Source organism: Ruegeria sp. YKSF57 (genome assembly GCF_059612585.1).
The window spans coordinates 1-56,742 of sequence record NZ_JBXWQW010000010.1; the positions used below are offsets into that span (position 1 = coordinate 1).

Genomic DNA, 56,742 nt, shown 5'->3' on the forward strand with positions numbered 1-56,742 from the left:
GGGACAGAGCGGCACTCCCCAAAGCGCGTTTTCCAGACTGTTCTGCATCGGGGCGATAGGGAGCATCGATTTGCGACTGGCTGTGAATGCGCGGCAGCAGGTCCTGCAGATGCTGGGCAGTCGCCTGGCGGAGTGTTTCGACGGCGGTCCAGATTGCCATCGGATCGGGTGTCGTGCCGCGTTCGTGCAGGGTGGCGGCCAGTTCCGACTGGGTCGGCAGGCCCAGCATCAGCGCGCGATAGGCCGGGTCGAGGTTGTCGTCCCGCAGAACGGCCAGCATCCCGTCCAGATAGTTGGTGTCGGGTGCCGCGTCCCGGGTGATCATCCGCAACAGCGTGTCCTGCGCCAGCGATCGCCCGGCCTCCCATCGGTTGAACGGGTCGGTGTCGTGGGCCAGCAGAAAGGCACGCTCGGAAGGCGTGCTGCCGCGTTCAAGGATGACCGGCGCGGAAAAGTCGCGCAGGATGGAGGGGACGGGTTTGGAATGCAGGCCCGGAAAGGCGAAACTCTGCTGTTTCTCGGTTAGCTCCAATACCTCTGTTTTTAGAATTTCGTTTCCATTTTGACCAAGCAAGCCTACTGCAACGGGGATCACGTGTGGTTGCTTGTCGGGCTGCCCCGGCGTCGCAGGCGTCGATTGGCTGAACGTCAGCGTATATGTACCATCGGCCCAGTTTTCCGCGACCTTCACCCGTGGTGTTCCGTCTTGCGAGTACCAGCGTTTGAACTGGCTCAGGTCGCGGCGAGTGACATCTTCGAAGACCTGCAGCCAGTCTTCAATGGTGCAGGCCTGACCATCGTGCCGATCAAAATAGAGATCGAGCGCCTTGGCATAGGCCTCGTCACCCACCAGACGCTTGAGCATCCCGATGACCTCGGCGCCTTTTTCGTAAACGGTGGCGGTGTAAAAATTGTTGATCTCCTGAAAGCTTTCTGGCCGGACCGGGTGCGACAGCGGCCCGTTGTCCTCGGGGAACTGGCGGGCGCGCAGCTCGATCACGTCATGAATGCGCTTGACCGGGGCCGAGCGCATGTCCGAGGTGAACTGGGCGTCGCGGAATACCGTCAGTCCTTCTTTCAGGCAAAGCTGAAACCAATCGCGGCAGGTGATGCGGTTGCCGGTCCAGTTATGAAAATACTCATGGGCAATGATTGCCTCGATCCGCTCGAAATTGGCATCCGTCGAAGTTTCGGGGCTGGCGAGAACACAGGAGGAATTGAAAATGTTGAGTCCCTTGTTCTCCATGGCACCCATGTTGAAATCATCGACCGCGACGATGTTGAACACCTCCAGATCGTATTCGCGGCCATAAACCTCCTCGTCCCACGTCATGGATTTCTTCAGCGCTTCCATTCCAAAGGCGCATTTGCCTTCGTCACCGGGACGGACGTAGAGATTCAGATCGACCTTACGGCCCGAGCGGGTTGTGAATTGGTCGGAATGGGCGACCAGATTGCCCGCCACCAGCGCAAACAAGTAGGCGGGTTTGGGCCAGGGATCATGCCATTCAGCCCAGCCTTCGCCATTTCCTGCTGGATTTCCGTTGGACAGAAGAACCGGGTGCGGCCCATCCCCGGGCACTGTGTCGCCATTCGACAGGACAAAGGGCTGACCGCTATCGATCCTGACGGTGAACGGGGCCATTACGTCTGGGCGGTCAGGATAAAAGGTGATCTTGCGAAACCCTTCAGCCTCGCATTGGGTGCAATACATCCCGTTCGACATATAAAGTCCTTCAAGCGCGGTATTTGCACTGGGGTTTATCTCGACCTCGGCCTCCCACACGAAAGGCGCCTCGGGGTCGGGCAGGGTAGCCGTTAGAATGCCATCTCGGATGTGGGGTTTCCAATCCTGCCCGTTGATCCTGGCCCATCGCAAGGTCATGTTCTCGCCGTTGAGGCGGAACTCGCGGTTGCCGGATTCCGGGTTGGGGCGGAACCGGATGCGTGACGTGACCAGGGTCTTGGTCGGGTGCAACCGGAAGGTCAGATGGACATCGTCGATCAGAAACCCGAATGGTGCATAGTCCTTGAGGTAGATCGTGGTCGGGGCGGCATCGCGCATCATAGGCCTCGTGTGGGTTGACTGCGTCGCGACCCTATGATGGTTCATCGTCGGGCTGCAAGCGCGGGTGGGCAATCGATCGGCTTTCTCGTATTTCCGAAAGGATTGTCTTGCAGATCCGAATAATCCCGGATTTTGTGGCGGTTGCCGGGCGCAGGGGGCTGCGCTAGGTAGGGTCTGCATACAGTTGCACACAGTAGCGGGGCGGGAAAATATGAGTGACAGGCTGGATCGGAACGGGCTGAAGGTGGCCGCTGAACTGGCAGAGTTCATCGAAACGAGGGCTTTGCCGGCCAGTGGTGTTTCGGTGGATGCTTTTTGGGCGGGGTTGGCGCGGATGGTGGCGGAACTGACGCCTAAAAATCGCGCCCTGTTGGCCAAGCGCAGTGAGCTGCAGGCCAAGATCGACGCTTGGCACATCGACCACCGTGGCAAGGCCCACGATCACGAAGCTTATAAGGCTTTCCTCACCGAAATTGGTTATCTGCTGCCAGAAAGCGATGACTTCGAAGTCGAAACCGCAAATGTTGATCCCGAAATCGCGACCATACCGGGGCCGCAACTTGTGGTGCCCATCACCAATGCCCGCTATGCACTGAACGCGGCCAATGCCCGGTGGGGCAGCCTGTATGACAGTCTTTACGGTACTGATGCGCTGGGCAGCCTGCCGTCGGCCGGTGGCTATGACCGGGGGCGCGGGGCACGGGTTGTGGCCTGGGCGCGTGTGTTTCTTGATGATGCGTTCCCGGTCTCGGGCACCAGTCACGCGGATGCGCGGCGTTACCATATCAAAGAAGGTATGCTGCTGGTGGATGATCTGCCGTTGGAGCAGCCCGAAAAATTCGCGGGCTACAAGGGCGATCCGCGTGCGCCGGATTCAGTTTTTTTATGCAACCACGGTCTTCATGTAGAGCTGGTCTTCGATCGCGCCCATCCGATTGGTAGCCGCGATCAGGCCTGCCTGGCCGATGTCCGGATGGAAAGCGCTGTTTCGGCAATCATGGATTGCGAGGATTCGGTCGCGTGCGTCGATGCCGAAGACAAGGTATTGGCCTATTCCAACTGGCTGGGTCTGATGAAAGGTGATCTGACCGAAGAGGTCAGCAAGGGTGGAAAAACCTTCACCCGGCGACTGGCGGGGGACAAGACCTATACCACTCCCAGCGGCGAGATGGCGGCGCTGAAGGGGCGCGCGCTGATGCTGGTGCGCAACGTGGGCCATCTGATGACCAACCCGGCCATTCTGGATGGAGAGGGGCAGGAAATATTCGAAGGGCTTATGGATGCCCTGATCACTGTCATGATCGCAAAGCACGATCTGGATCGTGAGGGCGGCAATTCGGTTCATGGCTCGGTCTATGTGGTCAAGCCCAAGATGCACGGCCCGGAAGAAGTGGCTTTTGCAGTAGAGACTTTTGACATGGTCGAGGACATTCTTGGTCTGCCGCGAAATACCGTGAAAATCGGTATAATGGATGAGGAACGACGCACGACGGTCAACCTCAAGGAATGTATCCGCGCCGCGAAATCGAGGGTGGCTTTCATCAATACAGGATTCCTCGACCGGACGGGTGATGAGATTCATACATCGATGGAGGCGGGGCCATTCAGCCGTAAGGATTTCATCAAGCGCAAGGCCTGGATCGGAGCTTATGAAAACCTCAATGTCGATATCGGGCTGGAATGCGGGTTGCAGGGCCGGGCGCAGATCGGCAAAGGCATGTGGGCCATGCCCGACCGTATGGCGGCGATGCTGGAGACCAAGATCGAACACCCCAAGGCAGGTGCGAACTGCGCCTGGGTGCCCAGCCCAACGGCAGCAACGTTGCATGCGCTGCATTATCACAAGGTCGATGTGTTTGCGGTGCAGAACGCCCTGAAAGCCGGCGGGCGCCGGGCGCATGTGGACGGCATTCTGGACATCCCGCTGGCGGCGTTCCGCAAATGGTCGCCCGACCAGATCCGCCGCGAAGTGGAGAACAACGCGCAAGGTATTCTTGGATATGTCGTGCGGTGGATCGATCAGGGGGTCGGATGCTCCAAAGTGCCCGACATCAACAATGTAGGCCTGATGGAAGACCGCGCCACCTGCCGGATTTCGGCTCAGCATATCGCCAACTGGCTGCATCACGGCGTCGTATCAGGGCAGGACGTCATGGCCGCAATGCGTAAGATGGCGGCTGTGGTCGATGAGCAGAACGCGGATGACCCGGCCTATCGCCCCATGGCCCCGGGCTTTGACGGCATGGCCTTTCAGGCGGCGTGTGATCTGGTGTTCAAGGGGCGTGAACAGCCCTCGGGATATACCGAGCCGGTGTTGCATGCGCGGCGCTTGGAATTGAAGGCCAGCCTGCGTTAAGGATACATAGGCAAGCGGCAAAATCCCGCTGGCAGATTTCTGATGTCCAGATGAAAGGGACAGGATATGGCAATTACCCTGCGGCGTGCGCGCACGATCATCCGAAAGGCTTTGGAAAAAGGCCACGAGATGGAGTTGAAACCCCTTGCAGTTGTCGTTCTGGATGCCGGAGGGCACGTGATTGCCTTTGAGCGCGAAGACGGTGCGGCGCCGGGCCGTTTCGCGATTGCGCACGGCAAGGCTTATGGTTCGATCATGTTGGGCATGGCGGGCACGGCGCAAATGCAGCGCGCCGAAGGTCAGGCCTATTTCATGGCGGCCGTGAACGGGGTCTATGGCGGGCAGGTGATCCCGGTACCCGGAGGCGTACTGTTGCGCGACAAGAAAGGCGCTGTCATCGGAGCAGTTGGCGTGACCGGTGACACGTCGGACAATGATGCGGCAGCGGCGCTGGCGGGAATCGAAGCAACGGGCCTTATCGGAGAGGTTTGATTTTTCGCCGCGAGGCGGGCGTGTCCGGGGCAATCCATCCGGCCAGCACTGCAGAAATGACAAAGGTCACGATCCCGCCGATTGCATCTGTCAGATGATGGCCGCCATGCATCAGGATTGCGGGTATCATCAAGGTATTGAGAGCCAGGGCCGGATAAATCAAACACGTACCCCTGAGGTACCAGACCGCCAGAAGTGCCATGACGGTGTGATACGAGGGAAATGCAATGGCGCCCACGATGTTTTCCGGGCCAATTTCCGGCAGGCCGTTGTCTGCCAAATGTCTCAGATAGGCGCCGTATTCGTTGTTGGTGACCAGCCCCGTCACTTCAATTGTTCGCTCGGGGATATTGTAAAATGCCGATGGCCCGACGCTTGGTGCAATCCACCAGATCAGTGTGGTCAAAAGCAAGCTGATGCTTCCTGCAAGCAGTGTCTGATGCAATCGAAGAATTTGACCGGTCAAAGATAAAAAGGCCACCAGAGCAAAAAGCTGTGCCAGAGAACTGATATAGACAAGGCCCAGAACCCGCGAGGCCAGGGGATAGTTCCCGAAAAACTCGACGAATGCGGGCCAGCTGTACCCGAAAACGGCGTCAATTCGCATCAGGGTCAGGTCGGTGCTCAGATCCTGCGTCGGAAAGCGCAGGAAAATCAGGAGCGTCGTAAAACAGGTGAAGCCCAGATAAATACTGTTCGCGATGGCCAGGTGGGCGAGGTTTTCGCGGTTTTTGCGAAGCCGTATATATAGTCCAGCCGCGAAGAGGGCCGCAGCAGATGCCGCGCCGGTGCCGAAACCGCGCCAATCAACGGGCTTAGCGTAAGCTGTGGATATGACGACGCAAAGCAAGGCGGTCACGACCAGCAGGATCAGGAGCAAGATCTCATTGGCCTGCAACGCGGACTTGAAAAACCGGCGCAAAAGAACTGTGTCGGAACAATGAGACGCGTCGCTCATGATACCTCGATCGGAAAAGGTTCACATGTGTCGATTGGCCGATTTTTGTGTCCAATTTGTGACGCCTGTGCGGGATTGTTGAGGAGTGTGACGTGTTTGGGTGGGGAGCGGGACATGTGGGCTGAGTGCATCAATGAACATCACATTGCGCTGTCGTGCAGGCCGTGTTCTGTTGCGGGGCCAGTTGCGACGCGCTAGGTTCGGGGCAACACACTCAACAAATTGGGAAAACCCATGGCGCGCCCGGTCGTCGGTATCATTGGAAACTCCTACCTGATCAACGATGAATATCCGACGCATGCCGGGGGGACGATGAACTCGGACGCGGTTGCGAACGTGTCAGGTTGTCTGCCGATGCTGGTACCCGCCGATCCGCGGTTGGTTTCGGTGGCCGAGCTTATGGAAGTGTGCGACGGGTTTTTGTTCACCGGTGGACGCCCCAATGTTCATCCGGAGGAATATGGCGAAGCTGCGACCGATGCGCATGGCGAGTTTGACCGGGCGCGGGATGCAATTACCCTGCCTCTGATCCGCGCTTGCGTCGAACGCGGTCAACCGATCCTGGGGATATGCCGTGGGTTCCAAGAGGTGAACGTCGCGCTGGGCGGAACGCTCTACCCGGAGATCCGGGACTTGCCGGGACGCATGAATCACCGCATGCCACCTGACGGCACGCTGGAGGAGAAATTCGCGCTGCGCCACGTCGTCACGCTGACGGAGAACGGTGTGTTTCACCGGCTGTTTGACGCGCCGCAGGTGATGACCAACACCTTGCATGGGCAGGGTATCAAGGTGCCGGGGAAGGGTATTGTCATAGATGGTCATGCTCCGGATGGCACGCCCGAGGCGATCTATGTCGAGGATGCACCGGGCTTTACCCTGTCGGTGCAGTGGCACCCCGAATGGGATGCCGCCAACGACCCGGTGTCGCGCCCGCTGTTCACTGCCTTTGGCGATGCCGTTCGCGGTTGGGCGGGGTGCAGGGGAACCGGGATTTATCGTCAAACCGCCTGATCCAGTTTGAGAACCACATCATTTTTTGGGGCCAGCTCGTGCATCAAGGCGTCGGCGCGTGCCATGAATTTTTCGCGCGCTGAGGCTGCAAAAGGATTGTCCTGTTCGATAGCGTGAAAGACGCAGGGCGGGTCATGACGCACCATGTCGATCGCTTCGCACAGACAATCAAAGCTCGCGGTGGTCAGACGGTTTGGCAACGGTTCCAGAGCGGTCATGGCGCGGGCGATGAAATGGGTAAGGCCCTGTGCAATGGCGGCCTCATGGTCATGCTCTTCGGCTGTTACAAGAAAAGGACGCAAGCCAAGATGGCGGCGCATCAGGGCGGCGAGTGTCAGACAGGCGTCACCGCGAATTCGGCATACAGCGATTTTTCGACCCTGCACGCCTTCCTTTGCGCTCTGCGGTCCGAACAATGGGTGCGTGCCGACAATCTGGACGTCGGATGGCAGGAGCCTCACCATGGCTTGAACCGGGCCGATCTTGACCGAGGCTACGTCGGCAACGATGGCCCCGGACCGCAGATGTGGGGCAATGGATTTGAGCGTCGTATCCAGAGCGCTGACAGGCACGGCAAGAATGATCAGATCGCATTGCGCAACCTGAAGCGGGGTGCCGCAGGTGATACTGGCAGGTGCGTTGTTCATCATCGGGTCGTGTACGATGATGGGAACAAGCGGTGACAGGTGCCGGACGATCAGGCGACCAAATGCGCCAAAGCCCATGAGGCCAACAGATCTGATTTCGGGTCGGGTTTGCATCGGGATACTCCGGGGGGTGGGCCGCGATGCAGGAAAGTGGATAAGTTCGAACCGCCTGTCGCGGCGGTTGAACATGATTGAGCGCCCGCCGTTATATGGACGGGGGATAATAGAAATTAACGAAGAAGGTCCGTTTCTTGCTCATGCGACGTGCTCTAGCGGCAAAGGCCGGTTCGGGTCAAGCCCAGAAGGGCAAACCCGCCTGAACGAGCGGGCTTTTCAATGCGGTTTCAAACCAACAGATTGAAGCTCTTGTTAAAGGGCATGCTGCGCGCCCGTTGTCCGGTCAGGTCGAACAGAGCGTTGCCGAGTGCAGGCATGGATGGGGGCGTTCCGGGTTCTCCGGCACCGCCCATGAAACGGTTGGTTTCCAGCACGCGGACCTCGACCTGGGGTGCTGTATGCATGCGCATCGCGTCATAGTCTGGGAAGTTCAGCTGTTCGACTTCGCCGTCAGCGAACGTGATTTCGCCGAAACAGGCAGCGGACAGACCGTACATCATGCCACCGAACATCTGTGCCTTGACGGTTTCGGGATCCAGCGCCAGCCCAATGTCGCAGGCGATCCAGGCCTTGCTGATGCGGATAGTACCGGAGTCTTCGATCACTTCGATCACCTGCGCAACCGGGGTGCCGAAACTATAGGTAAAGGCCACGCCGCGCCCGACGCCATCGGGTGTCTGGCCTGTCCAGCCAGACATCTCGCGCACCGCTTCTAGACAGCCCGCCGAGGGGGCGTGTTCGTCCTTCATCAGTTCCAATCTGAATTCCAGCGGGTCGCTCCCGGCGGCATGGGCCATCTCATCCATGAATGTTTCGTGGAAGAACCCGTTGTGACTGTTGCCGACCGAGCGCCAGAAACCGACTGGGACCTGCAGATCGGCAATATGGCCGCTCATGCGGTAGTTCGGCACGGCATAGGGTTGGTTGAAGAACCCCTCGACCAGCACCTTGTCGGGACCGCCGCCCGCGAAACCGGTCACTCTTGCCACGGCTTGGTGAGTGGGGGACTGAGACGCGACTTTACCATCGATCAGAACCGCCTTGCCGTCCACAACAGCACCGCGCATCCGGGCGATAGCTCCGGGGCGGTAGAAATCGTGGCGCATGTCCTCTTCGCGGCTCCATGTGGTCTGGACAGGGACATTGGGCATGGCCATTGCGACCTTTGTCGCGATCACGCCAAAGTCGAATTCGCCGCGGCGACCGAAACCGCCACCAAGATAGGTGGTGTGAACCTCTACGGCCTCGGTGTCGAGATTGGCGGCGCTGGCGCATTTCATCTGCATGATAGTTGGCGCTTGATTGCCGCCCCAGAATTCCAGCTTGTCACCCGAGAACAGGGCGGTTGCCGTCATCGGCTCCATCGTTGCATGAGCGAGATAAGGCACGGTATATTCTGCAGTGAATTCGGTGGCGCCCTCGGACATCACGCTGACGTCGCCATCGTCGCGCATGGTCGAGTTGGGGTTCTCGTCGAAGGCCTTGGAGATATTGGCAAAAATCTCTTCGGTTTCATTGGGATAGGGCGCGTCTTCCCATTCAACTGCAATCGCTTCGACGGCCTGAATGGCCAGCCATGTGTTGTTGGCGATCACCGCGACGCCGGTGCCCAAATTCACGATTTTCTCGACGCCCGGCATGGACTTGGCGAGGCTGTCGTCGAAGTCCTTCATACTGCCGCCGAGTTTCGGATTCATGCGCACGCTGGCGAATTTCATCCCCGGCAAACGCACATCAATGCCAAATTGCGCGGTGCCGGTGGCCTTTTCAACCATATCCAGACGCGACAGGGATTTTCCCAGATAGCGCCATTGGGACGGATCGCGTAGCGCGGTTTCGATCGGCTCAAGCCGAGCGGCATCCATCGCCAGTTCGGAATAGCTCAGCTTGGTGCCGTCCGGTGCGATGACGTGTCCGCTTTCGGTTTTGAGTTGGCTGCGTTCCGCGCCAAGCCGGTCTGCTGCGGCCTGTTTCAGTGTCTCCCGGGCCGACGCGCCAGCCTCTCGCATACGCTCGAACCCGTCTTTCATCGACGTTGAACCACCCGTCACCTGCAAGCTCAACACTTTGCCGACGACGCCAAGCGCCTCGCCCAGGTTGTGCTGGAAGTTCGACACGTCATATCCCTTGTTGGGCAGACCTTCACCAATCATCGCCGAGTTGTAGTAAGCGGCGGCGGCGGGGCCGTGCAACACGGTCACCTGATCAAGATCGACATCCAGTTCTTCTGCGATCAGTGCGGCCCATGTGGTCTTGACGCCTTGTCCCATTTCGGCACGTGGGGCGAACAGGGTAACGCCGTTCTGGTCGATCAGCACAAAGGGGTTCAGAGCAGCTTGCCCATCTTTGGGTTTCAGCGGGTTCGGGGCTGGTCGGTTAACGTAGTAGGCGCCAAATGCAACGCCACCGACAATGGCTGTGGAACCGATGAGGAAGGTGCGGCGCAGGATTTTTCCGATGCTTGCCATCTCTTACGCTTCTTTCAGTTTTGCTGCCGCGTCATGGATTGCAGCGCGAATTCGCGGATAGGTTCCGCAGCGGCACAGATTGCCTTGCATGGCTTCGTCAATCTCGGCATCCGAGGGGGCGGGGATTGCCGCCAAAAGTGATGCGGCCTGCATGATCTGCCCTGACTGGCAATAACCACATTGCGCCACCTGGTGATCGACCCATGACTGTTGGATGGCGGTCATCGCATCAGGTGTGCCCAGACCTTCGATCGTAGTCACTTCGCCCCAAACATCCGAGAGAGGCACCTGACAGGAGCGTACGGCCTCGCCATCGATGTGGACGGTACAGGCACCGCAAGCAGCGACACCGCACCCGAATTTGGTGCCAGTCAGACCGAGTTCATCGCGGAGCACCCACAACAGAGGGACTTCGTCGGGCAGGTCGACCTGATGGGTTTGGCCGTTGATGATGAGGGAAGTTGCCATGTCGGATCTCGCTATTGCTCTTGCTCCGGTTCCTGACAAAATGGGATAATAATGTCATGGTGTCAATTGACAAAATTTGCAAAAACTGTCACAGGTCAATCTATGAAAGACGCAGACATTGATCCCCGGCAAAAGGCGATACTCGAATCAGCCTGGCAGGCGTTTGCGACCTATGGGTTTCGCAAGACGTCGATGGATGACATAGCACGCGGCGCCAGGATTTCCCGTCCTGCGGTCTATTTGTATTACAAGAACAAGGAAGCGATCTTTCGCAGTCTGGTTGAGCTTCACTATGCCAGCAAGACCGCCGCTGTGAGGGAAGCCCTGAATGGAAGCAGGTCGGTCGCGGAAACTATGGCGGCCGCCATGGCCGCCCAGGGCGAAGGAATGGAAGCGCTTTTAAACTCTCCGCACGGTCTTGAGTTGCTGGATGCAGGAACATCGACCGCGCCCGATATCGTGCAAGAAGGTGAGGCACGATTGAGCGCCCTTTATGCCAACTGGCTGCAGCGAATGGCTGAGGCGGGAGTCGTGCATTTGAACGCCGACGCCTCTGACGTCGCTGCGACGATCACGTCAGCACTGAAAGGGATCAAGTCAACGGCGCCGGATTATCGCGTCTTTGTTGCGCGCGTCGACCAACTGGCGGGCTTGATTGGGGCGGGGCTGGAAGTCAGGTAACGCGCTGGCGAAGCTTGTATTCCGCGATGTCCCACAATTTGTTCTGCATCACATCGGCAAGAATGTCGGCGGCGCGCGTCACGTCTTGTTCGTCAATATAAAGCGGGGTGAAGCCGAACCGCATGATGTCGGGGGCGCGGAAATCACCGATCACTCCGCGCGCGATCAGGGCCTGCATGGCCGCGTATCCGTCGGAAAAGCGAAACGACACCTGACTGCCGCGTTGGCTCGGGTCGCGCGGACTGGCCAGCGTCAACTCGGGGCAGGTGGCTTCGACTTTTCGAATGAAGAGCTCGGTCAACTCTACTGATTTTGCACGCACATCCGCGATATCGGCCATGTCCCACACGTCCATTGCGGCCGAAAGGGCCGTCATCTGGATGACCGGCGGAGTGCCGACACGCATCCGTTCGATTCCGGTTCCAGGGCGGTAGTCGAGATCGAAGGCAAATGGTGCCTCGTGCCCCAGCCACCCCGACAGAGCCGGGCATACCCTGCCAACCAGACGTGGTGCAACGTAGATGAAAGCAGGAGCGCCAGGACCACCGTTGAGGTATTTGTACGTGCACCCCACTGCGAAATCGGCGTTGCATCCGACAAGATCGACCGGAATGGCCCCGGCGGAATGGGCAAGATCCCAGACAGTGACAACTCCATTGGCGTGAGCCAGTTCGGTCAGCGCTTTCATGTCGTGCATGCGACCGGTACGATAATCCACTTCGGTCAGCATCAGCACCGCGACCTCTTCGGTGATGTGATCCGCGATAGCCTCGGGGTCCACCACTCGCAACTCGTAGTCAGCCCCAAGTGACCGCAAAAGACCGTCGACCATATAGAGGTCGGTCGGGAAATTCCCGTTATCCGACAAGACGACCTTGCGGCCGGGGTTGAACTCCAACGCCGAGGCGACCGCCTGATAAACCTTGATCGACAGGGTGTCTCCGACGACCGTGCAGCCGGGTTCAGCCCCGATCAGTCTGCCGATCCGGTCGCCCAACCCGGTCGGCAAGCCCATCCAGTCCGCCTTGTTCCATCCGGTTATCAGCATGTCGCCCCATTCGTCGGACATCATGCTCTGAACCCGTACCTTTGCTGCTTTTGGCACCGGGCCCAGCGAGTTGCCATCAAGATACAGGATGCCTTCGGGCAGATCGAACATCGCCTTGGTCGCGGCAAAATCGGTCATTGTGGTCTCGCGAATTGTTTTAAGCTTGAAGTATGTGTTGGATATAGCTTCTGTCGGGATTTGTCCAGCAAGCCCGCTTAAACTTGCCCACCGGCTATCTGGATGCACTGCCCATTGATGCTTTCCGAGCCCGGCCGCACCAGCCACAAGGCTGCAGCAGCAACTTCGTCGGGTGCAATCAGCCGCTTGTGGCGGTTCTGGTCAACCATGACCTTCAGTGCATCGTCCTCGCTGATTCCGGTGCGTTGCGAAATGGACGCCTTGTTGCGCTCCACGATAGGCGTTTCGACATAGCCGGGACACAGTGCGTTGAAGGTAAAGGGCGTTCCCATGAATTCCTCGGAAAAGCTGCGTGTCAAGCCGATCAGCCCGTGTTTCGAAGCGGCATAAGCTCCAATTCCCGGCGCTCCGCGAAGCCCGGCAATGGACGCTATCGTAATGACCCGACCCCAGTCAGTTTCCACCATGGAGTGCAGGCTTTCACGAATCGTCAGGAAAGCACCATCGAGATTGGTTGCCATGATGTCCCGCCAGAACGCCAAATCCGTCTTTTGCAACTTCTTGCCGACGGCAATACCTGCGTTGGCGACACATATCTGGATCGGGCCGCGTGCATCGACGGACTGGTTGACACATCTCACGACATCTTCCTCGTCCCGGACATCCATTGCAGATCCGAAAATGCGATCATTGGCGACCTGATCCAGCACTTCTTGGCGACGTCCCGTAATTGTCACCGCTGCGCCTTCGCTGGCCAGCGCCCGGGCGATGGCCAATCCGATTCCGGTACCACCGCCGGTGACAAGCGCATGTTTTCCGTTAAGCGTCACGTGCAATCCTCCCTATTGCCACAAAGCCTATCGCGAGTTTTGCCTGTGACAAGACGCGCCGTCCCGTCACTTGAATTATTATGCATGAATGCGAATGTGAATCTGTAGTGCGGAGGGCAGATGTTTCAGAAATCCATGACCTATACTTATGTCGCCGCGTTGGCGGCATCTTCAGTATCCGCGAGCGAGGACATCGCGGACCAATATCCGCAATCCGAGCTGTATTCCAAGCCGGTCGAGGTCATCCCGCATGTTTTTTCCGCCATCGGGGCAACTGCACCGCCGACCTACGAGAATGCCGGTCACAACAATAACCTGTCCTTTGTCGTGACGGATGAAGGGGTTGTCGTCGTCAACTCGGGTGCGTCAAGCCGTCTGGCGGCGGCCTTGCATCAGGAAATCAAGGCGATAACCGATCAACCCGTGGTTCTGGTCATCAATGAAAACGGGCAGGGCCATGCGATGCTGGGTAATGGGTATTGGCGTGATCAAGGGGTCGATATCCTGGCGCATGTCGATGCCGTGACCGAGACCACTGAAAACGGCGATTTCATCCTGCAGGGAATGGAGCGATACAACAAGGATCGCGCTGAAGGCACCCGGGTTGAGCATGCAAACCTTACCTTTGAAGATGAATATGCGCTTTCTCTAGGTGGAGTGGAGATCAAGGTTCTTCATCTCGGGCCTGCCCACGACCCCGGTGACAGTCAGGTCTGGATTCCGCAATGGGGTATCATGATCACCGGCGACATCGCGTTTCATGAGCGGATGCTGCCGATATTCGAACATACCTGTACAAGTTGTTGGATAGAGACTTGGGAAACCAAGCTGGAACCCATCGCTCCGACTTACGTCATTCCAGGACACGGGCACCCCACGAACTTCGCTCAGGTTCGGCGGTACACAGTCGAATATCTCAAGGATTTGCGCGAAAAAATCGGTGTGCACATTGATGAGGGCGGCGATCTGGCCAGCGCATATTACGTAGACCAGTCGCGCTGGGAAGCTTTGGATACCTTCGAGGAGTTGGCGACCAAGAATGCAGGGCGCGTCTTCGAAGAAATGGAGTGGGAATAAGCCCTGCAATCAGCGTGATTTCCGGGCCATCGTGCCCGTGTTTTCGTCGCTGCGGCATATACGTTCTTTTTGGCGTTTTTCGACCGACAAGCTTTGCTAAAGCGATGGGAACGGTTTACGACATATTTCGAAGGAAAACCGACCCAACAACTTTGTCGCGAGCAAGGAATTCAAATGCGCCGAATCGACGTGCCACCCGTCTGGCTGTTAGGCTCTGCTGCCCTGGCGTGGATCCAGTCTCGGCATATGACCTTGGGGCTATCGCTGGACAGTGGGTTTACTGACCTGATCAGTGGCCTGTTGATTGGTGGCGGCGTGTTGCTGATCGTGTTCGCGGCCATGGAGTTCCGTCGCCACCGCACCACGATCATCCCACACGAGACGCCCACGGCGATGGTGCAGACCGGCATCTATCGGCGCAGCCGCAATCCGATCTATCTGGGGGATGTGTTGATCTTGACCGGGTTGATCCTGCGGTTTGACGCGGTTTTGTCGCTGGCGCTGGTTCCGGTTTTCTTCTGGCTTCTCGAACGACGCTTCATTCTGCCGGAAGAGGACAGGTTGCGCCGAACTTTCCGAATGGATTTTGCTCGGTATGAACGAAAAACCGGCAGGTGGATCGGATGGGAGTGAACATTTGACATCACGTCAATAATGCTGCACTTGCGAAATAATGTTGCGCAAGATACATCTTTGCTTTGCAAACAATACCGAGGCCCGGTTGAGCTTGGCGAACACAAAAGGGGGACCTGACTGGTGAAGATAGGCACACCAAAAGAAATATTTGAAGGCGAGAACCGGGTCGCGATGACGCCCGACTCGGCGCTGCAATTGCAGAAACTCGGCTATGACTGCGTGATCGAAAGTGGCGCGGGTGCCGCGGCAGGGTTTTCGGACGCGGCTTATGAAGCGGCAGGTGTCGAAATCGTCAAGACGCCAGCGGCATTGTGGAAGTCGGCCGACATCATCGCCAAAGTCCGCCAGCCGAACGAAACCGAACTGAAGCGGCTTAACAAGAGCAAAACGCTGATTTCCTTCTTCAACCCGGCGGGGAACGAAGACGGCATGGAACTGGCCAAATCCAAGGGCGCGAATGTGATCGCGATGGAGATGGTTCCGCGTATCAGCCGCGCGCAGAAGATGGATGCGCTGAGCTCGATGGCCAATATCGCCGGCTATCGCGCGGTGATCGAGGCGGGCAACAACTTTGGCCGCTTCTTCACAGGTCAGGTGACGGCGGCAGGCAAGGTGCCGCCGGCCAAGGTGCTGATCGTCGGTGCCGGTGTTGCCGGATTGGCCGCCATCGGTACCTCGACCTCGCTGGGTGCGATTACTTATGCCTTTGACGTGCGCCCTGAAGTGGCCGAACAGGTCGAGTCGATGGGCGCCGAATTCGTCTATCTGGATTTCGAGGAAGAACAGCAGGACGGCGCCGCTACCGGCGGTTATGCCTCCGTCTCATCCCCGGAGTTCCGCGAGGCGCAGCTGGCCAAGTTTCGCGAACTGGCACCAGAGATGGACATCGTGATCACCACGGCACTGATCCCCAACCGCGACGCACCCAAGCTGTGGCTTGAGGACATGGTCGCGGCAATGAAACCGGGTTCGGTCATTGTGGATCTTGCGGCCGAACGCGGCGGCAACGTCGAAGGCACCGTCAAGGATGAGAAAGTGGTCACTGAAAACGGTGTTACCATCATCGGATATACGGACTTCCCGAGCCGAATGGCGGCACAATCCTCGTCGCTATATGCCACGAATATCCGGCATATGATGACTGACCTGACGCCCGAAAAGGACGGGCAGGTCAATCACGACATGGACGACGACGTAATCCGCGGCGCGACCGTCACCTATCAGGGCGAGATCACCTTTCCGCCGCCGCCGCCGAAAATTCAGGCGATTGCGGCAAAGCCCAAGGAAAAACCAAAGGAGCTGACAGCCGAGGAAAAACGCGCGCAGGAAGTTGCGGCGTTCAAGGCCCAGACCAAGCAGCAGTTTACCCTGCTCGGCGTCGGTGGGGTACTGATGTTGTTGGTGGGCCTCGTCGCTCCGGCCAGTTTCATGCAGCACTTCATCGTTTTCGTGCTGGCGATCTTTGTGGGCTTCCAGGTGATCTGGAACGTCTCGCACAGCCTGCACACTCCGCTTATGGCGATCACCAACGCGATTTCGTCGATCATCATCGTTGGGGCTTTGATGCAGATCGGATCGGGTTCTTTCCTGGTCATTTTGCTGGCGGCGCTGTCCGTCTTCATGGCCGGGATCAACATCTTCGGTGGTTTCCTCGTAACCCGGCGCATGCTCGCCATGTTCCAGAAATCTTAAGGAGGCCGGGTAAATGGATTATGGCTTCACTACTGCCGCCTATGTTGTTGCGGCTGTTCTGTTCATCCTTTCCCTCGGCGGGTTGTCGAACCAGGAAAGCGCCAAGCGCGCGGTCTGGTACGGCATCGTCGGTATGGCGCTGGCCGTCTTTGCCACGCTGGTTGGCCCCGGTTCTGGCCTGTGGTTGCTGTCGATCCTGCTGATCATCGGCGGCGGACTGATCGGTCAATACGTGGCGCAGCGCGTGCAGATGACCGAGATGCCACAGCTGGTGGCCGCAATGCACTCGCTAGTTGGTCTGGCGGCCGTGTTCGTTGGCTTTAACGCACACTTTGAGATCGGCAACGTGGCGCAGGTCATGGCCATCGCCGACAGCGCGAAAGAAGCGGACCTGTCCGATCTGGGCGCATTTGCCAAGCTGATCGCCAAGAAGACCTCGGCTGAATTGGCAATTCTGCACGTCGAGTTGTTCCTGGGCATCTTCATCGGTGCGATCACCTTTACCGGTTCGGTTGTGGCTTATGGCAAGCTGGCGGGCAAAGTGACTTCGGCGGCGACAAAGCTGCCCGGGGGACATGCGTTGAACGCAGGTGCCGCGGCTTTGTCGTTGATCTGTCTGATCTGGTACACCAACTCGGGCGGTTTCTTTCCGCTGTTCCTGATGACGCTGGCGGCGCTGTTCATCGGCTATCACCTGATCATGGGCATCGGTGGCGCGGACATGCCGGTGGTTGTGTCGATGCTGAACAGCTACTCGGGCTGGGCGGCTGCGGCGATCGGCTTTTCGTTGGGCAACGACCTTCTTATTGTTGTCGGTGCGCTGGTGGGTTCCTCGGGTGCGATCCTGTCCTACATCATGTGCAAGGCGATGAACCGTCACTTTGTCAGCGTGATCTTGGGCGGTTTTGGGAATACCGGAGGCCCGCAAATGGAGGTCGAGGGTGAGCAGATCGCCATCGAGGCCGATGGCGTTGCTGCGGCTTTGAACGACGCGGACAGCGTGATCATCATTCCGGGCTATGGCATGGCCGTGGCACAGGCGCAGCAATCGGTTTCCGAACTGGTGCGCAAGCTGCGGGCCAAGGGCAAGAACGTGCGTTTTGCCATCCACCCGGTTGCCGGGCGTTTGCCAGGACACATGAACGTTCTGCTGGCAGAGGCGAAAGTGCCGTATGACATCGTTCTGGAAATGGACGAGATCAACGACGATTTCCCGGATACGGATGTAGCCATCGTGATCGGTTCGAACGATATCGTGAACCCTGCAGCACAGGAAGACCCCAACAGCCCCATCGCCGGTATGCCGGTTCTGGAATGCTGGAAGGCCAAGCAGGTGTTCGTGTCCAAGCGTGGTCAGGGCACCGGCTATTCTGGTATCGAGAACCCGCTGTTCTTCAAAGAGAACACGAGGATGTTCTATGGGGACGCCAAGCAGTCGCTGGATAAGCTGTTGCCGATGATCGACTAATTCGTTCAATTGCTACAATATCGGGGCGTCCCATGCGGGCGCCCCTTTTTTGTGAATGGTGCTGCCTGGCATGAGCTGAATAGAGCGGAGGTTACGATGGAAAAGGTGAACGGCATCGGCGGCTTCTTTTTTCGCGCCAGAGATCCTGATGCTCTGGCTGAGTGGTATGAAACACATTTGGGAGTAAACCGGCTGAACCCGCTGCCGTGGCAACAGCGCGAAGGCTATACCGTCTTTGCCCCCTTCGCGCGGGATACGGAGTATTTTGGCAAGGCCGGTCAGCAGTGGATGATCAATTTCCGGGTGGATGATCTGGGCGCCATGGTCGGGCAACTTCGTGCCGCCGGAATCGATGTTGAAACTCGCGCCGACTGGGACAGCGAGGCGGGGCGATTCGCCCGCATTCACGACCCCGAGGGTAACCCGATCGAATTATGGCAGCCGAATTAGAGGTTTAGCAGACGTGCATACAATGGTATTCACGTAAGTGTATGAAATAAAAAGATAATTGATGTATCTCGCCTATTGCTTATAGTGCCTGTAATTGCAGGAGCCTTTCATGACGCCCATCCAGGATCACCCTCTCCGCTATGTATTGGCGAACGAGTTACATGCGCGACCTTTCCCGACAACGTCGGCACCCTGCACAGTCGTTTTTCTGGCGATCAAGCAGTCCGTCGAAGCTGTGGCACGGGACAAGGCGCTTGATGTCTCCCACCTGATCAACCTGCTGGACAGGCACGGTGCGCCACATCCCCAACCGGGTGCTACACATTATGCGGGCCAGATCGGACGGCACTGGCTGAAATGGGAGCAGCACACCGAGTTCGTGACCTATACGGCCATTTCTCAGAACGTCAGCGAGCGGGCCTTCAACCCGGCGGATTTCGAGGTTTTTCCACCGGATTGGCTGATGAAAAGCCCGGGGCAGAGAGTGACGTCGGCAATGCTGCGTGTCGTTGACCATCCGGGAGGTGGAAAAATCGACGAAGCTTTGAGTGAATGGTTTGAACCTGAAAGTCTGGCCGTCTCGCGCGTGCTGGACGATGCTGCGGTGGTCGCCAGTGATTTTCGTATTGATCCGGCGGGTCACATGCGGATGGCGGTTTTCGTGTCCAAGGAATTGGGCCGTCGCAGAACAGGAAGGATCATTCAGCGCCTGTGCGAGATCGAAACCTACAAGGCCATGTCGATGCTTGGCTTTGCCCGGGTCAAAAAGCTGATCCCTCGCATTGGCGAGTTGGATGGACAGTTGACGGCCTTGATGACTGAAATGACGGTCGGTGAAGCCAGCGCGGAAGAGTTGTTGCCGCAGCTCCTTTCGACATCGACCGAACTGGAAACACTGTCTGCGCGCTGTGCATTCCGCTTTGGCGCGACCGGTGCTTATGAAGCCATCGTAAATCAGAGGATCGAGATCCTGCGTGAAGAGCGCTTTGAAGGACGACAGACTTTTGCCGATTTCATGATGCGGCGCTACGACCCGGCCATCCGAACGGTCAAATCTACCGAAAGGCGACTGGAGGCCTTATCGGACCGGGCGATCCGGGCGGGTGAATTGTTGCGTACGCGTGTGGACGTGGAACGCAGCGCACAAAACCAGGCGTTGCTGGAAAGCATGGATCGGCGGGCCGATCTTACGCTGCGCCTGCAGCACACGGTCGAAGGGCTGTCGGTGGTAGCTATCAGCTACTACGCTGTCTCACTTGCCGGATATCTGCTTTATCCGCTGACTGCGGCAGGGATCAGCAAGGGGATGCTTACCTCGCTTGTCACGTTGCCGGTGGTCATTCTTGTCTGGCAGTCCGTTCGAAGGATTCGACGGAGGATCGAGCACAAACCGGCCTGACACGTTGACCTTCAAAAAAAGACGACCGCCCAATCTTGCGCGGTCGTGGCTTCGTTAAGGCGTTGTAATCAGCGTCCTCGAATACGCGGATCCAGCGCGTCGCGCAGGCCGTCGCCAAGGTAATTGACACTCAGAACAGTCAGCGAGATCGCAAGTCCGGGCCAGAACACACGCTCCGGATACTGTTGAAGATAGTCAACTCCATCGAACAACAAGCGGCCCCAAGTCGGAAAGTCGGGTGGAAAGCCCAACCCAAGGAAGGACAGGGCGCTTTCGGTGATGATCGCCGTGGCGATACCCAGCGTTGCCGAAACCATGATCGGAGACAGCACGTTGGGAAGGATATGACGCGTAATAATTTGCCGGTTGGACGTTCCGATCGATCGTGCCGCCAGAACGAACTCCCGCTCCTTGATGGCCAGCACGTCGCCCCGCACGATCCGCGCGGTGGGCATCCACGAGGTGACGCCGATGGCGGAGACAATCAGGATAAAGATCCCGCGTTCCAACCCGAATGCGGCCGCTAGCGGCTCGCGGAACAGAAGCATCATGACCAGCAGCAGGGGCAACAGGGGCAGGGCGAGGAACAGGTCGGTCAGGCGCATCAGCGGCCCGTCCAGTCGTTTGAAGAACCCGGCGACGACCCCGATCAACGATCCCAAAAAAAGCGCCAGCAGCATCGCTGTGATGCCCACTGAAACAGAGGTCTGCCCACCCGCCATCATCCGGGCCAAGATGTCGCGGCCAAGCTGATCCGTCCCGAACGGGTGCGCAAAGCTTGGCCCTTGATTGCGTTCGCGGATGGCGGTTTTTGTGGCGTCGATATCCCAAAAGTATGGACCCAAATAAACGGCCGCGACGATTAGAATGAACAAAATCGCTCCGATCATGGCGCCCTTGTGGGTCTTGAACTGATCCCAGACTTCCCGCCATTGACTACGCGGGGGCGTGGATATCTCTTCCATCACGTCGGACGTTGGCAATGCAGTCGAGGCAGGTGCCAGCCCCTCGTCCGGAACCAGGGTGTCTGTGCGATCCTTGTCAGTCATAGCGGATCCTCGGGTCCAGAATGCCGTAGAGAACGTCGGCGATCAGGTTGAACAGCACGATCAGCACGGCGAAGATGAAAGTGAGCGTTTGCACCATCGGCAGGTCGTTGGCCTGAATGGCGCCGATCAATAGCTGACCGATGCCGTTTACCTTGAACACCTGCTCGGTGATGATTGCGCCGCCAAAGATGGATGGAATCCCCAGCGCGATCACTGTCACCACCGGGATCATCGAGTTGCGCAGGACGTGAACCATGACCACTGTGTATTCGCTGAGGCCCTTCGCGCGGGCAGTGCGTACATAATCCTGGTTGAGATTGTCCAGCATCGAGGCGCGCATGAAACGGGACAATTGCGCGGTGATTTGCAACGCCAGCACCATCACCGGCATGATCATTTGTTTCAGTTGGACGACAAAGCTGTCCCAACTGTTGACGACGTGGGTGGTGTCATAGATCGACGGGAACCAGCCCAACTGAACCGAGAAGATCACGATCACCAGAACGCCTGAGAAGAAAGGCGGGACAGAGAAGCCCACCATCGAGACAAACGTTCCCATCTGGTCGAACCAGCTGTACTGGCGGTAGGCCGAGTAGATGCCGATAGGCAGGGCAATGATGATTGCGACAATATAGGCCGTGCCGACGACCCACAGGGTTTGCGGAATGCGCTGAACCACGATGTCCATGACGGGCGAGCGGGTCTGCCACGAGATTACACGCAGGTCACCTTCGGAAAAGCTGGTGCCGAGATAGTGGTCGATCAGCACCTGTGGTTCGATCCAGAAGAACTGCACGATCCATTTCCAGAACCGGATGTGCATCGGCTGGCCGAGGCCAAGCGCCTCGCGCATCTTTTCCTTTACTTCCGGCGGAACTGTCAGGGGAACCTGCGCCATCGGGTCACCGGGGGCGAGTTCGAGGAGAAGGAAAATCACAAGACTGATGAACAAAAGCGTAGGAACGGCCAGAATCAGGCGGCGTATGGTGAAGGTCAGCATTCAGGTGCGCCTTGGTTTATTAGTCTTTTCATGAAGTCACCTGCCCAATGCCGCGCCCCGAAAAGATCGGGACGCGGTTGAGCAAGCAAGACGCTTAGGAGCCGGTCATGCGGTACCAGTCAGCCGCGTTCCACAGCTCGCTGTCCCACACGTTCAGGACCACGCCGCCCAAGGTGTTGGCATGTGCCGACAGACGGCCACGGTGAACCAGCGGGATCATGCCACCGTTCTCGACCATGATGTCGTTCAGGCGCTTGGCGATTTCCGCGCGTGCGTCCGCACCGGCCGTTTTTGTGAGCTCCGCGTGCAGTGCGTCAAACTCTTCGTTGCAGAAACGGCTGATGTTTTCACCCTGCCACTGAGATTCCGGTTTGGGCGCCTTGTCGCACAGGCCGTTGCCCAGATAGGACTGCGGGTCCGTGCCGTTGAAGGTGTTGGCGTACATTTCGACGTCGGCATAGAACTTCTGGAAGGTGTCGGGTGAACCCGGGTCGCCTCCAAAGAAGACAGAGGCGTTGATGTTGCGCAGTTCGGATTCAATACCAATCTCGGCCCACCACTCCTTGATCAGCGCCTGGAAGTCTTGTCGGACGGCGTTGGTCGAGGTCTGGTAGACGATTTTCAGCGGAACACCGTCTTTTTCACGGACGCCATCGCCATCGGAATCAACGATACCTGCGTCATCCAGCAGTTTCTTCGCGCCTTCGATGTCCTGCGTGTCACAGGTGAAGGTGTCTGAATTCACGGCCGCCGGGGCCGGAACCCAGTTACAGGTTACCTGACCGGCTTTGCCATATCCGATTTCCACCAGCAGCGGGCGGTCGATAGCCAACGACATTGCCTTGTAAACCGCAGGATCCTGAAGGAACGGATGTGGATGCTTGGCGGTCGAGCGTTCGCCTTCGGGCAGGTCAGGCGACGGGTTGGTCTGGTTCAACATGATGCGTTCGACCAGCGGGCCGAAGCCAGCAACCGGAACGCCTTTGCCACCTGCTTCCATCTGCGCAATTACTTCCGGTGCAAGCTGTAGGTTCCAGGCATAGTCGAATTCGCCGGTTTCCATCACTGCGCGTCCTGCAGCAGTTGCGTCACCGCCGCCCTTGAAGGTCAGTGTCGCAAACGCAGGCTTGTTCGGATCACGGTAGTTCGGGTTGGCCGACATGGTGATCACGTCGTTCGGTTTGAACTCATCCACGACAAATGGGCCGGTGCCAATCGGGCCGAAGTTCTGCTCGGTGCATTCCGGAGCCTTTGCGCCCATGCAGTTTTCGAATTGGGCTTTCTGAATGATCGGGCTTTCGCCTCCCACGAACGGGCCGTACGGGAACGGGGTGGCTTCGCCAAAGGTGACTTTGACGGTCATGTCGTCCAGTGCCTCAACCGAGGTCACGCCTTCGAACTTTGTCAACTGCGCACAGCCGCCTTCGGGGTGCATGCAATAGTCGGCGGTGAACTTGACGTCATGAGCAGTGAAAGGTGTGCCGTCCGACCACAGGATGCCCGGGGCGATTTTCCAGGTGATCGAGGTCAGGTCCTCGCTGACACCGCCATTGTCGACGGTCGGAATCTCGGCTGCCAGATAGGGCACCATTTCGCCGTTTTCGTTGTAGCGCGCGAGGGGTTCGATCACCAGTGACGAGGATTCGACGTCCTTCGTGCCGCCCGAAAGGAATGGGTTCAGGATCGATGGGGCTTGCCAATAAATGATGCTGACATTGCCATCCGATCCGCGCTCGGCAAAGGCTGTTTGAGCCAGCGCCGTGCTTGCAATCGCACCAAGTAAAAGGGCTTTGGTTTTCATTCTACACTCCATGTTGGACACGAGCGTGTCTCGATTATCTCCGCATTGCCTGCGGGTTTGGCGTTGCCGTATGTCGGGTAAGTTGTTGAAAACTAATGTAGCGTTTTTTACGCTGCGCCGTTTTCGTTCTCTCCCCAGGAACGGTTACGAGACGTATCGAAACAGAGTTTTTAAAAAATGCAAGCCTTGCCGTTGGGAAAGTTTCCAATGGGTTTGACTTTTACCGGCCCCCGGACATAGCGTTTGACACACAACACATAAGGGTGACCAAGGGGAGCGCACTCGTGCTGGATCAGCCCATTGCACAGATCAAGAAACTTCGTGTCGAGTTTCAAACCAAGGACGGCCCGGTGGTGGGCGTGGAAGATGTCTCGTTTGAGGTGCGTCCCGGGGAAACCGTTTGTATCGTTGGCGAATCCGGTTCGGGCAAATCCGTATCATCTCTATCTCTGATGCGGTTGGTCGAGTTCGGGGGCGGTGAAATCGCGGGTGGCCAGTTGCTGTTCGACCGGCGCGACGGCGAAGAGTTCGATTTGTCGAAAGCCGACCAGGATTTGATGAAACAGATTCGCGGCAACGAGATCGGAATGATATTTCAGGAGCCGATGACGGCGCTGAATCCGGTTTTCACGGTAGAACGACAATTGACCGAAGGGCTTCGGATTCACAGAAACATGTCCAAGGCGCAGGCCGAGGAGCGGGCGCTGGAACTGCTAAGGCAGGTGCGCATCCCGGAACCTGAGCGGCGGTTGAAGCAATATCCACACGAGTTGTCGGGCGGCATGCGTCAGCGGGTGGTCATCGCAATGGCGATGGCCTGTGAGCCGCGTCTGCTGATTGCGGACGAGCCGACAACGGCGTTGGACGTGACCATTCAGGCCGAAATCCTGGCGCTGATGGACCGGCTGAAGCGCGAGACCGGGACGGCGGTGATGTTCATCACGCACGACATGGCGGTCGTGGCGCAGATGGCGGACCGAGTCGTGGTCATGTATCGAGGCAACAAGGTCGAAGAGGGCACGGTTAGCGAGATCTTTGAAAACCCTCGGCACGACTACACCAAGGCATTGCTGGCCGCGGTTCCAAAGCTGGGTGAAATGCGTGGGAAATCAGCGCCCGAGCCGATGAAACTGATGGGGGTTGAAAACCAAAACATTGCGCCCATTCCCGGCACCGAAGAGGTGCTGTTGAGTGTCAAAGGCCTGACCACCCGATTTCCCGTAAAAGGCGGGCTGCTCCGCCGCACCGTGGCCAATGTACACGCAGTTGAGGATGTGTCTTTCAACTTGAACCGGGGCCAAACGCTCAGCCTAGTGGGCGAGTCCGGTTGCGGAAAGTCTTCGGCGGGGCGATCGATTCTGCGCCTGGTCGAGCCGATGACAGGCGAGATCAGTCTCGATGGTGTAGACATCATGAAACTTGACCAGACCGGTCTGCGCAAGGCGCGTCTGGACATGCAGATGATCTTTCAGGATCCGTTCGCCTCGCTCAATCCGCAGATGCAACTTGTGGACCAGGTGGCTGAGCCGTTGCGCAACTACAATGTGGCGACTGGCTCGGAGTTGCATGATCGGGTCGCCAACCTGTTCGACCGCGTTCAACTGCCCCGTAGCTTCATGCGCCGCTTCCCGCACGAGATGTCGGGTGGCCAACGACAACGTATCGCCATCGCACGGGCGCTGGCTTTGAACCCCAAGCTGATCATAGCGGATGAGGCCGTATCGGCGTTGGACGTGTCGGTACAGGCACAGGTTCTGAACCTGATGATGGAATTGCAGGCCGAGCTTGGGCTCAGCTATCTGTTCATCAGCCATGACATGGCGGTTGTGGAACGCGTTAGCCATCATGTCGGTGTCATGTACCTTGGCCGTATCGTCGAGCTGGGGCCGCGGTCCCGCGTATTCGAGAACCCGCAGCATCCTTATACTCAGGCCTTGATGAAGGCGGTTCCGATTGCCGATCCCAATAGGCGAAAATCTGAAAAAGACCTGAACTTCAAACCGATCCCGTCGCCAATTCATCCTATCGGATACAAGCCGGAACCGTCGCAATACCGCGAGGTAGAACCGGGGCATTTTATCCTGACAACTGACAGCGGATACTAGCCATATGCCCACACGTCTGTCGCCGTTGGAGATCATGACCAAACTGATCTCGTTTCCAACAGTGAGTCGTGATACCAACCTGCCTTTGGTCGATTGGATCGCAGACTATCTTTACAGCCACGGGATCGAGGCTCATCGCTGGCCGGATCCCGGACAACCACACAAATCGGCGCTGTTTGCGCATGTAGGGCCGTGGGAAGAGGGGGCCGTTGTTCTGTCCGGTCATACTGATGTGGTGCCGGTCGATGGCCAGCCCTGGGATAGCGACCCTTTCACAGTAACCGAGCGTGACGGCAAGTATTTCGGGCGCGGCACATGCGACATGAAGGGGTTCGACGCGCTTGCGATCTGGGCGATGGTCGAAGCAAAGTACCGCAACGTGACCCGCCCGCTGCAATTGGCTCTGAGTTTTGATGAAGAGGTCGGCTGTACTGGTGCGCCTCCAATGATCGCCGAGATGCAAAGGGTGCTGCCAAAGGGCGGCGCCGTGATTGTGGGTGAACCTTCGATGATGCAGGCTGTGACCGGGCACAAGGGCAGCTTTGGATATGACACGCATGTCGTCGGGTTCGAGGTGCACAGTTCGATCATGCATACTGGCGTCAACGCAATTATGTCTGCAGCGCCGTTGATCGACTGGGCGAATGCCCGCAATGCCGAAAACATGGCTGCAGAGCCGTCTGAAGTGGCGGCACTGTTCGATCCGCCATGGACGACTTGTCATGTAGGCATGATCGAAGGTGGAACGGCGCATAACATCACCGCCAAGGATTGCCGCTTTATGATGGATTTCCGAGTGGTGCCGGGGGAAGATGCAGGCATGTGGCGTGATGCCTATCTGGAACAGGTGCGTCGCACCGAGGCCAGCATGCAGGCTGTTCATCCGGAAGCGTGTATCGAGATTTCCGAGAACTTTGCCGTTCCCGCGCTTTTGCCCGAAGAGGATGGTGAGGCCGAAACGCTGGTGCGTGCCCTCACTGGTGACAACGCCCGCCATGTCGTAAGCTATGGCACCGAAGCGGGTCAGTTTCAGGAGGCGGGGTACTCGGCGGTCATCTGTGGTCCCGGCGACATCGCGCAGGCACATCAACCCAACGAATACATTACCGTGGCACAATTCAGCGCGGGACATACATTCATGGAGCGTTTGCTGGACAGGCTGACGGCCTGACCGGGCCAGCGACCAAAAGGGGAGAGTTGGAAATGCCGATAAAGAACCGGCTCGCAGAAATGCATCAGGAAATCACTGAATGGCGGCGTCACCTGCACGCTCATCCGGAACTCATGTACGACGTGCACAAGACTGCAGCATTTGTGGTGGAGCGACTGAAAGAGATCGGTGTCGACGACATCACGACCGGTATCGGTCAGACGGGTGTCGTTGCGGTAATCAAGGGCAAATCTGACACCAAGGGCCGTGTGATCGGGCTGCGGGCAGACATGGATGCCTTGCCAATCGAAGAGGCAACTGGGGTAGACTATGCCTCGACCGTACCCGGCAAGATGCATGCCTGTGGGCATGATGGGCATACGTCGATGCTGCTTGGGGCCGCGAAATATCTGGCTGAGACGCGGCACTTCGACGGGACAGTGGTGCTGATTTTCCAACCGGCGGAAGAAGGAGGGGCGGGCGGGCTTGCGATGTGCCAGGACGGTCTTATGGATCGCTGGGGCATTCAGGAGGTTTATGGAATGCACAACATGCCGGGGCTGCCGGTAGGGGAGTTTGCCATACGCCCCGGCGCGCTTCTGGCGTCGTCCGATGAGTTTGAGATCGTCGTGACCGGCAAGGGTGGCCACGCCGCGGCTCCGCATGATGCCGTAGATACGACATTGGTCGCCGCGCAGACCGTGGTGTCCCTTCAGTCGGTCGTTTCCCGAACGGTCAATCCGATCAAGAGCGTGGTGCTGACCGTAGGCACATTCCAAACCGACAGCGTGGCATCCAACGTCATCGCGCATACCGCCCGGCTTCAAGGAACGGTTCGGACGCTCGATCCAGAATACCGTGCGATTGCGGAAGAACGTGTTCGTCGGATCGCCGAAGATACCGCCTCGGCTTTTGGCGCCAAAGCCGAGGTGACGTGGACACCCGGCTACCCCGTCACGATGAATACCCAAGCCGAAACGGGGTTTGCCGCAGAGGCCGCAAAGGCGGTGGCAGGTAAGATAAACGACGAAACCGATCCGATCATGCCGTCAGAAGATTTTGCCTACATGCTTGAAGAACGCCCTGGGGCCTACATCTTCATTGGGAACGGGGATACGGCCATGTGTCATCACCCGGCCTATAATTTTGATGATGACGCCATTCCAGCCGGCTGCAGCTGGTTTGCAGAGTTGGTGGAACGACGAATGCCTGTGGCGTGAAAAGGGGGGAATGGCATGCCGATCAAGAACCGGCTCGCTGAAATGCATGACGAGATCACGGCCTGGCGGCGTGACATTCATGAAAACCCTGAAATTCTTTACGACACGCACCGCACCAGTGCGCTGGTGGCCGACAAGCTGAAGGAGTTCGGTTGTGATGAGGTGGTGACTGGTATTGGCCGCACAGGTGTAGTCGGCGTTATTAGGGGAAAGACGGATACAAAGGGGCGTTCAATCGGATTGCGGGCCGATATGGATGCGCTCCCGATGGATGAGCTGACTGGGCTGGACTACACCTCGAAAACACCGGGTGCCATGCACGCCTGCGGTCATGATGGCCATACAGCGATGGTTTTGGGGGCAGCGAAATATCTGGCGGAAACCCGTAACTTCGATGGCACAGCCGTTGTGATTTTCCAACCTGCCGAAGAGGGCGGCAACGGGGCCGAGGCGATGGTCAAAGACGGCTTGATGGACCGGTTCGGCATTCAGGAAGTCTATGCCATGCACAACATGCCGGGTCTGAAGACAGGTCAGTTTGCCATCCGTTCCGGGCCTTTGCTGGCGGCGGCGGACGAGTTTGACATTCAATTGACCGGGCGCGGTGGCCACGCGGCCAAGCCGCATGACACGGTAGACACCACGGTTATGCTGGCTCAGGTCATCATTGCGCTGCAAACGGTGGTATCGCGGAACGTGGATCCGACATTGCAAGCTGTCCTGTCGGTGACTTCGGTGGAAACCTCGTCCAACGCCTTTAACGTGATTCCGCAATCCGCCAGGTTGCGCGGCACTGTCCGAACCCATTCGAATGACGCGCGTGAATTGATCGAAAACCGTCTGAAGGAGGTTGTTACCGGGACCGTTGCAGCGTTCGGAGGAGCAGCCGATATTCGCTACAGCCACGGAGTTCCGGTAACGATCAACGCCGAAGAGCAGACCGGCTTTGCTACCGAAGCTGCGGTTGTGGTCGGCGGCAGCTGCGTCGAGGCGCCGATGGTGATGGGGGGTGAGGACTTCTCATTCATGCTGCAGGAACGGCCGGGTGCGTTCATCGTTCTGGGAAATGGTGACAGCGCCGGATTGCACCACCCGGAATACGATTTCAACGACGAGATCATTCCGCTTGGGTGCTCGTGGTTTGCTGAAATGGTCGAACGCCGGATGCCGGCGGCCTGAGAAACTCAAGGAGTACACAGATATGCCAGTGAAAAACCGATTTGCGGAGCTGCAGGAGGAAATCTCTGCATGGCGGCGCGACATCCACGAGAACCCGGAAATCTTGTTCGAAACGCATCGCACCAGCGCATTGGTGGCGGAAAAGCTGAAAGAATTCGGGTGTGACGAAGTGGTCACGGGTATTGGTCGCACCGGCGTTGTCGGCGTCATCAAAGGCAAGAGTGACAGCAAGGGCAAGGTGATCGGTCTGCGCGCCGATATGGACGCTTTGCCAATTCACGAGGCGACAGGGCTGGACTATGCCTCCAAGACGCCGGGTGCGATGCATGCCTGCGGTCATGACGGCCATACCGCGATGTTGCTGGGGGCTGCCAAGTATTTGTCCGAAACCCGTAATTTCGACGGTACAGTCGTTGTGATCTTTCAGCCCGCTGAGGAGGGTGGCGGCGGCGGTCGCGAGATGTGTGAAGACGGCATGATGGATCGCTGGAATATTCAGGAAGTCTATGGGATGCATAATTGGCCGGGTAAACCGGTCGGCAGTTTCGCGATCCGGCCCGGCGCGTTTTTTGCGGCAACCGACCAATTCGACATCACCTTTGAAGGCAGAGGCGGCCACGCCGCCAAACCGCATGAGACGGTGGACACCACTGTGATGACAGCGCAGGCGGTACTGGCGCTGCAGACCATCGCCTCGCGCAATGCCGACCCCATAGATCAGGTGGTGGTATCGGTTACATCGTTTGAGACATCTTCCAAGGCATTCAACGTGATCCCGCAGAAAGTGCAGATCAAAGGCACCGTGCGCACCATGAGCAAAAAAATGCGCGATCTGGCCGAAAAACGGATCAAGGGAATCTGCACCGGCGTTGCGGCGACCTTTGACGGTACGGCGGACGTAACGTACATCCGCGGGTATCCGGTTATGGTCAACAGCGATGAGCAGACAGGCTTTGCCGCCGAAGTGGCACGCGCGGTGTCCGGCGATTGCGAGGAAGCGCCTCTGGTGATGGGGGGCGAGGATTTCGCCTTCATGCTCGAAGAACGACCGGGTGCCTATATCCTTGTCGGCAATGGCGATACGGCAATGGTGCATCACCCGGAATATAACTTCAACGACGAGGCAATCCCTGCCGGGTGCAGCTGGTGGGCCGAGATTGTCGAAAAACGCATGCCAGCGGCGTGATCCGCCATGGGCGCGGGCGAACAACTCTCGTGCCCTGACGATCTTTCAAGCCGGATCAAGCTGAGTGCATAATGTATCAATGACGGCGTCCAATGCCTGTTTTTGATCGGACACGCAGCTTTGCGCAGCCTCTCGGGCTGCTTTCAGTGCAGGTTCGTCGGACAACCATCGCGTGATGGCTTTTATCAGATCCCGAGCAGCGCGCACTTCGATTGCACCGCCATTCCTGATCAACGGTTTGTACGTTTCCGCAAAGTTGAAATAGCCCGGCCCGGTAATTATCGCCGCCCCGGCCTGAGCCGGCTCGAACGGGTTGTGTCCGCCGATCTCCTTCAGGGAGCCACCCAAAAAAACCAAGGGGCAGAGGGAGTACCAAGTCCCGGTTTCACCCAGCGTATCTGCCATATAGACCTGTGTTTGCGACGTGATGAGGTCCTTCGACGTTCGTCGCGCCATTTGAAGCCCGGCTTTAGAGATGAGGCTTGCGACCTCGTCCCCCCGTTCGGGATGGCGTGGGATAAGCAGCAGCAGGAGGTTGGGCCAGTTTTTTAACAGTTCAGTGTGGGCCGCGAGAACGGTTTCTTCTTCGCCAGCGTGTGTAGAGCTTGCAACCCAGATCGGGCGTTCACCAATTTGCGCCTGAATTTCGTCTCGGGTATTGTTATCGATCGGTAAAGGATCAGACATCGCCTTGAGGTTGGTTCCGGGCTGCACACGGGCGGCTTCGGCCCCCATTTCGATTAGATTTACGGCCGTCTTTTCGTTTTGGGTAAGAAACAGCTGGAACTGATCCAGTATGAACCGAGCAGTATCAGGGCGCTTCTTCCAACCCTGCACCGATTTCTCGGATAGTCGTGCGTTCAGCAGGGCCAATGGGATGCCGCGTGAAGAGCTTTCCACCACCAACCGCGGCCAGATTTCGCTTTCCACGAATATCCCGGCATCTGGTTTCCAATGTGCGAGAAACCTGCGCACGGACCCTGGTGTGTCAAGCGGCGGATACTGGTGGCGGGTACGGGGAGGTATGCGTTTTTCGATCAAAGCGGCCGAGGTGGGGGTGCCGGAGGTGATCAAAAACTCTGCGCGGGGCAGGCGCAGACCCAAACGTTTGATCAGGCCGAGAACAGAAAGGCTTTCTCCGACGCTGGCCGCATGAAACCAGATCAACTGGCCATCGGGCCTGGGCTGGCTTGCGTGGCCCAGACGTTCCCGTTGTCGGATCCTGGAAACACCGGCACGGTCCAGCTTGCGGCGAACCGCCAACCACGCAATTGGAGCCAACAGAGCAGTTGCGCCGCAATATGCCGCATAGAGCAATGTGGCCTTGCCTGATTTGCCAGACACCTCAGCCGCCTGTGTGGCTCATATGCCGGGTCATTCGGCCATCCACCTGTTGCCGCGAATAATCGAAATCGTGCCCTTTGGGCTTCAGATGGATCGCGGCGCGAATGGCCGCCTCCAGGGCCTCCTCCGTGTTCGGATGATCGCGCAGGGGTTGGCGCAGATCGGCCATATCTTCCTGCCCGAGACACATGAACAATTCGCCTGTGCAGGTCAGACGCACTCGGTTGCAGCTTTCGCAGAAATTGTGGCTGAGCGGAGTGATGAACCCGATCCTTTGGCCAGTCTCCTCTAGCCTCACATACCGGGCTGGTCCGCCCGTGCGTTCGGCCAAATCGGTCACCTGATAGTGTCTTTCGTAATCCGAGCGCACGTCTTTCAGTGACCAGTACTGATCCAGACGATCCTCATTGCCTATGTCGCCCATCGGCATGACCTCGATCCAGGTCAGGTCCATGTCGCGTTCGGCGCACCACTCGGTAATGCGGGGCAGTTCTTCCTCGTTGAAACCTTTCAGGGCCACGGTATTTATCTTGATCCGAAGTCCTGCCTTTTGCGCTGCATCGATGCCTTTCAAGACCTGCGGCAGCCGACCCCAGCGGGTGATATCGAAAAATTTCGACTCGTCTAGCGTATCCAGCGACACATTCACGCGTCGCACCCCAGCGGCATAGAGCTGATCCGAAAAGCGCGACAGTTGCGAGCCGTTGGTGGTCAATGTCAGTTCTTTCAGCGTGCCGCTTTCCAGATGGCGGGTCATGGCGTTGAAAAATGTCATGATGTCCCGCCGCACCAAGGGCTCTCCGCCCGTAATGCGCAGTTTTTCTACTCCCATGCGAATGAAGGTTGAACACATGCGGTCCAACTCTTCCAGCGTCAGAAGCTCTTTCTTGGGTAGAAAGGTCATGTTTTCCGACATGCAATACACACAGCGGAAATCACAGCGATCCGTCACGGAAACGCGAAGATAGGTGATGGCGCGGGCAAACGGGTCGATCAGCGGAGCAGTCATGCGCCATAGGTAAAGCGGGTGATGGGCCTCGGCAAGGGCCAACAGCGTTTTGACTGGCATGTCTTTGTGGGCGCGGATAGGGTCGCAGGCATGAGATACATCGCCTTGGTTATACTTGTCGCGCTCGCGGGGTGTTCGGCCATACGGTCGACCAAAGACCGTCTCTTCGGAGAGAATCAAACGTTGTCCGAGCCCGTTGTCACCGATGTTTCCGCCGAAGCCCCCGAAGGGGTGGCACAGACGCCAATCGCAGCCGATCCGGGCTGGAATGGGGCCAGGCAGACCATTGCAGGACTTGGCGATCCGACGCGACCGGGGCGGTGGCTGGAGACACCATTGGTGAAAACCGAGATCAACGGGCGTGTGGTAACACGGGATACCGGCGCTCAGGTCTATGTTCTGCTAATCCCTGCACCGGGACCCCAAGGTGCGGGAAGCCGTTTGTCTTTGGAGGCAATGCAGTCGATGTTGTTGCCGCTGGATCAATTGGTCGAGTTGAACGTTTATTCCAACTGATCTGACAGGTATTTGCCAGCTTCTTTTCGGGCAAACGGTTTCATGGTTGCACCATGTTCGCTCAGAAATGCCGTGACGCGCGGCGCGTCATGTTTGGACAGGTCACGCAACCACCAGGCGACGGCCTTCTGGATGAACCAGTCGCGATCCGTGACATAGTCCGCTGCCCAACTGAGAACCCTTTCCCGCCGGTGCAGATCCTCGGGCTTGGGGTGGTTCTGCTTGGTCCAGGGAAGGGTCGCGACCAATGCGGCGCGGCGCGTCCACATATGTTCGGATCTAGTCCAGCCTTCGACCTGATCCAGACGCTCGGGATCAGCGGTCAGGCGCCTTTGCATCGCCATGCAGGCGTGGTCGGCGACGGCCCATGCGTCAAAATCGGAAACCCAGCTTTGCAGCAAAGCCCAAACTGCCTCGTCAGATCCGATACGGGCCTGAGTCAGCAATTTCGCGGCGGCCAGACGGCCTTCGTGTATGTTTGTTTGCCACAGAGCATTGGCCAGTTCCACCCGTGTGCCAACCGCCAATTCCTGACGCCACGTCTTGGCCAATTCGTTGAGAATCGGATTGGCCACGCCCAGATAGGGACGATCCGCCTTGTGATAAGCTGCCATTTGGGCCGATCGTTCTGGATCGGCATGTGCCTTGATTTGATCTAGAAATGAGCCCAGCATGACCGGATCAGACTGGCACGCCAGTGGGTTTCCCATCGATCGTCTTTTGGTTCTTTTCGACCCAATAGGAGCGGATGTCGTCGTCGGATTTTCCATCCACCCATTTTTGCATCGTGTCGCGCTCGGATCGATAATCCATGAACGGAACTGCATAGCCGCATGAGGTCTGGACCATGTCCACGCTAACGTCGAAGATCTGACGCGCGCTGCGATGAGAGGGAAATTGAGAGGACAGTTTTCCCCAGTCGGGATCAGCTACCTGGACCGTGCGAGCAGATCCGTATACGCGCAAAATCATCGGTCGCGTTGTGAAAGAGCACCACATCAGCGTTATACGGTTGGCCTCAAGCAGATGCCCGGCGGTTTCATTGCCGCTACCGGTCAGGTTCATCCAAAGGATGCGGTTCGAGTCCATTACCCGCAAGGAATCCATTCCCTTGGGGGATATGTTGACACGCCCTTCGGGGCCAGCCGAACCAGTAAAGAAGATATGCTGGCCTTCAATGAACTTGCGGTGCACTTCGTCCAGCGCCGGAAACTGTTTGGACATGTCTTACTCCACCGTTACGGATTTCGCCAAGTTGCGCGGCTGGTCGACATCCGTGCCTTTTGCAACTGCCGTGTGATAGGCCAATAACTGCGCGGGAACAGCGTAGAGGATCGGCGCAAGGCTGTTGTGGATATGTGGCATTCGGATCGTCGACCAGACGCCATCTTCGGCATCCGAAATGCCGTCATCGTCTGACACCAAAATGACCTTGCCCTTGCGTGCCATGACTTCCTGCATGTTCGACGTCGTCTTGTCGAACAACCCGTCGTGCGGTGCCAGAACCACCACAGGCATGTGTTTGTCGATCAGGGCTATGGGGCCATGCTTGAGCTCGCCAGACGCGTAGCCCTCGGCGTGTATATAGCTGATTTCCTTTAACTTTAGCGCCCCTTCGAGCGCTAGAGGATACATAAGTCCGCGGCCCAAGAACAGGACGTCGCGCGCTTCGCTGAGTTGCTGCGCGGCGACGCGGATCGCGTCATTCTGATCCAGAGCGGCGTTAAGCGCCGATGGCAGTCCTCGCAATGCAGAGAAGTGATCCGATAGTTGGTCGTGGGTCAGAGTTCCGCGATCTGCAGCAGCTTTCAAAGCCAGTAACAGCAACACCGTTAATTGGCAGGTGAAGGCCTTGGTAGATGCGACACCGATTTCAACACCTGCATGAATCGGCAGGGCGATATCGCTTTCCCTCGCGATCGAGCTCTCGGGGACGTTGACGACGGATACTATCCTGTCTGCTTTTCCTTCGCAGTATCGCAACGCCGCCAGAGTGTCGGCGGTTTCGCCCGATTGGCTTACGAACAGGGCAAGCGTTCGTTGCACCAAAGGCGGTTCGCGGTAACGGAATTCGGACGCGATATCGACCTCGACCGGAATTTTCGCCAGCTGTTCGAACCAGTATTTTGCCGTCAGGCAAGCATAAAAGGCTGTGCCACAGGCGACCATGGTCAAACGGTCAATCTTGGAAAAATCCAGATCTTCCGGAAGGCTTACCTGCTCACTTCCGGATGGCAGATAAGACCGAATGGCATCGGCAACGACCACCGGCTGTTCATTGATCTCTTTGGCCATGTAATGCTTGTAGCCATCCTTGCCGGTTCGGGCGTGATCGAGTTTGATTTCTCGGATTTCGCGGTTCGCCAACTCTCCGCTTTCCGTCCGAATTTCTACGGAGGACCGAGTTACGACCGCTCGGTCTCCTTCTTCCAGATAAGTGATGCTGTTGGTCAATGGGGCCAGGGCGATGGCATCGGACCCCACGAACATCTCGCCCTCGCCGTGACCGATGGCCAACGGCGACCCTTTGCGCGCCGCAACGATCAGGTCCTCTTCGCCTTCAAAAAGAAAGGCGAGAGCAAATGCGCCGTGGAGTCTGTCAATTGTTTTGAAGGCGGCTGCGACCGGATCCAGACCGCCCCGCATATGATGTTCCGTCATCAACGCGACGGTTTCGGTATCCGTTTCGGTTTGAAACTTGATACCGTTATCAGCCAGTTCCGCACGTAGTTCCCGGTAGTTTTCGACGATGCCGTTATGGACAACTGCTACCGGGCCGGCGCGATGGGGATGCGCGTTGCTGATGGAAGGTGCGCCGTGCGTGGCCCAGCGTGTGTGTCCAATGCCCGACTTGCCGGCCAAGGGCTCGTGTACCAGCAGATCGCTGAGATTGACCAGTTTGCCCACCGCCCTGCGACGATCCAGTGTGCCATTATTGATTGTGGCAATCCCGGCGCTGTCATAACCGCGATACTCAAGCCGTTTGAGCGCTTCCACCAGGATCGGCGCCGCCTCGTGATGGCCTAAAACCCCAACAATTCCGCACATAGAAACTTATCCTTTATCGCGGCGAGCCTTTTTCGCCTTCAACATATCAAACAATTTACGCGCATAACCGGGTTTGTTTTCCTGTTTGGCGCGCGCGACCGCCAATGCATCCGGTTCAACATCACGAGTGACGACTGTTCCGGTTGCCGTCATCGCCCCGTTACCTAAAGAGACAGGCGCAACCAACATGGTGTTCGAGCCGATAAAGACGTTATCCCCAATGCTCGTGTAGTGCTTCATCACGCCGTCATAATTGCAGGTAATCGTGCCAGCGCCGATATTCGTCGACGCCCCAACCGTGGCATCACCGATATAGCTGAGGTGGTTGACCTTGGCGCCCTCGCCGATCTCGGCGTTCTTGATTTCCACAAAATTGCCAATTCGGGCGTTCTCGGCCAATTCGGCGCCGGGTCGCAAACGGGCATATGGCCCGACAATCGCGCCTTGGCTGACGTGGCAGCCCTCGAGATGTGAAAAGGCTCGGATTGTGACGCCGCTTTCTATGGTGACGCCCGGCCCAAACACCACATGGGGTTCAATGATAGTATCGCGGCCGATCACGGTGTCCGCCGCCAGGTAGACAGTTTCAGGGGCCATCAATGTGACGCCAAGTTCCAGCAACTCTGCTCGTGCCCTCGATTGGAACACGGCATCGGCTGCCGCCAGATCTGTGCGCGAGTTCACCCCGAGCGTTTCCTCCTCATCACAGGCAATGGCAGTGACCTTCAGGCCTCGATCCCGGGCGATCTCAACTAAATCAGTCAGATAGTATTCACCCGATGCGTTGTCGTTGCCGACACTTGAAATGAGTGAAAACAATAGTTGTGAATCGCAGGCCATCAGACCTGAGTTGCAAAAGGTTATGCAACGTTCATCTGCCGAAGCGTCTTTGAATTCGACAATACGCTCCAACATATCGCCATTCATTACCAATCTACCGTATCTCGCCGGATCGGCGGCTTCGAAGCCGAGAATGACCAGATCGTTCCCCCTCCGAGCCTCAATCATTCTTTCGAGAGTGTTTGGTCGAATGAAGGGCGTATCACCATACAGCACCACAACGTCGCCGTGGAACCCGTCCAGCACGGTTCGAGCTTGATTGACAGCATGGGCCGTCCCTAACTGTTCGTCCTGAACAACTATCCTCGCTCGTTCGTCTTCCGCGCAGGCCTCTTGGCGCACGGCTTCCGCGCCATGACCGGCAACCACGATGGTGTGCTCGGGGTTCAGTACCGCGCCTGCCCGCATTGCGTGGATTAGCATGGGGACCTGTGCTATTGGATGCAGAACTTTTGGTAATTCCGAATTCATCCTGGTGCCTTTTCCGGCCGCGAGGATGACCAATGCAGTGCTCATGAATAGGTTTTCTCTTTCGTTTTGTTGCTGACCGTTTTATCCGCTATGTCCAAAGGCGCAAGCAGTTCGGTGATCAAACAAAATTGCCGATTGCAACACGACAAGGCGAAATCCCGCCGAGCATGGAGACGGAATGCGCACGGTTATCTTTGATCTGGATGGAACCCTAGCAGATACGTCGGGTGATCTTCTGGCGGCCGCAAACCATTGTTTTCGGCTGATGGGGCATGGTGATGTTCTAGTGCCCGGCGAGGATGCCGGGATTGCCCTGCGTGGTGGAAAAAAGATGCTGACACATGGTCTGGAACGTCTGGACTGTTATCAGGCTGCCACGGTCGATGAATACTATCCGATCCTGCTGGCAGCTTACGGAGAGGCCATCGACCACCACACGCAATTCTACCCTGGTGCGCTGGCTGCGGTGGATGCGTTGCGGGCAGCAGGATACAAGGTTGGCATCTGCACCAACAAGCCCGAAGCCTTGGCCGATCTGCTGCTGACGCGCCTGGGCGCGCGTGACATTTTCGACTCGCTGATCGGAGCTGACACCCTGCCTGTGCGCAAACCCGATCCTGAACCATTGCGCGAGGCTGTTCGCCGCGCCGGAGGTGATCCGGACCGGTGCATTTTGGTCGGGGATTCCGACACCGACAGGAACACGGCGCGCGCTGCCGGGGTTCCGTCTGTTCTGGTAACATTTGGACCATCTGGCGACGACATGGCTGCGCTTGGTCCTGAGGCGTTATTGCATCATTTCGATCACTTGCCCGCCTTGGTCGCGGAGTTGATCGGGCAACCAGAGCCAGTCGGGTTGTAGCCAGCTTTCCAACCTCTGCCCGTAGTATTGCTGGGAGCATAATAGACATGACCGAGAAGTTTTCAGGCAGCTTCACCCAACAGGAGCCGATCCCCGATGATGCCATCGAGGCCGCAGTTGCGGTTATGCGCCATGGGCGGTTGCATCGCTACAACGTTGTCCCGGGCGAGATGAGTGAAACGGCGTTGCTCGAGCAGGAGTTCGCAGCCCAGATGGGCGCGAAATACTGCGTCGCTGTTGCATCGGGCGGTTATGCGCTTGCAACCTCATTGCGCGCTACTGGTGTAAAACCCGGAGATCCAGTGCTGACCAATGCCTTTACGTTGGCTCCGGTTCCCGGCGCGATTGCTTCGGCGGGTGGTCGACCGGTTTTTGTTGGTGTCACCGCGGGATTGACGATTGACCTCGAGGATCTCGCGGCAAAGGCAGGTCAGGCGAAAGTTTTGATGCTTAGCCATATGCGCGGCCATCTGTGCGACATGGATCGGTTGATGCAGATTTGTGATGAAGCCGGAATTAGGGTGATCGAAGATTGCGCGCATACGATGGGCGCGCGCTGGAACGGTACGCTGTCGGGACGGCAGGGCGCCATAGGGTGCTATTCTTGCCAAACATATAAACACGTAAACTCGGGTGAGGGTGGCTTGCTGATCACCGATGACGAGGAACTAGCGGCGCGAGCGGTGATGATGTCGGGTTCATACATGCTATACGAACGTCATGTGGCGGCGCCGGGACCGGAAGTGTTTGAGCGCATCAAGTACCATACTCCGAACATTTCGGGGCGGATGGACAATTTGCGGGCCGCGATCCTGCGCCCCCAGTTGCGCGATCTGGAAACACAGGTGGCGCGCTGGAACGATCGGTATCGCGAGATCGAGGCAGGCTTGCGTGACACGCCGGGCCTAACCGTTGTCGAGCGACCCGAGGCGGAATTCTATGTCGGATCGTCCATTCAGTTTCTTCTGCTCGACTGGTCCGCCGAACGCGTCGGCGAGGTGATCCGCCGATGTGCCGAGCGCGGGGTTGATCTGAAGTGGTTCGGCGGAACGGAACCCAGTGGCTTCACTTCGCGGTATGACAGTTGGCGCTATGCCGATTGTGAGCGCTTGCCAAAAACCGACCGCATTCTGGCTGGGGTCATTGACATGCGTGTTCCTCTGACATTCTCGCTGGACGATTGCCGTTTGATCGCACGCATCATTCGGGCCGAAGTCGGTGCGGTGTTTCAATCCTGAATGAACAAACACAGGCAGCGTCCGACACATTTTGAAGCGGCGTTCTGGAGACGGGGCGCCGTTTTTTGTTTCCGGTCGACGTGGGGTCGCGGGGAAACACAATCGTTGACCGAAAAGAGATTCGCTGTTATCTCATTATTGAACAAGTGTTCAATAATTGCGAGAGGAGAGCGCAGATGTTCACCGCGACCATGCAATTCGATCTGGGCGAAGATGTGAACGCCCTGCGTGATATGGTGCATCGCTGGGCCCAGGAACGGGTCAAGCCGATGGCCGCAGATATCGACAGGACCAATGAATTTCCCAACGATCTTTGGAAGGAGATGGGTGAGCTTGGCCTGCTGGGCATCACCGTGCCCGAGGAGTACGGCGGTTCGGGAATGTCGTATCTGGCTCACACAGTCGCCGTTGAAGAGATCGCGCGGGCCTCGGCCTCGGTATCCCTGTCGTACGGCGCTCACTCGAATTTGTGCGTGAACCAAATCAAGCTGAACGGTACCGAGGAGCAGAAACGCAAGTACCTGCCGCGCTTGGTCTCGGGAGAACATGTGGGCGCTCTGGCGATGTCCGAACCTTCGGCAGGGTCTGACGTGGTGTCGATGAAGTTGCGTGCCGAAAAGCGGAACGATCATTATCGCCTGAACGGCAACAAGTATTGGATCACCAACGGTCCGGATGCGGATACCTTGGTCGTCTATGCCAAGACCGATCCCGAGGCGGGATCGAAAGGGATTACTGCCTTTCTGGTCGAGAAGGAGATGAAGGGGTTCTCGACCTCTAACCATTTCGACAAACTTGGAATGCGTGGCTCAAATACCGCTGAACTGATCTTTGAGGACGCCGAAGTGCCTTTCGAAAACGTGCTGGGCGAGGAGGGTAAGGGAGTTGCCGTCCTGATGTCTGGTCTCGACTATGAACGGGTCGTGCTGGCGGGTATCGGGCTGGGCATCATGGCGGCCTGCCTGGATGAGGTCATGCCGTATCTGGCCGAGCGCAAGCAGTTCGGCAAACCTATTGGCACGTTCCAGCTGATGCAGGGCAAGATTGCGGATATGTACACGGCGATGAATTCGTCGCGTGCCTATGTTTATGAGGTGGCCAAGGCCTGCGACCGCGGTGACGTGACCCGGCAGGATGCGGCGGCCTGCTGTCTCTATGCTTCTGAACAGGGAATGGTTCAGGCGCATCAGGCCGTACAGGCGATGGGTGGGGCCGGGTTCCTTTCGGATGCAGCCGTCAGCCGTATTTTCCGCGACGCCAAATTGATGGAGATCGGCGCAGGTACCAGCGAAATTCGCCGGATGCTGATCGGGCGCGAGTTGATGAATACTATGCTCTGAAAACGGATCGCCCCGCCACGGTTGAGGTGACGGGGCATTGCGGTGCAAGGATCAGAAACGATGAACGTAGGTGAGTCCAATCAGCCACGGATCGACTTCGGCAGTGCCGATACCGGCGCCGTCCAAGGTTACGTCAGTGTCGATATCGAACCAACGCACGTTCAGGCGGACAGCACCGGTGTCGCTGATCTGATAGTCAAGGCCAGCCTGCAGAGAAACGCCAAAGGAATCGTCGGCCTTGAGGTCGCCCAACGGCGATTGTTCATCAAAGAACACGGTATAGTTCAGGCCTGCGCCGACATAGGGCTTCCAGGCGCTGTTGGTCGGGAAGTGGTAGTTCAGCGACAGGGTTGGCGGCAGGTGCTTGACGCTGCCCGCGTCCACGCTTCCACCGAGGGTAACATCGTGCTCGAAGGGGGTGGCTGCCAGCAACTCGATCCCCAGGTTGTCGCGGATGAAATACTCGACAGTAAAGATCGGGCGCGTGTCATCATCGATCGACGCACTGAAGCCAGCAAGCGATCCGTTGTCGGATTTGGGGTCCAGGTAGCCGAAACCGACACCCACTGTCCAGTCGCCACGCGATTGGGCGAAAACGGGAGCGGCGAGGGCGGTCAGTGCCGTGGTCAATGCCAGTACGGCGGCTGTGCGTTTCATGGTGACTCCTTTAGAAACCGTTTGATTTCGCGCGTTAATGCCGTTTTTCGCATGTGTTCTGCGAAGTTCTCTGATTTGAATCAAATTCATCTGTGGTGGAGGCGTTTGCGAGGCAACCGTGAAGTGTTTGCGTTGGCTACGCCCCTTGCAAACAAGGGTATGAACAAGCATCGGCCGGAGGTCGTTTCGTGATGCGCATACCGGGTATGCATCCAGGAGGTGGATGGGATATTCCACCTCGTCTCAACATGGCGCGGCAATGTCTGCAAGGCGCCGATGATCAGACCGCGATCATCGACCTGACCGGCTCAGAACGGGTCGAAATCTCTTTTGCCGACCTGCGCCAGATGGTCGAACGCCTGTCCCGCCGCCTTCTGCACGAGGTTGCGCCGGGTGACCGGGTCGGCGTGCTGCTCAGTCAGTCCCCATGGTGTGCGGCGGCCCATCTCGCGATCTGGAAGATTGGCGCGATCTCGGTACCACTGTTCAAACTGTTCAAAAGGGATGCGCTGTGCACCCGCGTGGGGGATGCCGGGGCGAGGATCGTGCTGACCGACGCCGAAGGGGCAGCGTTGCTCGGCGATCTGGCCACCCCGTTTATGGTCGATGAAACCGGCGAGGATGGCGGGCCAGTGCCCTTTGCCGATACCGGCCCCGAGGATCCGGCGGTGCTGATCTATACCTCGGGCACCACCGGCAGCCCCAAGGGCGCGCTGCATGGCCATCGGGTTCTGACCGGGCATTTGCCAGGTGTCTCGATCAGCCACAATCATCTGCGCTACGGCGACTGCCTGTGGACCCCCGCCGATTGGGCGTGGATCGGGGGGCTCTTCGATGTGCTGATGCCGGGTCTGGCGCTAGGCATCCCGGTTGTCGCGGCACGTCTTGAGAAGTTTACCCCTGAAGCCTGCGCCGACATAGTCGCGCGCGGCGGAGTGCGGAACGTCTTTTTCCCTCCAACGGCGCTGCGAATGCTCAAGGCGGTGGATCAGGCAATCCCCGGTCTGCGCTCGGTCGCGTCCGGGGGTGAACCGCTGGGGGCCGAAATGCTGGCATGGGGGCAGAAGGCATTTGGTCTGACGATCAACGAATTTTACGGCCAGACCGAATGCAACATGGTCGTCTCGTCTTGCGCCGAGGATTTCCCAGTTCGACCCGGCTGTATCGGTAAACCGGTGCCGGGGCATGAGGTTGCAGTAATCGATGAGGACGGAAACCCGACCGGCGAAGAGGGCGACGTGGCCATCCGGCGCGGCTCTGCCTCGATGCTGCTGGAATACTGGAACCGGCCCGACGCGACGGCCGAGAAGTTCCGGGGCGATTGGCTGATTACCGGAGACCGGGGTGTTTGGGAAGGCGACTACCTGCGCTTTGTCGGTCGGGAGGATGACGTGATCACGTCCGCCGGATATCGCATCGGCCCGGCTGAGATCGAGGATTGCCTGTTGACCCACCCGGCGGTGGCAACGGTGGGCGTGGTCGGCAAGCCGGACCCGCTGCGGACCGAGATCGTGAAGGCTTATGTGGTGTTGAAACCGGGTGCTGAGGCGGCGGAGCAGGAGTTGCAGGACTGGGTCAAAGACCGTCTGGCGCAGTACTCCTATCCGCGAGAGGTGGCGTTTCTGGAGGAATTGCCGATGACGGTGACGGGGAAGGTGATCCGGAAGGAGTTGAAGCGGATGGCGGCGGGGGAAGTGGACGCGTGACGACTTCACACAAACGCCAGAGCCTGAGCGATCGGCACTATCTTTGGTTCCGGAGTCTTTTCCACACTCGCTGTCCGGATTGTGGAGGTTTCATTCCGCTGGGCAAACTGACTGGGCGTAGCAGAGGCTGGCCGCAACATGGTGCTTGCAAGACGTGCGGTCAGGAATGGCGCGTTGCGCTGACCCATTGGCAATACACGCGACGGTTTATGTTTCGCTGTGTGCCGCTGGTGCTGGTGTCTGTCTTCGTCATGTCTGGACTGGTCGAGTATTTCATACCGGCCCTGACGTATGAGCTTAATGGCCTGACAAAACTCAGCTTTCCGGCTTTTGTGTTTTTGCTCCCTGCGTTTGTCTTGCCCGCGCTTTGGTGGGCGCGGCGTCTACCGTTGGAAAAGGTCGAGCGATGCGAATGATTTGCATGGCGGTTTTGAGAAGTGCCGGATCACACCGTGATCCGGTTCGCGCCCGACCCCGCCCCCCAGGGCGGGCGCGAAGCAGCAACGGTTGCGACAGGTTGCGGCTTTGCGAGTGGCTCGGAGCGCGGGACAAATGGATAGCCGCCCTCAGGGCCGGGCGCGAACCTGCCGTTGGGCGAGACTGGCGGGCATTTGGAATTTTGGTGAGGCACGACACATGAAACTCAACTCTCAGGCATTGCCCTCTTCGGATGGGTTCAAGACCAACCGCGCCGCGCATCTGGCCGCTTTGGACAAGATCGCGCAGGCATCGCAGACCGCGCGCATGGGGGGCGGCGAAAAGTCCCGCGCCCGCCATGAAAGCCGGGGCAAGATGTTGCCGCGCAGGCGGGTGGCGAACCTGCTTGATCCGGGGTCTCCGTTTCTGGAAATCGGGGCGACGGCGGCGCATGGGATGTATGATGGCGCGGCCCCGAGTGCTGGTGTTGTTGCAGGTATTGGCCGCGTGCACGGGCAAGAGGTCATGGTGGTCTGCAACGACGCCACCGTGAAGGGCGGCACATATTATCCGATGACCGTCAAAAAACACCTGCGGGCGCAGGAGATTGCCGAGGAAAACCATCTGCCCTGCATCTACCTGGTCGACAGTGGCGGCGCGAACCTGCCCAATCAGGATGAGGTGTTCCCCGACCGCGACCACTTTGGCCGTATCTTCTACAATCAGGCCCGGATGAGCGCGAAGGGTATCCCTCAGATCGCCGTGGTGATGGGGTCATGTACGGCTGGCGGCGCTTATGTGCCAGCGATGTCGGACGTGACGATCATCGTCAAGGAACAGGGCACCATCTTTCTTGCGGGGCCACCGCTGGTGAAAGCGGCGACGGGTGAGGTGGTGAGCGCCGAAGACCTCGGTGGCGGAGACGTGCATACGCGCCTTTCGGGCGTGGCCGATTACCTGGCAGAGGATGACGCACATGCTCTGGCTTTGGCGCGACGCGCGGTGCAATCACTGAACCGTCGCAAGCCGCTGACGGTGGATTGGGCCAGCCCCGAAGAGCCTGCCTATGACCCCGAGGAAATCCTTGGCGTGGTTCCCGCGGACCTGAAGACGCCATATGACATCCGCGAGGTAATTGCGCGGTTGGTCGACGGCTCACGTTTCGACGAGTTCAAGCCGCGCTTTGGCGAGACCATCGTGTGTGGATTTGCCCATCTCAAGGGCTGCCCAATCGGAATTATCGCCAACAACGGCGTGATCTTCAGCGAGGCGGCGCAAAAGGCCGCGCACTTCGTGGAACTCTGCAGCCAGCGCAAGATTCCGCTGGTCTTCCTGCAGAACATTACCGGCTTCATGGTGGGTCGCAAATACGAAAACGAGGGCATTGCCCGTCACGGAGCCAAAATGGTGACGGCTGTGGCGACGACGAACGTGCCCAAGATCACCATGCTTGTCGGCGGTTCCTTCGGGGCGGGCAACTATGGCATGGCGGGCCGGGCCTATCAGCCGCGGTTCCTGTGGACATGGCCCAGTTCCCGAATATCGGTGATGGGTGGCGAACAGGCGGCGGGTGTTCTAGCGACCGTCAAGCGGGATGGCATTGAACGTTCGGGGGGCACCTGGTCGGCCGAGGAAGAGGCCGAGTTCAAGCGCCCGACGCTGGAGATGTTCGAAGAGCAATCGCACCCGCTCTATGCTTCGGCCCGTCTGTGGGATGACGGCATCATCGACCCGCGCAAAAGCCGCGATGTGTTGGCCTTGTCGCTGAGCGCCGCGCTGAACGCCCCGATTGAAGAGACACGTTTCGGCGTGTTCAGGATGTGAAACATGACCAAATTTCGAGGTTTGATTGAAGATGCTCTGTTCTTGCCTAAGCTGACTGGAACCGTTCTGATGTTGAAGCACATCGAAGGGATGCCGGAAGTCGGCATGCAAATTTCAGTTTCGGGCAAGCTCGCTGAGATCAAAGAACTCGGGCGCAATTCAACTGATGGCCAGCCGGTTTCTTCCAGGAGTTGTTTAACTGGCAGACCTTGCGCTCCTTACGGTAGTATTTTGATTGAATGGAATGAAGAGGCAGTTGCCCTGAAAGATCTTCATTTGCTTTGGGTAGCGGAAGAGGCTGTGAACTGATGTTTGACAAGATCCTGATTGCCAATCGCGGCGAGATCGCCTGCCGTGTGATGGAAACCGCGCAGCGCATGGGCGTCGCCTGTGTTGCGGTCTATTCCGATGCCGATGCCGGCGCCAAACATGTGGCGATGGCGGACGAGGCGGTGCATATCGGCGGCCCGGCGCCCGCCGACAGTTACCTCAAGGGCGACGTGATCATCGCTGCCGCTTTAGAAACCGGCGCGCAGGCGATCCATCCCGGTTATGGGTTCCTGTCCGAGAACCCCGGATTCGTGGATGCGGTCGAGGCGGCGGGGCTGACCTTTATCGGTCCCTCGGCCAGCGCGATCCGTGCGATGGGCCTCAAGGATGCCGCCAAGGCGCTGATGCACGAGGCGGGCGTGCCCGTGGTACCCGGCTATCACGGCGACAACCAGGATCCCGAACATCTGGCGGGCGCCGCCGATACCATCGGCTATCCGGTGCTGATCAAGGCGGTCGCTGGCGGCGGCGGCAAGGGGATGCGCCTGGTCGAGCGCCCGCAGGATTTCGCAGCGGCGCTCGACAGCGCGCGGGGTGAGGCCAAGACCGCCTTTGGCAATGACGCCGTGTTAGTCGAGAAATTCGTCGCCAAGCCCCGCCATATCGAAGTGCAGGTGTTTGGCGACGGTACCCATGCGGTGCATCTGTTCGAACGTGACTGCTCGCTGCAGCGGCGACACCAGAAGGTGATCGAAGAGGCCCCGGCACCCGGAATGACCTCCGAAATGCGTGAAGCGATGGGGCAGGCGGGTGTGCGCGCGGCTGAGGCGATCGGTTACAAAGGCGCGGGGACGGTCGAATTCATCGTTGATGCCTCGGACGGTCTGCGGCCTGACCGGTTCTGGTTCATGGAGATGAACACACGTCTGCAGGTGGAGCACCCGGTGACCGAAGCCATTACCGGCGTCGATCTGGTGGAATGGCAATTGCGCGTGGCCGCCGGAGAGAACCTGCCGAAACGACAGGACGAACTGATCATTACCGGCCATGCTTTCGAGGCAAGGCTCTATGCCGAAGATGTGCCAAAGGGCTTTCTTCCCGCAACGGGAACATTGACCCACTTGCGTTTCCCCGACGAATGCCGCGCCGACAGTGGCGTGCGGGCGGGTGACACGATCAGCCCCTGGTACGATCCGATGATTTCGAAGGTTATCGTTCACGGTCCGACCCGAGAAGTGGCTTTGGCAAAGTTGGACCGGGCGTTGAGCGGCACGCAGGTGGGCGGGACCGTAACCAATCTGGCGTTTCTCGGAGCTCTGACCCGGCATGCGGGGTTTGCAGCGGGTGATGTGGATACTGGCCTGATCGGTCGCGATCTGGAGGCGTTAGTTCAAGAGCCTATTGCCGAACCTCGGCACAAGGTGGCGGCGGCGATGACTGCATTGGGGTTGGTTGAAACTGAGGCGCATACTGGTTTTTCGATTTGGGCACCTTTGCACCGCGCAGTCGAGATATCCTGGCAGAACGAGCCGCGCGCGTTGGATGTACAGGTTCTGGGGCCGGTTCGGCAGCTATGGCAGGTCGGGGAAGATCAGGTGCTGGCAGAGCGTCGCAATGGGCGCTGGCAAATTGGAGGGCGTGCGATGCCCGACACCTCGACCGCGGGACAAGTTGTCACCGTGTTTGACTGCTACGGTTTGGCTTTCGAAATAATTGATCCGCTGGATCGGGATGCGTCTGCCAGCGGCGATACCAATGTTATAGAAGCTCCCATGCCGGGGCTGGTAAAGGCCGTGTTTGCCAAGGCCGGTCAAGCTGTGAATGAAGGGGATCGTCTGGCCATTCTGGAAGCGATGAAGATGGAGCATTCGCTTTTGGCCGCCCGGGATGGAGTGGTCGCTGAAGTGCTTGCCAGCGCAGGCGATCAGGTGGAAGCTGGTGCGGCGCTTGTCCGGCTCAAGGACGATGCCGACTGAGTTCCCGCGCCTGTTTGGCAGTTGGACTGGGAATTTGTGACCAGAAAGAAGCAGGAGGCTCGCCCATGGCGGAGCGTGTGGAAATATTCGAAGTCGGTCCGAGGGATGGGCTTCAGAACGAGAAGCGTGAAATTCCGGTAACAGATAAGGTAGCGCTGGTTGATTGCCTGAGCCAGGCCGGGTTCAACCGCATTGAAGTTGCAAGCTTCGTGTCGCCCAAATGGGTGCCGCAGATGGTGGGTTCGGCCGAGGTTCTCGCGGGCATCACAAGGCGGAACGGCATTCGGTATGCCGCGCTGACACCAAATATGCGGGGCTATGAAGATGCTCTGGCGGCGGGAGCCGACGAAGTCGCCGTGTTCGCGTCGGCGTCGGAAGGGTTCTCCAGGGCCAATATCAACGCTACGATCGAGGAAAGCATCGAGCGGTTCGTACCCATTCTGGATGCTGCACGCCACATTGACATGCCGGTGCGCGGTTATGTGTCTTGTGTGACCGATTGCCCTTATGACGGGCCGACGGCGCCGGAGAAGGTCGCCGAAGTGGCTGATATACTGTTTTCGCGAGGCTGCTACGAGATTTCACTGGGCGATACGATTGGCCGGGCCACTCCGGACAAAATCGCCAGGATGCTGCTGGCCGTGCGGGAAAGGGTACCGGTTACGCGCCTTGCCGGACACTATCATGACACCGCAGGTCGGGCGATCGACAATATTGATGCGTCCTTGTCTTTAGGCGTAAGGGTTTTTGATGCCGCCGTCGGAGGGTTGGGCGGCTGTCCCTATGCGCCCGGCGCCGCCGGGAACGTGGCGACCGAAGCGGTTGACGCGCACCTTACACGGCTGGGATACGAAACGGGTCTGGATGCCTCGGTATTGGAGCGGGCTGCAGGCATAGCTCGCGCGATGAGAGCAGGGTGAGGAAACAGCATGTTTGAAACGATCTCGCTGGAAACGGATGCGCGTGGTGTTGCGACGCTGACACTGGATCGGGCAGAAAAGCATAACGCGATGTCTGCGAAGATGCTGGCCGAGTTGACGGCTGCCGCAAGGCAATTGTCGGCGGACGAGGCTGTTCGGGTCGTGATCCTGACCGGGGCCGGCAAGACATTCTGCGCCGGTGGCGATCTGGGCTGGATGCAGGACCAGATGGCGGCTGACCCAAAAACCCGCTTTGTCGAGGCGCGGAAGCTGGCCGAAATGCTGCAGGCGATAAATACATTGCCCAAGCCGGTGATCGGAGCCTTGCAGGGAAATGCCTTTGGTGGCGGCGTGGGAATGGCTGCGGTTTGTGATATCGCGATTGGTGTTGATAGTCTGAAAATGGGCCTGACCGAGACGCGTTTGGGGCTGATCCCGGCAACCATCGGTCCCTATGTTATCGCCCGAATGGGAGAGGCGAGGGCGAGACGGGTGTTCATGTCGGCTCGTCTTTTCGATGCCAATGAAGCTGTTGAATTGGGGCTGCTGGCAAAGGCAGTACGGGGAGATAAACTGTCCGAAGCGGTTGAAGGAGAAGTGACCCCATATCTTGCCTGTGCACCTGGCGCCGTTGCATCTGCCAAGCGGCTCGCTCGACAACTGGGACCACGGATCGACGAAGATGTGATCAACCGGACGATTCAGGCTTTGGTGGACAGGTGGGAAACCGAAGAAGCGAAGGAGGGAATCGCGGCGTTCTTCGACAAAAGAAAACCTGCATGGATCACGTAGGTTTCACTTCTATTGCGTGCAAACCGGTATTTGCGAAAACATTCGATAAACCCGGTGCCTAACGCGGCGATTTAACCTGCCTGTCGCGTTCGCGCTTGGTTGACCCTCTGACCCGGCAGGGGTAGAGAATGTCCAGTCAACTCGCAAATTGACGGCACGTTCAAAGGTGGACGTGCAGGAAAGGAGCCATTCGTGGAAGAGCTGTTGCGGGAATACCTCCCGATCCTGGTTTTTCTGGCCGTCGCTGTCGGCCTTGGAATCGTCCTGATTCTCGCGGCTGTCGTTCTGGCTGTCCGCAACCCCGACCCCGAAAAGGTAAGTGCCTATGAATGCGGTTTCAACGCATTCGACGATGCGAGGATGAAATTCGACGTCCGCTTTTATCTGGTGTCGATCCTTTTCATCATCTTCGATCTTGAAATCGCAATGCTGTTTCCGTGGGCTGTGAGCTTTAAAGACATCAGCGACGTCGGGTTCTGGTCGATGATGGTGTTTTTGGCGGTACTGACCATCGGCTTTGCCTATGAATGGAAGAAGGGGGCCCTGGAATGGGAATAGTGACAGGGGCGAACACAGCTGATGTCGACAAGGAAGTCGCGACCCGGGCCCTGAACGCGGAATTGCAGGACAAGGGCTTCTTGCTGACCTCGACCGAGGATATTATCAACTGGGCGCGTACGGGTAGTCTGCATTGGATGACCTTTGGCCTGGCCTGCTGTGCTGTGGAAATGATGCATACGTCGATGCCGCGTTACGATGCCGAACGGTTCGGCATCGCGCCACGCGCGTCCCCACGCCAGTCGGACGTGATGATCGTGGCCGGAACTCTGACCAACAAGATGGCCCCGGCATTGCGCAAAGTTTATGACCAGATGCCCGAGCCACGCTATGTGGTCTCGATGGGGTCCTGTGCCAATGGCGGCGGCTATTACCACTATTCCTATTCGGTGGTGCGCGGTTGTGATCGGGTTGTTCCGGTTGACATCTACGTTCCCGGTTGCCCGCCGACTGCCGAGGCGCTGCTTTACGGTCTGCTCCAACTGCAACGCAAGATACGCCGCACGGGGACGATTGTACGATGAGCGAAGCATTGAACGAACTCGGGACCCATATCGAACTCAAACGCCCTGATTGTGTTCTGGGCTGGGATGTGAGCTTTGGCGAACTCAATGTGGATGTTGCCCCTTCCAATCTGGTCGATTTTATCGATTTCCTGAAGTCCGACCCCAATTGCAGGTTTTCCAGCCTGGTGGACATCGCAGGCGTTGATTACCCCGAACGCGGCAAGCGGTTCGACGTGGTCTATCACTTTCTGTCGATGTACCAGAACCAGCGCATCCGTTTGAGGGTGTCGGTCCGCGAGGATGACATGGTGCCTTCGATTGTGGATGTGCACCCTTCGGCCAACTGGTTCGAACGGGAAGTCTTCGACATGTTCGGAATCCTGTTTTCCGGCCATCCCGATCTGCGTCGCATTCTCACCGACTATGGATTCCGCGGCTACCCTCTGCGCAAAGACTTCCCGACCACAGGTTACACAGAGGTCCGCTATGATGAGGCGCAAAAACGCGTCGTCTATGAACCTGTAGACCTTGTGCAGGAATACCGGCAGTTCGATTTCATGAGCCCCTGGGAGGGTGCCAATTATGTTCTGCCGGGGGACGAGAAACAGGAGAGCAAGTGATGGGTGGCATCTGGTGGCTGATCCTTTCCGCGCTGACGATCATTCCGATGGTCAAGCTGTTACCGTTCTTCGGGATCAACAAATATTGGTGCCTGGCTTGCCTGATCCCCTTCGGTACGATTGCGCTTTTGTGGTGGATGGGCCTGAAGTTGCAAGAACTGGAGCGCCGTTGAGATGCTGATGATGTTGGGGGAACTGATCGCACTGGGTGTGCTTGGGGTCCTGCTGGCGGGCGCTGCGGTTAAGGCTGTCGAGACGAAAAAAGTCCGCGTACGGGCTGATGCGAAAAAGAACAGACGAGGGCGTTGATGGACGGCTCAAGATACGATGACGGCAGCACGGACGCGCTGAGCGGAGAACAGAAGATCCGCAACTTCAACATCAACTTTGGCCCGCAACATCCTGCGGCGCACGGAGTTTTGCGTTTGGTGCTTGAGTTGGATGGCGAGATCGTTGAGCGCTGTGATCCGCATATCGGCCTGCTGCACCGTGGCACCGAAAAGCTGATGGAAAGCCGGACGTATCTGCAGAACCTGCCGTATTTTGACCGTCTGGATTACGTGGCACCAATGAACCAGGAACATGCCTGGTGTTTGGCCATCGAAAAGCTGACCGGGGTAGAGGTGCCGCGTCGTGGCTCTCTGATCCGGGTTCTGTATTCCGAGATCGGGCGCATCTTGAACCACCTGCTGAACGTGACGACGCAGGCAATGGACGTTGGTGCGCTGACGCCGCCGCTCTGGGGCTTTGAAGAGCGCGAAAAGCTGATGGTGTTCTATGAGCGTGCCTGCGGCGCCCGCCTGCACGCCGCTTATTTCCGTCCGGGTGGTGTACATCAGGACCTGCCGCCGGAACTGCTGGACGATATCGAGGCGTGGAGCCACGAATTCCCCAATGTCCTAGATGACATTGACGGGCTGCTGACCGAAAACCGCATCTTCAAACAGCGCAACGCCGATATCGGCGTGGTGACCGAGGATGATATTCAGAAATACGGCTTCTCGGGCGTGATGGTGCGTGGATCGGGTCTGGCATGGGACCTGCGCCGCGCGCAACCTTATGAATGCTATGACGAGTTCGAATTCCAGATCCCCGTTGGCAAAAACGGCGACTGCTATGACCGCTATCTCGTCCGCATGGAAGAGATGCGCCAATCGCTGCTGATCATCCGTCAGGCCATTGCCAAAATCCGCGACTGCCCCGGTGACGTTTTGGCGCGTGGCAAAATCACCCCGCCGAAGCGCTCGGACATGAAGACCTCGATGGAAAGTCTGATTCATCACTTCAAACTGTACACCGAAGGCTTCCACGTTCCTTCCGGTCAGGTCTATGCTGCCGTTGAGGCCCCCAAGGGTGAGTTCGGTGTCTATCTGGTCGCCGACGGAACCAACAAACCCTACCGCGCCAAACTTCGCGCGCCGGGCTTCCTGCACCTGCAAGCCATGGACCACGTAGCCAAAGGCCACCAACTGGCCGACGTCGCCGCCATCATCGGCACCATGGACGTCGTATTTGGAGAGATTGACCGCTAATGCTCCGCCGTCTGCACCCCGAACAACCTGAGAGCTTTGCCTTCACCGCTGCCAACCAGCAATGGGCCGAAGCGCAGATCACCAAATACCCCGAAGGCCGTCAGGCCAGCGCGGTCATTCCGCTGCTGTGGCGCGCGCAAGAGCAGGAGGGCTGGCTGAGCCGTGCGGCGATTGAATCCGTCGCCGACATGCTGGGCATGGCCTATATCCGTGTGCTCGAGGTGGCCTCGTTCTACTTCATGTTCCAACTGCAACCGGTTGGATCGGTTGCGCATATTCAGGTCTGCGGCACGACGTCCTGTATGATCTGCGGGGCCGAGGATCTGATCGCTGTCTGCAAGGAGAAGATCGCGGCCAAGCCACACATGCTGTCCGCCGATGGCAAGCTGAGCTGGGAAGAGGTGGAATGCCTCGGCTCGTGCACCAACGCGCCGATGGCGCAGATCGGCAAGGATTACTACGAAGACCTGACCGTTGAGAGCTTTGGCAGGATCCTTGATGATCTGGTGGCGGGGAAAGTTCCGACGCCGGGCCCGCAGAATGGTCGCTATGCGGCTGAGCCGCTCAAAGGTCTGACCAGTCTGACCGATTATGACAGCGGCAAAACCCAGTACAACGCGAGCGTTCAGTTGGCGAGCGATATCGGGGACACCGTCAAACGTATCGACGGCACTGAAGTACCACTGCTGACACCTTGGCTGGGCAAAGATGGCAAGGCTGCCGGAGCCAAGGCTGCGCCCAAGCCGCCCAAGACCCCAGCCGCACCGAAACCGGCAGTCAAACAGGCGGCCGAACCCAAAGTAACCGAAGTCAAGGAAGACAAACCTGAAATCCTGAAAGAGGCTCGGGGTGGCAAGGCTGATGACTTGAAGCTGCTGAAAGGCGTGGGGCCGAAACTGGAGCAGACGCTCAACGAACTGGGCTTCTATCACTATGACCAGATTGCGGCCTGGACACCGGAACAAGTGGCCTGGGTCGATGCTCGGCTCAAGTTCAAGGGCCGGATCGAGCGCGATGGTTGGATCGAACAGGCAGCTAAGCTGGCGGCGGGTGAGGAAACCGATTTCGCCAAGCGCGCCAAGAAAAACGGGATCTACGAGGAGTAGCCCGAAAAAACGAGAATGAGTGGCGTTCCCTCCAGGGGGCGTCGGGATGAGCCGGACGAGATGGACACGGACAAGGAACTCGCCATTGCCCGAAAGGGTCGCCACATCGGACTGGTCATTGCGGTGACCATGCTGGCATGGCTTGCGCTGTCGCTGTTCATCGGTCCCGCATTGAAATTGGAAGCTCGCTATGCGTTGCTTTTCGATTTCGCGGCGCTTGCCGGTCTCATCTATGCGGTGATCAACATTTTTCAACTCTGGCGCATGCGCCAGGACAGCCAAGGGTAAACTAGCGATGCTGAAGGATCAGGACCGGATCTTTACCAACATCTACGGGATGCACGACCGCACGCTCAAAGGTGCGCAGGCCCGGGGGCATTGGGACGGCACCGCTGGCCTGATCGACAAGGGGCGTGACTGGATCATTCAGACGATGAAAGACTCAGGATTGCGTGGTCGCGGTGGTGCGGGATTTCCGACCGGTTTGAAATGGTCATTCATGCCCAAGGAAAGCGACGGTCGCCCCGCCTATCTGGTAGTGAACGCGGATGAATCCGAGCCGGGCACCTGCAAAGACCGCGAGATTATGCGCCATGATCCCCACACGCTGATCGAGGGTTGCCTGATCGCATCGTTCGCGATGAATGCGCATACGTGTTATATTTACATTCGGGGCGAGTACATCCGCGAGCGCGAGGCGCTTCAGGCCGCGATTGACGAAGCTTACGACGCCGGTCTTTTGGGCAAAAACGCTGCTGGATCGGGGTGGGATTTCGACTTGTTCCTTCACCATGGGGCAGGCGCCTATATCTGCGGAGAGGAAACTGCCCTGATCGAAAGCCTTGAGGGCAAGAAGGGCATGCCGCGCATGAAGCCTCCGTTTCCGGCGGGTGCGGGACTGTACGGCTGCCCGACCACCGTGAACAACGTGGAATCCATCGCCGTGGTCCCGACCATTCTGCGTCGGGGCGCGGACTGGTTCGCAGGCTTTGGTCGCCAGAACAACGCAGGCACCAAATTGTTTGCGATCTCGGGCCATGTAAACAACCCCTGCGTCGTAGAAGAGGCGATGTCGATTTCTTTCGAGGAACTGATCGAAACCCATTGCGGCGGCATTCGCGGCGGCTGGGACAATCTGCTGGCCGTGATTCCGGGCGGGTCCTCGGTTCCTTGCGTGCGCGGAGAAAACATGCGCGACGCCATCATGGATTTCGACTATCTGCGGGGTGAGTTGGGCTCTGGTCTGGGCACGGCTGCGGTGATCGTGATGGACAAATCCACGGACATCATCAAAGCGATCTGGCGGCTGTCGAAATTCTACAAGCACGAAAGCTGTGGCCAGTGCACGCCTTGTCGTGAAGGCACTGGCTGGATGATGCGCGTCATGGATCGTCTGGTGAAGGGTGAGGCCGAGCTGGAAGAAATCGACATGCTGTGGGATGTGACCAAACAGGTCGAAGGGCACACCATTTGCGCGCTTGGCGATGCGGCCGCTTGGCCAATCCAGGGCCTGATCAAGAATTTCCGCGAAGAGGTTGAAGAACGCATCAAGGCCCAGAAAACAGGTCGTATGGGCGCCATGGCGGCGGAGTAAGGCAGATGGAAGTCTTTGAAGCATATTCGCACGCGATTGCCTCGCTGGTGATCTTCACCCTGATTGTTCTGGCATTGTCGCCGTTCTCGGCGTTGGCTAAGGCTGGAAAGGGGTTGGCTCCAGGCGCCACGCCTGAGCAGGATTATGCGGACAAGGCCTATCGTCTGAACCGGGCATACCTCAACGGGACCGAAACGCTGCCCGCCTTTCTGGCCGTGACGGTCGCGGCCGTTCTTGCCGGGGCAAGCCCGTTCTGGGTGAACCTGTTTGCCGCGCTGGTTCTGGTGGCCCGAGTTGCCATGCTGGTGGTTCACCTGCGTGGCATCGGCAAACCGCACAGCGGTGTACGTTCGGTTTTCTATGTGGCTGGCTGGGCTTGCATGGCGGTGTTGGCCGTTATGGCATTGGTGGCACTGTTTTGAACCGATTTTTCCGATATCACGTAGCAGAAGCCTTTGATCGGCCGGATCACTCTGTGTTGCCCGTCTGCGCGCGGTCCCGGGCGCATCTTGCTGTTGCTGGCGTTTTGGTCATTGCTGCTGTCACTGCTGGGTGCGCGCGAGAGCAAAAGGCGAACCGAGTTTTGTTCGATGGGCACTTTTTTCCAACCAAGGCGCAAGCTGTGGACAAAAAGGTGTCTCTTGCCGATTTCACAGTGACCGTATCTGATGCGTCGCAGTCTACAGACGGTGCGCGCGAAGCCGGTCGGTATGCAGGAACACGGTATTGCATCGAAAACTATGGGTCGTCCGACATCGTCTGGAAAGTCGGGCCTGACACCGACCCACAAAACCTGCGCATTGTGGACAACAAGCTGACTTTCGCGGGGACATGCCGGAGGCCATGAACGACTGTTCAGCATATCCTAGTCATCGGGAGCTGACGTTATCGAATAGCGT

General features: G+C 58.1%; 53 protein-coding genes. 36 read left to right on the top strand and 17 right to left on the bottom strand.

Translation table 11 applies throughout. The features are described from left to right. Positions 1-2,065, bottom strand: a 2,065-nt coding sequence (gene pepN / locus AC2FLX_RS05905) for an aminopeptidase N (RefSeq protein ID WP_496875392.1), incomplete at its 3' end; no start/stop codon positions are given. Positions 2,066-2,279: 214 nt separating this feature from the next. Between pepN and AC2FLX_RS05910 the strand changes: the two genes are divergently transcribed. Then, positions 2,280-4,424, top strand: a complete 2,145-nt coding sequence (locus tag AC2FLX_RS05910) for a malate synthase G (protein WP_496810354.1) — start codon at positions 2,280-2,282, stop codon at positions 4,422-4,424. Positions 4,425-4,490: 66 nt separating this feature from the next. Beyond that, the gene (locus AC2FLX_RS05915) at positions 4,491-4,916 is read left to right on the top strand and encodes a GlcG/HbpS family heme-binding protein (protein ID WP_496810355.1); all 426 of its coding nucleotides are present in this window, start codon (positions 4,491-4,493) and stop codon (positions 4,914-4,916) included. On the opposite strand, the gene AC2FLX_RS05920 is transcribed toward AC2FLX_RS05915, so the two are convergent. Further along, positions 4,900-5,874 carry a phosphatase PAP2 family protein gene (locus AC2FLX_RS05920; RefSeq protein ID WP_480749246.1) on the bottom strand — a complete coding sequence of 325 codons (975 nt, stop codon included), beginning with the start codon at positions 5,872-5,874 and terminating at the stop codon, positions 4,900-4,902. The two genes, AC2FLX_RS05915 and AC2FLX_RS05920, sit on opposite strands and share 17 nt — an antisense overlap. A 234-nt stretch (positions 5,875-6,108) precedes the next feature. On the opposite strand from AC2FLX_RS05920, the gene AC2FLX_RS05925 reads away from it, so the two are divergent. After that, entirely contained in the window at positions 6,109-6,888 is a 780-nt protein-coding gene (locus AC2FLX_RS05925; protein ID WP_480749247.1) for a gamma-glutamyl-gamma-aminobutyrate hydrolase family protein, read from the top strand. Here AC2FLX_RS05925 and AC2FLX_RS05930 read toward each other — a convergent pair. The 3 genes from AC2FLX_RS05930 to AC2FLX_RS05940 all read right to left on the bottom strand — a co-directional run bounded on the left by AC2FLX_RS05930 (position 6,876) and on the right by AC2FLX_RS05940 (position 10,588). Further along, entirely contained in the window at positions 6,876-7,649 is a 774-nt protein-coding gene (locus tag AC2FLX_RS05930) for a prephenate dehydrogenase/arogenate dehydrogenase family protein (RefSeq protein WP_496810356.1), read from the bottom strand. The two genes, AC2FLX_RS05925 and AC2FLX_RS05930, sit on opposite strands and share 13 nt — an antisense overlap. A 230-nt stretch (positions 7,650-7,879) precedes the next feature. Continuing rightward, entirely contained in the window at positions 7,880-10,120 is a 2,241-nt protein-coding gene (locus AC2FLX_RS05935; RefSeq protein WP_496810357.1) for a xanthine dehydrogenase family protein molybdopterin-binding subunit, read from the bottom strand. Between the two features lie 3 nt (positions 10,121-10,123). Continuing rightward, entirely contained in the window at positions 10,124-10,588 is a 465-nt protein-coding gene (locus tag AC2FLX_RS05940; protein WP_480749250.1) for a (2Fe-2S)-binding protein, read from the bottom strand. A 102-nt stretch (positions 10,589-10,690) separates the two neighbouring features. Between AC2FLX_RS05940 and AC2FLX_RS05945 the strand changes: the two genes are divergently transcribed. Next, a complete protein-coding gene (locus AC2FLX_RS05945) occupies positions 10,691-11,269 on the top strand; it encodes a TetR/AcrR family transcriptional regulator (RefSeq protein ID WP_480749251.1) in 579 nt (192 codons plus the stop codon). Here the strand turns inward: AC2FLX_RS05945 and kynU are convergent. Both kynU and AC2FLX_RS05955 read right to left on the bottom strand, forming a co-directional pair. After that, entirely contained in the window at positions 11,262-12,455 is a 1,194-nt protein-coding gene (gene kynU / locus AC2FLX_RS05950; protein WP_480749252.1) for a kynureninase, read from the bottom strand. The genes AC2FLX_RS05945 and kynU overlap by 8 nt on opposite strands. A 77-nt stretch (positions 12,456-12,532) precedes the next feature. Next, positions 12,533-13,285 (bottom strand): SDR family NAD(P)-dependent oxidoreductase, encoded by a 753-nt coding sequence (locus AC2FLX_RS05955; RefSeq protein ID WP_496810358.1) that lies wholly within the window; start codon positions 13,283-13,285, stop codon positions 12,533-12,535. A gap of 120 nt (positions 13,286-13,405) precedes the next feature. Between AC2FLX_RS05955 and AC2FLX_RS05960 the strand changes: the two genes are divergently transcribed. From AC2FLX_RS05960 to AC2FLX_RS05985, 6 genes are all read left to right on the top strand, one after another. Further along, positions 13,406-14,362 carry an MBL fold metallo-hydrolase gene (locus AC2FLX_RS05960; protein WP_480749254.1) on the top strand — a complete coding sequence of 319 codons (957 nt, stop codon included), beginning with the start codon at positions 13,406-13,408 and terminating at the stop codon, positions 14,360-14,362. 174 nt (positions 14,363-14,536) lie between these two features. Continuing rightward, the gene (locus AC2FLX_RS05965) at positions 14,537-14,995 is read left to right on the top strand and encodes a methyltransferase family protein (protein ID WP_496810359.1); all 459 of its coding nucleotides are present in this window, start codon (positions 14,537-14,539) and stop codon (positions 14,993-14,995) included. A gap of 123 nt (positions 14,996-15,118) precedes the next feature. After that, positions 15,119-16,690 (top strand): Re/Si-specific NAD(P)(+) transhydrogenase subunit alpha, encoded by a 1,572-nt coding sequence (locus AC2FLX_RS05970; RefSeq protein WP_480749256.1) that lies wholly within the window; start codon positions 15,119-15,121, stop codon positions 16,688-16,690. 13 nt (positions 16,691-16,703) lie between these two features. Then, complete coding sequence (locus AC2FLX_RS05975; protein ID WP_480749257.1) at positions 16,704-18,158, top strand: NAD(P)(+) transhydrogenase (Re/Si-specific) subunit beta; 1,455 nt, start codon at positions 16,704-16,706, stop codon at positions 18,156-18,158. Between the two features lie 96 nt (positions 18,159-18,254). Next, the gene (locus AC2FLX_RS05980) at positions 18,255-18,608 is read left to right on the top strand and encodes a VOC family protein (protein WP_480749258.1); all 354 of its coding nucleotides are present in this window, start codon (positions 18,255-18,257) and stop codon (positions 18,606-18,608) included. A 109-nt stretch (positions 18,609-18,717) separates the two neighbouring features. Further along, positions 18,718-20,007 carry a DUF3422 family protein gene (locus AC2FLX_RS05985; protein WP_496746420.1) on the top strand — a complete coding sequence of 430 codons (1,290 nt, stop codon included), beginning with the start codon at positions 18,718-18,720 and terminating at the stop codon, positions 20,005-20,007. Between the two features lie 68 nt (positions 20,008-20,075). On the opposite strand, the gene AC2FLX_RS05990 is transcribed toward AC2FLX_RS05985, so the two are convergent. The 3 genes from AC2FLX_RS05990 to AC2FLX_RS06000 all read right to left on the bottom strand — a co-directional run bounded on the left by AC2FLX_RS05990 (position 20,076) and on the right by AC2FLX_RS06000 (position 23,857). Next, positions 20,076-21,056 (bottom strand): ABC transporter permease, encoded by a 981-nt coding sequence (locus tag AC2FLX_RS05990; protein WP_496746421.1) that lies wholly within the window; start codon positions 21,054-21,056, stop codon positions 20,076-20,078. Beyond that, entirely contained in the window at positions 21,049-22,056 is a 1,008-nt protein-coding gene (locus tag AC2FLX_RS05995) for an ABC transporter permease (protein WP_480749261.1), read from the bottom strand. The genes AC2FLX_RS05990 and AC2FLX_RS05995 overlap by 8 nt, the downstream gene beginning before the upstream one ends. Positions 22,057-22,150: 94 nt before the next feature. Continuing rightward, the gene (locus AC2FLX_RS06000; protein WP_480749262.1) at positions 22,151-23,857 is read right to left on the bottom strand and encodes a peptide ABC transporter substrate-binding protein; all 1,707 of its coding nucleotides are present in this window, start codon (positions 23,855-23,857) and stop codon (positions 22,151-22,153) included. Positions 23,858-24,141: 284 nt separating this feature from the next. On the opposite strand from AC2FLX_RS06000, the gene AC2FLX_RS06005 reads away from it, so the two are divergent. Genes AC2FLX_RS06005 through AC2FLX_RS06025 form a run of 5 tightly spaced genes read left to right on the top strand, consistent with a single transcriptional unit; the run spans position 24,142 to position 30,697 of the window. Continuing rightward, complete coding sequence (locus AC2FLX_RS06005) at positions 24,142-25,962, top strand: ABC transporter ATP-binding protein (protein ID WP_496810360.1); 1,821 nt, start codon at positions 24,142-24,144, stop codon at positions 25,960-25,962. Between the two features lie 4 nt (positions 25,963-25,966). Next, positions 25,967-27,133 (top strand): acetylornithine deacetylase, encoded by a 1,167-nt coding sequence (gene argE, locus AC2FLX_RS06010; protein WP_496810361.1) that lies wholly within the window; start codon positions 25,967-25,969, stop codon positions 27,131-27,133. 32 nt (positions 27,134-27,165) lie between these two features. Beyond that, positions 27,166-28,332: a M20 aminoacylase family protein gene (locus tag AC2FLX_RS06015; protein ID WP_480749265.1), complete on the top strand. Its 1,167-nt coding sequence runs from the start codon at positions 27,166-27,168 to the stop codon at positions 28,330-28,332. 15 nt (positions 28,333-28,347) lie between these two features. Further along, positions 28,348-29,511 carry a M20 aminoacylase family protein gene (locus tag AC2FLX_RS06020; protein ID WP_496810362.1) on the top strand — a complete coding sequence of 388 codons (1,164 nt, stop codon included), beginning with the start codon at positions 28,348-28,350 and terminating at the stop codon, positions 29,509-29,511. Positions 29,512-29,533: 22 nt separating this feature from the next. Further along, the gene (locus tag AC2FLX_RS06025; protein WP_496810363.1) at positions 29,534-30,697 is read left to right on the top strand and encodes a M20 aminoacylase family protein; all 1,164 of its coding nucleotides are present in this window, start codon (positions 29,534-29,536) and stop codon (positions 30,695-30,697) included. Between the two features lie 45 nt (positions 30,698-30,742). Here the strand turns inward: AC2FLX_RS06025 and AC2FLX_RS06030 are convergent, their stop codons facing one another. Beyond that, positions 30,743-32,041 carry a 3-deoxy-D-manno-octulosonic acid transferase gene (locus AC2FLX_RS06030; RefSeq protein WP_496810364.1) on the bottom strand — a complete coding sequence of 433 codons (1,299 nt, stop codon included), beginning with the start codon at positions 32,039-32,041 and terminating at the stop codon, positions 30,743-30,745. A gap of 1 nt (position 32,042) precedes the next feature. Next, positions 32,043-33,050, bottom strand: a complete 1,008-nt coding sequence (moaA, locus tag AC2FLX_RS06035) for a GTP 3',8-cyclase MoaA (protein ID WP_496810378.1) — start codon at positions 33,048-33,050, stop codon at positions 32,043-32,045. A gap of 183 nt (positions 33,051-33,233) precedes the next feature. Here moaA and AC2FLX_RS06040 point away from each other — a divergent pair, with 183 nt between their 5' ends. Continuing rightward, complete coding sequence (locus AC2FLX_RS06040; RefSeq protein ID WP_496810365.1) at positions 33,234-33,566, top strand: hypothetical protein; 333 nt, start codon at positions 33,234-33,236, stop codon at positions 33,564-33,566. Here AC2FLX_RS06040 and AC2FLX_RS06045 read toward each other — a convergent pair. From AC2FLX_RS06045 to glmU, 4 genes are read right to left on the bottom strand one after another with little or no spacing between them, the layout of a single operon-like run. Beyond that, positions 33,554-34,276: a DNA alkylation repair protein gene (locus tag AC2FLX_RS06045; RefSeq protein WP_496810366.1), complete on the bottom strand. Its 723-nt coding sequence runs from the start codon at positions 34,274-34,276 to the stop codon at positions 33,554-33,556. The genes AC2FLX_RS06040 and AC2FLX_RS06045 overlap by 13 nt on opposite strands. Beyond that, a complete protein-coding gene (locus AC2FLX_RS06050; RefSeq protein ID WP_496810367.1) occupies positions 34,248-34,790 on the bottom strand; it encodes a pyridoxamine 5'-phosphate oxidase family protein in 543 nt (180 codons plus the stop codon). The genes AC2FLX_RS06045 and AC2FLX_RS06050 overlap by 29 nt, the downstream gene beginning before the upstream one ends. Positions 34,791-34,793: 3 nt before the next feature. After that, on the bottom strand, positions 34,794-36,614 hold the full coding sequence (gene glmS / locus AC2FLX_RS06055; protein ID WP_496748397.1) for a glutamine--fructose-6-phosphate transaminase (isomerizing): 1,821 nt from the start codon (positions 36,612-36,614) through the stop codon (positions 34,794-34,796). Between the two features lie 6 nt (positions 36,615-36,620). Then, positions 36,621-37,970, bottom strand: coding sequence for a bifunctional UDP-N-acetylglucosamine diphosphorylase/glucosamine-1-phosphate N-acetyltransferase GlmU (gene glmU, locus AC2FLX_RS06060; protein ID WP_496810368.1), 1,350 nt, complete (start codon positions 37,968-37,970; stop codon positions 36,621-36,623). A 133-nt stretch (positions 37,971-38,103) separates the two neighbouring features. On the opposite strand from glmU, the gene AC2FLX_RS06065 reads away from it, so the two are divergent. From AC2FLX_RS06065 to AC2FLX_RS06075, 3 genes are all read left to right on the top strand, one after another. Further along, the gene (locus AC2FLX_RS06065; RefSeq protein WP_480749274.1) at positions 38,104-38,787 is read left to right on the top strand and encodes an HAD-IA family hydrolase; all 684 of its coding nucleotides are present in this window, start codon (positions 38,104-38,106) and stop codon (positions 38,785-38,787) included. Positions 38,788-38,834: 47 nt separating this feature from the next. Further along, positions 38,835-40,025, top strand: coding sequence for a DegT/DnrJ/EryC1/StrS family aminotransferase (locus tag AC2FLX_RS06070; protein WP_480749275.1), 1,191 nt, complete (start codon positions 38,835-38,837; stop codon positions 40,023-40,025). Between the two features lie 176 nt (positions 40,026-40,201). Beyond that, complete coding sequence (locus tag AC2FLX_RS06075; RefSeq protein WP_496810369.1) at positions 40,202-41,365, top strand: isovaleryl-CoA dehydrogenase; 1,164 nt, start codon at positions 40,202-40,204, stop codon at positions 41,363-41,365. A 51-nt stretch (positions 41,366-41,416) separates the two neighbouring features. Here the strand turns inward: AC2FLX_RS06075 and AC2FLX_RS06080 are convergent, their stop codons facing one another. Continuing rightward, entirely contained in the window at positions 41,417-42,022 is a 606-nt protein-coding gene (locus tag AC2FLX_RS06080; protein ID WP_480749277.1) for an OmpW/AlkL family protein, read from the bottom strand. A 191-nt stretch (positions 42,023-42,213) separates the two neighbouring features. Here AC2FLX_RS06080 and AC2FLX_RS06085 point away from each other — a divergent pair, with 191 nt between their 5' ends. The 17 genes from AC2FLX_RS06085 to AC2FLX_RS06165 all read left to right on the top strand — a co-directional run bounded on the left by AC2FLX_RS06085 (position 42,214) and on the right by AC2FLX_RS06165 (position 56,265). Further along, on the top strand, positions 42,214-43,728 hold the full coding sequence (locus AC2FLX_RS06085; RefSeq protein ID WP_496810379.1) for an AMP-binding protein: 1,515 nt from the start codon (positions 42,214-42,216) through the stop codon (positions 43,726-43,728). Between the two features lie 209 nt (positions 43,729-43,937). Continuing rightward, positions 43,938-44,144: a hypothetical protein gene (locus tag AC2FLX_RS06090; protein ID WP_496875393.1), complete on the top strand. Its 207-nt coding sequence runs from the start codon at positions 43,938-43,940 to the stop codon at positions 44,142-44,144. Positions 44,145-44,364: 220 nt separating this feature from the next. Continuing rightward, positions 44,365-45,969 carry a carboxyl transferase domain-containing protein gene (locus AC2FLX_RS06095; protein WP_496810370.1) on the top strand — a complete coding sequence of 535 codons (1,605 nt, stop codon included), beginning with the start codon at positions 44,365-44,367 and terminating at the stop codon, positions 45,967-45,969. Positions 45,970-45,972: 3 nt separating this feature from the next. Beyond that, positions 45,973-46,278: a hypothetical protein gene (locus tag AC2FLX_RS06100; protein WP_496810371.1), complete on the top strand. Its 306-nt coding sequence runs from the start codon at positions 45,973-45,975 to the stop codon at positions 46,276-46,278. Then, on the top strand, positions 46,278-48,215 hold the full coding sequence (locus AC2FLX_RS06105; RefSeq protein ID WP_480749281.1) for an acetyl/propionyl/methylcrotonyl-CoA carboxylase subunit alpha: 1,938 nt from the start codon (positions 46,278-46,280) through the stop codon (positions 48,213-48,215). The genes AC2FLX_RS06100 and AC2FLX_RS06105 overlap by 1 nt, the downstream gene beginning before the upstream one ends. Positions 48,216-48,280: 65 nt before the next feature. Further along, positions 48,281-49,135 carry a hydroxymethylglutaryl-CoA lyase gene (locus tag AC2FLX_RS06110; protein ID WP_496810372.1) on the top strand — a complete coding sequence of 285 codons (855 nt, stop codon included), beginning with the start codon at positions 48,281-48,283 and terminating at the stop codon, positions 49,133-49,135. Positions 49,136-49,144: 9 nt separating this feature from the next. After that, complete coding sequence (locus tag AC2FLX_RS06115; protein WP_480749283.1) at positions 49,145-49,927, top strand: crotonase/enoyl-CoA hydratase family protein; 783 nt, start codon at positions 49,145-49,147, stop codon at positions 49,925-49,927. 192 nt (positions 49,928-50,119) lie between these two features. Then, positions 50,120-50,485: an NADH-quinone oxidoreductase subunit A gene (locus AC2FLX_RS06120; protein ID WP_480749284.1), complete on the top strand. Its 366-nt coding sequence runs from the start codon at positions 50,120-50,122 to the stop codon at positions 50,483-50,485. Further along, the gene (locus AC2FLX_RS06125; protein ID WP_496810373.1) at positions 50,476-51,009 is read left to right on the top strand and encodes a NuoB/complex I 20 kDa subunit family protein; all 534 of its coding nucleotides are present in this window, start codon (positions 50,476-50,478) and stop codon (positions 51,007-51,009) included. Before AC2FLX_RS06120 ends, AC2FLX_RS06125 begins: the two co-directional genes overlap by 10 nt. Beyond that, a complete protein-coding gene (locus tag AC2FLX_RS06130) occupies positions 51,006-51,611 on the top strand; it encodes an NADH-quinone oxidoreductase subunit C (protein ID WP_496810374.1) in 606 nt (201 codons plus the stop codon). Before AC2FLX_RS06125 ends, AC2FLX_RS06130 begins: the two co-directional genes overlap by 4 nt. After that, the gene (locus tag AC2FLX_RS06135; RefSeq protein WP_480749287.1) at positions 51,611-51,784 is read left to right on the top strand and encodes a hypothetical protein; all 174 of its coding nucleotides are present in this window, start codon (positions 51,611-51,613) and stop codon (positions 51,782-51,784) included. The genes AC2FLX_RS06130 and AC2FLX_RS06135 overlap by 1 nt, the downstream gene beginning before the upstream one ends. Position 51,785: 1 nt before the next feature. After that, on the top strand, positions 51,786-51,920 hold the full coding sequence (locus AC2FLX_RS06140; RefSeq protein ID WP_496807745.1) for a hypothetical protein: 135 nt from the start codon (positions 51,786-51,788) through the stop codon (positions 51,918-51,920). After that, positions 51,920-53,143: an NADH-quinone oxidoreductase subunit D gene (locus AC2FLX_RS06145; RefSeq protein WP_496748560.1), complete on the top strand. Its 1,224-nt coding sequence runs from the start codon at positions 51,920-51,922 to the stop codon at positions 53,141-53,143. Before AC2FLX_RS06140 ends, AC2FLX_RS06145 begins: the two co-directional genes overlap by 1 nt. Beyond that, a complete protein-coding gene (gene nuoE, locus AC2FLX_RS06150; protein ID WP_496810375.1) occupies positions 53,143-54,249 on the top strand; it encodes an NADH-quinone oxidoreductase subunit NuoE in 1,107 nt (368 codons plus the stop codon). The genes AC2FLX_RS06145 and nuoE overlap by 1 nt, the downstream gene beginning before the upstream one ends. 60 nt (positions 54,250-54,309) lie before the next feature. Continuing rightward, positions 54,310-54,537, top strand: a complete 228-nt coding sequence (locus tag AC2FLX_RS06155; protein WP_480749340.1) for a DUF5337 domain-containing protein — start codon at positions 54,310-54,312, stop codon at positions 54,535-54,537. A gap of 7 nt (positions 54,538-54,544) precedes the next feature. After that, positions 54,545-55,843: an NADH-quinone oxidoreductase subunit NuoF gene (gene nuoF, locus AC2FLX_RS06160; protein WP_480749291.1), complete on the top strand. Its 1,299-nt coding sequence runs from the start codon at positions 54,545-54,547 to the stop codon at positions 55,841-55,843. 5 nt (positions 55,844-55,848) lie between these two features. Then, the gene (locus tag AC2FLX_RS06165) at positions 55,849-56,265 is read left to right on the top strand and encodes an MAPEG family protein (protein ID WP_480749292.1); all 417 of its coding nucleotides are present in this window, start codon (positions 55,849-55,851) and stop codon (positions 56,263-56,265) included. The last annotated feature ends 477 nt before the right edge of the window (positions 56,266-56,742 follow it).

What these genes read in the sequence shown, in the direction of transcription:
- AC2FLX_RS06130 (WP_496810374.1), top strand. Translation starts at nt 51,006, where the DNA reads ATGAGCGAAGCATTGAACGAACTCGGGACCCATATCGAACTCAAACGC.
- nuoF (WP_480749291.1), top strand. Translation starts at nt 54,545, where the DNA reads ATGCTGAAGGATCAGGACCGGATCTTTACCAACATCTACGGGATGCAC.
- AC2FLX_RS06025 (WP_496810363.1), top strand. Translation starts at nt 29,534, where the DNA reads ATGCCAGTGAAAAACCGATTTGCGGAGCTGCAGGAGGAAATCTCTGCA.
- moaA (WP_496810378.1), bottom strand. Translation starts at nt 33,050, where the DNA reads ATGACTGCTCCGCTGATCGACCCGTTTGCCCGCGCCATCACCTATCTT.
- AC2FLX_RS06100 (WP_496810371.1), top strand. Translation starts at nt 45,973, where the DNA reads ATGACCAAATTTCGAGGTTTGATTGAAGATGCTCTGTTCTTGCCTAAG.
- AC2FLX_RS06065 (WP_480749274.1), top strand. Translation starts at nt 38,104, where the DNA reads ATGCGCACGGTTATCTTTGATCTGGATGGAACCCTAGCAGATACGTCG.
- argE (WP_496810361.1), top strand. Translation starts at nt 25,967, where the DNA reads ATGCCCACACGTCTGTCGCCGTTGGAGATCATGACCAAACTGATCTCG.
- AC2FLX_RS06090 (WP_496875393.1), top strand. Translation starts at nt 43,938, where the DNA reads ATGTTTCGCTGTGTGCCGCTGGTGCTGGTGTCTGTCTTCGTCATGTCT.
- AC2FLX_RS06135 (WP_480749287.1), top strand. Translation starts at nt 51,611, where the DNA reads ATGGGTGGCATCTGGTGGCTGATCCTTTCCGCGCTGACGATCATTCCG.
- nuoE (WP_496810375.1), top strand. Translation starts at nt 53,143, where the DNA reads ATGCTCCGCCGTCTGCACCCCGAACAACCTGAGAGCTTTGCCTTCACC.
- AC2FLX_RS05990 (WP_496746421.1), bottom strand. Translation starts at nt 21,056, where the DNA reads ATGACTGACAAGGATCGCACAGACACCCTGGTTCCGGACGAGGGGCTG.
- AC2FLX_RS05915 (WP_496810355.1), top strand. Translation starts at nt 4,491, where the DNA reads ATGGCAATTACCCTGCGGCGTGCGCGCACGATCATCCGAAAGGCTTTG.
- glmU (WP_496810368.1), bottom strand. Translation starts at nt 37,970, where the DNA reads ATGAGCACTGCATTGGTCATCCTCGCGGCCGGAAAAGGCACCAGGATG.
- AC2FLX_RS05980 (WP_480749258.1), top strand. Translation starts at nt 18,255, where the DNA reads ATGGAAAAGGTGAACGGCATCGGCGGCTTCTTTTTTCGCGCCAGAGAT.
- AC2FLX_RS05910 (WP_496810354.1), top strand. Translation starts at nt 2,280, where the DNA reads ATGAGTGACAGGCTGGATCGGAACGGGCTGAAGGTGGCCGCTGAACTG.
- AC2FLX_RS05960 (WP_480749254.1), top strand. Translation starts at nt 13,406, where the DNA reads ATGTTTCAGAAATCCATGACCTATACTTATGTCGCCGCGTTGGCGGCA.
- AC2FLX_RS06110 (WP_496810372.1), top strand. Translation starts at nt 48,281, where the DNA reads ATGGCGGAGCGTGTGGAAATATTCGAAGTCGGTCCGAGGGATGGGCTT.
- AC2FLX_RS06080 (WP_480749277.1), bottom strand. Translation starts at nt 42,022, where the DNA reads ATGAAACGCACAGCCGCCGTACTGGCATTGACCACGGCACTGACCGCC.
- AC2FLX_RS05945 (WP_480749251.1), top strand. Translation starts at nt 10,691, where the DNA reads ATGAAAGACGCAGACATTGATCCCCGGCAAAAGGCGATACTCGAATCA.
- AC2FLX_RS06165 (WP_480749292.1), top strand. Translation starts at nt 55,849, where the DNA reads ATGGAAGTCTTTGAAGCATATTCGCACGCGATTGCCTCGCTGGTGATC.
- AC2FLX_RS06115 (WP_480749283.1), top strand. Translation starts at nt 49,145, where the DNA reads ATGTTTGAAACGATCTCGCTGGAAACGGATGCGCGTGGTGTTGCGACG.
- AC2FLX_RS06020 (WP_496810362.1), top strand. Translation starts at nt 28,348, where the DNA reads ATGCCGATCAAGAACCGGCTCGCTGAAATGCATGACGAGATCACGGCC.
- kynU (WP_480749252.1), bottom strand. Translation starts at nt 12,455, where the DNA reads ATGACCGATTTTGCCGCGACCAAGGCGATGTTCGATCTGCCCGAAGGC.
- AC2FLX_RS06000 (WP_480749262.1), bottom strand. Translation starts at nt 23,857, where the DNA reads ATGAAAACCAAAGCCCTTTTACTTGGTGCGATTGCAAGCACGGCGCTG.
- AC2FLX_RS06095 (WP_496810370.1), top strand. Translation starts at nt 44,365, where the DNA reads ATGAAACTCAACTCTCAGGCATTGCCCTCTTCGGATGGGTTCAAGACC.
- AC2FLX_RS06070 (WP_480749275.1), top strand. Translation starts at nt 38,835, where the DNA reads ATGACCGAGAAGTTTTCAGGCAGCTTCACCCAACAGGAGCCGATCCCC.
- AC2FLX_RS06145 (WP_496748560.1), top strand. Translation starts at nt 51,920, where the DNA reads ATGGACGGCTCAAGATACGATGACGGCAGCACGGACGCGCTGAGCGGA.
- AC2FLX_RS05965 (WP_496810359.1), top strand. Translation starts at nt 14,537, where the DNA reads ATGCGCCGAATCGACGTGCCACCCGTCTGGCTGTTAGGCTCTGCTGCC.
- AC2FLX_RS06125 (WP_496810373.1), top strand. Translation starts at nt 50,476, where the DNA reads ATGGGAATAGTGACAGGGGCGAACACAGCTGATGTCGACAAGGAAGTC.
- AC2FLX_RS06050 (WP_496810367.1), bottom strand. Translation starts at nt 34,790, where the DNA reads ATGTCCAAACAGTTTCCGGCGCTGGACGAAGTGCACCGCAAGTTCATT.
- AC2FLX_RS06105 (WP_480749281.1), top strand. Translation starts at nt 46,278, where the DNA reads ATGTTTGACAAGATCCTGATTGCCAATCGCGGCGAGATCGCCTGCCGT.
- AC2FLX_RS05975 (WP_480749257.1), top strand. Translation starts at nt 16,704, where the DNA reads ATGGATTATGGCTTCACTACTGCCGCCTATGTTGTTGCGGCTGTTCTG.
- glmS (WP_496748397.1), bottom strand. Translation starts at nt 36,614, where the DNA reads ATGTGCGGAATTGTTGGGGTTTTAGGCCATCACGAGGCGGCGCCGATC.
- AC2FLX_RS06015 (WP_480749265.1), top strand. Translation starts at nt 27,166, where the DNA reads ATGCCGATAAAGAACCGGCTCGCAGAAATGCATCAGGAAATCACTGAA.
- AC2FLX_RS05920 (WP_480749246.1), bottom strand. Translation starts at nt 5,874, where the DNA reads ATGAGCGACGCGTCTCATTGTTCCGACACAGTTCTTTTGCGCCGGTTT.
- AC2FLX_RS06045 (WP_496810366.1), bottom strand. Translation starts at nt 34,276, where the DNA reads ATGGGAAACCCACTGGCGTGCCAGTCTGATCCGGTCATGCTGGGCTCA.
- AC2FLX_RS06075 (WP_496810369.1), top strand. Translation starts at nt 40,202, where the DNA reads ATGTTCACCGCGACCATGCAATTCGATCTGGGCGAAGATGTGAACGCC.
- AC2FLX_RS05930 (WP_496810356.1), bottom strand. Translation starts at nt 7,649, where the DNA reads ATGCAAACCCGACCCGAAATCAGATCTGTTGGCCTCATGGGCTTTGGC.
- AC2FLX_RS05925 (WP_480749247.1), top strand. Translation starts at nt 6,109, where the DNA reads ATGGCGCGCCCGGTCGTCGGTATCATTGGAAACTCCTACCTGATCAAC.
- AC2FLX_RS05935 (WP_496810357.1), bottom strand. Translation starts at nt 10,120, where the DNA reads ATGGCAAGCATCGGAAAAATCCTGCGCCGCACCTTCCTCATCGGTTCC.
- AC2FLX_RS06085 (WP_496810379.1), top strand. Translation starts at nt 42,214, where the DNA reads ATGCGCATACCGGGTATGCATCCAGGAGGTGGATGGGATATTCCACCT.
- AC2FLX_RS05940 (WP_480749250.1), bottom strand. Translation starts at nt 10,588, where the DNA reads ATGGCAACTTCCCTCATCATCAACGGCCAAACCCATCAGGTCGACCTG.
- AC2FLX_RS05995 (WP_480749261.1), bottom strand. Translation starts at nt 22,056, where the DNA reads ATGCTGACCTTCACCATACGCCGCCTGATTCTGGCCGTTCCTACGCTT.
- AC2FLX_RS06155 (WP_480749340.1), top strand. Translation starts at nt 54,310, where the DNA reads ATGGACACGGACAAGGAACTCGCCATTGCCCGAAAGGGTCGCCACATC.
- AC2FLX_RS06140 (WP_496807745.1), top strand. Translation starts at nt 51,786, where the DNA reads ATGCTGATGATGTTGGGGGAACTGATCGCACTGGGTGTGCTTGGGGTC.
- AC2FLX_RS05985 (WP_496746420.1), top strand. Translation starts at nt 18,718, where the DNA reads ATGACGCCCATCCAGGATCACCCTCTCCGCTATGTATTGGCGAACGAG.